The organism is Amycolatopsis sp. CA-128772, assembly GCF_002904295.1.
Lineage (GTDB): Bacteria > Actinomycetota > Actinomycetes > Mycobacteriales > Pseudonocardiaceae > Amycolatopsis.
The window spans coordinates 166,296-222,408 of the sequence record NZ_PPHG01000022.1 but is presented as its reverse complement, the minus strand read 5'-3'; the positions used below and the strand labels follow the sequence as shown (position 1 = coordinate 222,408).

Genomic DNA, 56,113 nt, shown 5'->3' with positions numbered 1-56,113 from the left:
GCAGGGCGCCCTGTTCTACGGCGCACCCGCAACGGAGCCGGCGTTCATCACGGCCGCCCGCCAGGCGGGCAAGCTGGTCCGCGGCTGGGACTTCGACGCGGCGAGCCAGGCGACGACGCCCCTGGCGAACTACCCGGCGACGAACCACCCGTACGAGGCTTGGTACCAGAACCTGGTCGTCCAGGCGGGCGCGGTGGAGTAGGCGGCGGGCCGGAACTGTCGGTGCCCTCCGGTAGCGTGGAAACCGGGGGGCGCCCCCGCGGCTGACGGCGGCTGACAACGGCCGTCAGCACTTCGCCAGGAGCCGGTAAGCGGCTCTGGCGAGGCTCGGCCGCATGAAGAACCACACCGTCCTCATCTCCGGCGCCGGCATCGCCGGCCCTGCCCTCGCCGGGCTGCTCACCCGCCATGGCTGCGCCGTCACCGTCGTCGAACGTGCTCCCGCGCTTCGGCCCGGTGGGCAGGCCGTCGACTTCAAGGGCGCCACCCACCGGAAAGTGCTCGGGCGCATGGGCGTACTCGACGACGTCCTGCGCCGGCAGACCGGGGGGCAGGACCAGACCATCGTCGACGCCGGCGGGCGGGCGCGGGCGGTGATCCCCGGCGAGTTCACCGGTGGCGACGTCGAAATCCGCCGCGGTGACCTGGCCGGAATCCTGTACGCGCACAGCGACTGCGAATACCTCTTCGGCGACACCATCACATCGCTCACCGAGACCGCGGACGGCGTCGACGTCACCTTCGCCCACGCGCAGCCGCGCCGCTTCGGCCTCGTCGTCGGGGCCGACGGCATCCACTCGAACGTCCGGCGGCTGGCGTTCGGCCCGGAACGCGAGCACGTCCGGTACCTCGGCTACCACTACGCCCTGGCCGAGCTCGGCGAAGGGCTCGGCGGCGGCGACGCGCAGATGTACAACGAGCCGGGGCGGATGGCCGCCGTCGGCGGGCCGAAGGCGTCGGCGTTCTTCGTCTTCGCCTCGCCCGATCTCGACTACGACCGCGCCGACACCGACGAGCAGCGGCAGCTGCTGATCGACGCCTACCAGGGCGCCGGCTGGCGGGTGCCGGAGCTGATGGCCCGGATCCCGCAGGCCCGCGAGTTCTCCCTGGACTCGCTCAGCCGGGTCACGATCGACCGCTACGCCCGCGGCCGCGTCGTGCTGCTCGGCGACGCGGCCTACGGCAACACCCTCGGCGGCTTCGGCACCGGCCTGGCCGTCGTGGGCGCGTACGTGCTCGCGGGGGAACTCCGCGCCGCGGACGGCGACCACCGGATCGCCTTCGCCCGCTACGAGGAGCTGATGCGGGACTACGCCAGGATCTCGCAGCGCGGCAGCGCGGGCCCGTTCCTCGCGCCGCCGTCACCGCTGCGGATCAAGCTGCGGGACTGGACGTTCAAGTCCCGCTTCCTGCTCGGCCTGATGCTCAAGGCGACCGACAGGTTCGCCACGGACATCGAGCTGCCGGACTACCCCTCGGGGTCGTAGGCCAGGTTCGGCCGCAGCCACTGCTCGACCTCGGCGACCTCGACGCCCTTGCGGCGCGCGTAGTCCTCGACCTGGTCGCGGCCGAGCCGGCCGACGGTGAAGTAGCGGGAGTCCGGGTGGGCGAAGATCAGCCCGGACACGCTCGCCGCCGGCGTCATCGCGAACGACTCGGTGAGGTCCATGCCCAGCTCGCCCGCCTCCAGCAGCTCGAACAGCTCGCGCTTCTGGCTGTGGTCGGGGCTGGCCGGGTAGCCCAGCGCCGGGCGGATGCCGCGGAACCGCTCCGCGTGCAGGTCCGCCAGCTCGGGCTCGGCGTCCGGCTCGAACCAGTCGCGGCGGGCCCGCAGGTGGATGTGCTCGGCGAACGCTTCGGCGAGCCGGTCGGCCAGCGCCTTGACCATGATCGCCCGGTAGTCGTCCTGCTCGGCCTCGTAGCGGGCAGCGAGGTCTTCGGCGCCGTGGATCGCCACCGCGAACCCGCCGAGGTGGTCGCCCTCGGGCGCGATGTAGTCGGCGAGGCAGCGGTTCGCGCGGTCCTCCGGCTTGGCGGTCTGCTGGCGCAGCATCGGGAACCGGACGTGCGCGAACTCGCCGTCGAGCAGGATGTCGTCGCCCTCGTTGTGCGCCGGCCAGAACGCGTACGCGCCCTTCGCGGTGAAGCTGCCCTCGGCGATGATCTGGTCGAGCAGGGTGTTGGCGTCGTCGAACAGCTCGCGGGCGACCGGCTGCTCGAGGATGGCCGGGTACTTGCCCTTGAGCTGCCAGGCGAGGAACAGGAACTGCCAGTCGATCATCTCGCGCAGTTCGGTGATGGCCGGTTCGACGACGCGGACGCCGGTGAACAGCGGCTCCGGGACGTCGGCGAACACCACGCGCTCGCGGTTGGCCCGGGCCTGCTCGAGGGTGAGCATCGGGCGGCGCTGCTTGCTCGCGTGCTGCTCGCGCAGCACCTCCTGGTCGGCCCGGTTCTTCTCGGCCAGCACGATCGAGCGGTCCGGGTCGAGCAGGTCGGACACGACGCCGACCACGCGGGACGCGTCGAGCACGTGCACGGTCGCGTTGTCGTAGGCCGGGGCGATCTTGACCGCGGTGTGCTGGCGGGACGTCGTCGCGCCGCCGATGAGCAGCGGCATCTTGAGCCCGCGCCGCTGCATTTCGGCGGCGACGGCCACCATCTCGTCCAGCGACGGCGTGATCAGCCCGGACAGCCCGACCGCGTCGGCGCCTTCGGTGACCGCGGTGTCGAGGATCTTGCCCGCCGGCACCATCACGCCGAGGTCGATGACCTCGTAGTTGTTGCAGCCGAGGACCACGCCGACGATGTTCTTGCCGATGTCGTGGACGTCGCCCTTGACGGTGGCGAGGACGATCTTGCCCTGGCCGCCGGCCGAGGCGAGCCGGCCCTCCTGGCGCGCCTTCTCCTTCTCCGCCTCCATGTACGGCTCGAGGTAGGCGACCGACCGCTTCATCACGCGGGCGCTCTTGACCACCTGCGGCAGGAACATCTTGCCCGAGCCGAACAGGTCGCCGACGACCTTCATGCCGTCCATCAGCGGGCCCTCGATGACATCGAGGGGCCGCGCCATCTGCTGCCGCGCTTCTTCGGTGTCGTCCTCGATGTAGTCGACGATGCCGTGCACGAGAGCGTGCGAGAGCCGCTCGCCGACCGTGCCTTCGCGCCACGAGAGGTCCACGACGCGCTTGGTGCCGCTGCCCTTGACGTTCTCGGCGAAGCTGACCAGCCGGTCGGTGGCGTCTTCGCGGCGGTCGAAGAGCACGTCCTCGACCAGTTCGAGGAGCTCCTCGGGGATGTCCTCGTAGACGGCGAGCTGGCCGGCGTTGACGATGCCCATGTCCAGCCCGGCCTTGACCGCGTGGAACAGGAACGCCGAGTGCATCGCCTCGCGCACCACGTCGTTGCCGCGGAAGGAGAACGACAGGTTCGAGATGCCGCCGCTGGTCCGGGCGCCGGGACAGCGCTCCTTGATCCGGGGCAGCGCCTCGATGAACGCCTTCGCGTAGCCGTTGTGCTCGGCGATGCCGGTGGCGACGGCGAGGACGTTCGGGTCGAAGATGATGTCCTCGCCCGCGAAACCGGCCTTCTGCGTGAGCAGGTCGTACGCGCGGCCGCAGATCTCCACCTTGCGGTCGGCGGTGTCGGCCTGGCCGCGCTCGTCGAAGGCCATCACGACGACGCCGGCGCCGTAGTTGCGGATGGTGCGGGCCTGGGCGAGGAACGGCTCCTCGCCCTCCTTGAGGCTGATCGAGTTGACCACGCCCTTGCCCTGCAGGCAGCGCAGGCCGGCTTCGAGCACGCTCCACTTGGAGCTGTCGACCATCACCGGGATCCGGGCCACCTCGGGCTCGGTGGCGATCAGGTTGAGGAACGTCGTCATCGCCTGCTCGGATTCGAGCAGGTCGGCGTCCATGTTGACGTCGAGCAGGTTGGCGCCGCCGCGGACCTGCTCCAGCGCCACGTCGACCGCGCCCTGGTGGTCGCCGGACTCGATGAGCCGCCGGAAGCGCTTGGACCCGGTGACGTTGGTGCGCTCGCCGATCATCACGAACCCGGTGTCGGCGCCGATGCCGAACGGCTCGAGCCCGCTGAAGCGCATGTGCGTGCGCGGCACGGGCACTTCGCGCGGCGTGACGCCCTTCGCGGCTTCGGCGATCTTCGCGATGTGCGCCGGGCTGGTGCCGCAGCAGCCGCCGACCAGGTTGACCAGGCCCTCCTGGGCGAACCCGCCGATCAGCCCGGCGGTCTGCTCGGGTGTCTCGTCGTAGCCGCCGAACGCGTTCGGCAGGCCGGCGTTGGGGTGGCAGGCGACGTAGGCGTCGGCGATCCGCGCGAGCTCCTCGACGTGCGGGCGCATCTCCTCGGCCCCCAGCGAGCAGTTCACGCCCACGACCAGCGGTTTCGCGTGCTCGATCGAGCTCCAGAACGCCTCGACGGTCTGCCCGGACAGCGTCCGGCCGCTCAGGTCGACGATCGTCACGGAGATCCACAGCGGCAGGTGCGGGGCGACCTCGCGGGCGGCGGCGATCGCGGCCTTGCAGTTCAGCGTGTCGAAGATCGTCTCGATCAGCAGCAGGTCGACGCCGCCTTCGGCGAGCCCGGCGATCTGTTCGGCGTACGCCGCCTTGACCTGCTCGAACGTGACGGCGCGGTACGCCGGGTCGTCGACCTTGGGCGACAGGCTGAGGGTGACGTTCAGCGGCCCGATCGACCCGGCGACGAACTTGCCCCCGGCCTCGTCGGCGGCCTGGCGGGCGATCTGCGCGCCGCGGACGTTCATCTCGTGGACGTGGTCCTGGAGGCCGTAGTCGGCCTGGCCGATGCTGGTGGCGGTGAAGGTGTTCGTCGTGGTGATGTCCGCGCCCGCGGCCAGGTACTGGCGGTGGACGTCGAGGATGACGTCCGGGCGGGTGAGGTTGAGCAGGTCGGGGTCGCCGGTGACGTCGTGGGTGTGCTCGCCGAAGCGGTCGCCGCGGTAGTCGGCCGGGGTCAGCCCGGCGCCCTGCAGCATGGTGCCCCAGGCACCGTCGAGCACGGCCACCCGCTTGGCGAGCAGCTCACGCAACCTTGCTTCGGACTGGTGCGGGGTGTTCACCGGCAGCCTCCCTCGGTCGGGAGGCGCCCTTGGTCGGTCAGTCCCGGCCGAGCGTGGCGGACCCGGTGGTCCGTCGCAGCGCCTCTCGGCCTGTGGTCCACGGTATCGGAACCGGGCCGGGGCACGCCATCCCGCCCCGCCGACGCGTCCACGGTATGGGACACCGTCCGTCCACAATGGATCACCCGAGCCACCCTGCCTCCGCGTAGCGATCGTTTCCGAATCCGTCCACCATGCCGCGGCACGCGGCGGCGCGCTGCTTCCAGCCTGCGCAGGTGCCACCACCCCCAGCATCGTTCGAGCGGCGCTCGACGTTACGCTCCGCGGTCGTCTCGAGCACCGATCGCCGCACCCGACCGGGTTGAAAACTGAAACACGTTCTAATAAGCTCCGCGGGTGGACTACGGAATCGTGCTGTTCACCAGCGACCGGGGCATCACCCCGGCTTCCGCGGCACGCGCCGCCGAAGCCGCGGGGTTCGCGACCTTCTACGTCCCCGAGCACACCCACATCCCGGTCAAGCGGGAGTCGCCGCACCCGCGGACCGGTGACGCGTCCCTGCCCGACGACCGCTACAGCCGGACGCTCGATCCGTGGGTCGCGCTGGCCACGGCGGCCGCGGTGACCTCGCGGATCCGGCTCTCGACCGCCGTGGCCCTGCCGGTCGAAAGCGATCCGATCACGCTCGCCAAGACGATCGCCAGCCTCGATCACCTCTCCGGCGGCCGCGTCACCCTCGGGACCGGGTTCGGCTGGAACGTCGACGAGCTGACCGACCACGGGGTGCCCGGGAACCGGCGCCGCACCGCGCTGCGCGAGTACCTCGAGGCGATGAATGCCCTGTGGACGGAGGAGGAAGCCTCCTACGCCGGGGAGTTCGTCTCCTTCGGGCCGAGCTGGGCGTGGCCGAAGCCGGTCCAGCCGCACATCCCGGTGCTGCTCGGCGCGGGTCCGACGGAAAAGACGTTCCGCTGGATCGCCCGGCACGCGGACGGCTGGATCACCACGCCCGCCGACACCGACCTGGACGGGCACGTGGCCCTGCTGGAGGAAATCTGGCGTGCCGAAGGCCGTGAAGGAGCTCCGCAAATCTGCGCCCTCGGCGAGCGGCCCGACCCGGAACGCCTGGCGCACCTGGATTCCCTCGGCGTGACCGAGACGATCTTCGGCCTCCCGGACCGTTCGCCGGCCGATGTCGAGGCGTGGATCGGGCGGCTGGCCGGGAAGCTGACCCTGGCCCCGGCGCACTGAAGAAGCCGGCGGGACACGGACGAACTCCGTGCCCCGCCGGCGATCGACCCCCCGGGGTCAGCTCTTGGCCGCGACGCCCTGGCGCTCGCGCAGGTCGAGCTCGATCTGCTCCAGGGAGCGGCCCTTCGTCTCCGGGACCAGCCACTTGGTGAGCACGAACAGGACCACGTTCACCCCGGCGAACAGGAACATCGAGCCGCCGACGCCGAGGGACTTCGGGTCGGAGATGATCGGGAACACCGCGCTCACGATGCCCGTCGCCGCCCAGAGGACCACGCTGCTGACGCCCATCCCGGTCGCCCGGTACTTCAGCGGGAACACCTCGGACATCATCACCCAGACCACCGCGCCCCAGCCGAGCTCGTAGCCCACCAGGTACAGCACCATCATGACCAGCATCAGGATGCCGCGCGTGCCGGTGTCGTGCACGTTCAGCACCACGAGCCCGGCCGCCACCAGCGTGAGCACCATGATGACGTTGCCGATGAGCAGCAGCGGCTTGCGGCCCCAGCGGTCCACCACGAACACGACCCACGCGGTGAACAGGAACTTCGTCACACCCAGCAGCACGCCCGACAGCAGCGCGGCCTGGGTGGCGAAGCCGAGGCCGATCAGCATCGTCGGGAAGTAGGCGTTGATCGCGTTGACCCCGCTGAACTGCTGGCCGATCGCGAGCAGCAGCGCCACGACGAGCATCGGCCGCACGAAGCCGGAGAACAGGTCGCGGATCCGCGGCTTCTCCTCGGTGTCGAGCCGGATGACCTCGTGGATGGTGGCGATCTCTTCGTCGAGGTTCACGGTGCTGCCGTGCGCGCTCGCCAGCACCCGCCGGGCCTCGGCCTCCTGGCCGTTCTTGACCAGCCACCGCGGCGTCTCCGGCAGGAACACCAGCCCGACGAGCAGGATCACCGCCGGCACGATCGCGCCGGCGAACATCCAGCGCCACGCCGAGATCGGCCCGAGCCAGTAGCTGACCAGGAACGCGATCAGGATGCCCAGCACGATGAAGATCTGGTTGAGCGCGCCCATCGCGCCGCGCCACTTCGCCGGCGCCAGTTCGGACAGGTAGGTGGGGACGGTCGAGGACGAAAGGCCGATCCCGAGCCCGATCACCAGGCGCGAAAGCACCAGCAGCACGAACGTCGGCGAGAAGCTGGCGGCGAGCGTGCCGACGATGACGATCACCGCGGCGACCATGATCGTGCGGCGGCGGCCGAGAGCTTCGTTGGTACGGCTGGAGAACAGCGCCCCGACGATCGCACCGACCGACAGGCTGGCGGTGATCACGCCCTTGTCCCAGCTCGTCAGCGCCCAGAGCTTCCCGATGAACGGGAGCACCCCGGAGATCACGCCGAGGTCGTAGCCGAAGAGGATGCCGCCGAGCGCGCCGAAGAAGTACAACGTGGTTCTGCCGATGTGCCGCGCCGGGGCTGCTTGCGTCATTGCCGGGTCGCCTCTTTCGTAGGTCCAGTCCAGCCAGCGGCCACCACATTCACACGCCGCAAAAACCCGGGCAAGACGGTCGTTGATAACGATTCAGAAAGCTGATCGCCGTTCATGTATGTGATTCCGGCAAAACCGGCACCGAGCTGCGGACCGGCCGACCTGAATTCCACTGTGGACAGTGCGGATCACCGAAATCGTCGAATGCTTTACAACGCTCGGAACGCTGGTTTACCTTCCCTCTGGAAGCGCTCCCAGAATGTGGAGGCAGAGGTGCACAACGTCGTGCCGAGAACTCATTCCCCGTCCAGGTCCCGATCAGCGAGACGGCTCTTCGTCTCCGCGCTCGCCGTGCTGCTGCCGGCCGCGCTCGCGGTCACCGTCGGTGCGCCGGCCTCCCCGGCCGCCCCGGCCGCGGCCGCCACGACGTGGCGCAACGCGGAGATCGCCGGCGGCGGCTTCGTCCCCGGGATCATCTTCAACCAGACCGAACCCGGGCTGGTCTACGCCCGCACCGACATCGGCGGCGCGTACCGGTGGAACACCGCCACCGGGCGCTGGCTGCCGCTGCTGGACTCGGTCGGCTGGACCGACTGGGGCCACAACGGCGTCGTCAGCCTGGCCACCGATCCGGTCGACCCGGACCGGGTCTACGTCGCGGCCGGGATGTACACCAACAGCTGGGACCCGAACAACGGCGCGATCCTGCGATCGGCCGACCGGGGCGCCACCTGGCAGGCGGCCGCGCTCCCGTTCAAGCTCGGCGGCAACATGCCCGGCCGGGGCATGGGCGAGCGGCTGGCGATCGACCCGAACCGCACCAGCGTCCTCTACCTCGGCGCCCCCAGCGGCAACGGGCTCTGGCGCAGCACGGATTCCGGCGTCACGTGGGCGAAGGTGACCGCCTTTCCCAACCCCGGCAACTACGTCGCCGACCCGAACGACACGACGGGCTACTCCAGCGACAACCAGGGCGTCACCTGGGTGACGTTCGACCCGTCGACCGGCACCCGTGGCACCACCACGCAGACGATCTACGCCGGGGTCGCGGACAAGCAGAACACCGTCTACCGCAGCACCGACGGCGGCACGACGTGGGCGCGGCTGGCCGGCCAGCCCACCGGGTTCCTGGCGCACAAGGGCGTCGTCGACAGCGCCGGCGGCTACCTCTACCTGGCGACCAGCGACACCGGCGGCCCATACGACGGCGCGAAGGGCGACGTCTGGAAGTACGCGATCAAGACCGGCACCTGGACCCGGATCAGCCCGATCCCCTCCGACAGCAGCGACGACTACTTCGGCTACAGCGGCCTGACGATCGACCGGCAGCACCCGAACACGCTGATGGTCGCCACGCAGGTGTCGTGGTGGCCGGACGTGATCTTCTTCCGCAGCACCGACGGCGGCGCCACCTGGACCCGCATCTGGGATTTCTCCGGCTACCCCGACCGGTCGCTGCGCTACACCCAGGACATCTCCTCGGTGCCGTGGCTGACCTTCGGCGTCCAGGCCGCTCCCCCGGTGCCCTCGCCGAAGCTGGGCTGGATGACCGAGTCGGTGGAGATCGACCCGTTCGACTCGAACCACCTGCTCTACGGCACGGGCGCGACCATCTACGGCACGTCCGACCTCACGAAGTGGGACAGCGGCGGGAAGATCACGATCAAACCGGTCGTCGGCGGCCTCGAGGAGACCTCGGTGCTCGACCTGATCAGCCCGCCCGCGGGCGCTCCCCTGCTGTCCGGCCTCGGCGACATCGGCGGGTTCCGGCACGACAGCCTCGACGCGGTCCCGGCCACCATGTACACGCAGCCGGTGTTCACCACGACCACCAGCCTCGACTACGCCGAGCTGAGCCCGGCGACGATCGTGCGCGTGGGCACGCTGGACCGGTCCGCGCGGCCGAACGACAACCGGATCGCCTTCTCCACCGACGGCGGGAAGAACTGGTTCCAGGGCGCGGAGCCGGGCGGCAACGCCAGCGGCGGCACGGTGGCCGCGGCCGCCGACGGCAGCCGGTTCGTCTGGAGCCCGGACGGCGCCAACGTCAGCTATTCGATCGGGTTCGGCTCGTCGTGGACGGCGTCCACCGGCATCCCGGCCGGCGCGGTGGTCGAGTCCGACCGCGTGGACCCCAAGCGGTTCTACGGGTTCGCGGCCGGCCGGTTCTACGTCAGCACCGACGGCGGCGCGACCTTCGCCGCGACCGCGGTCACCGGGCTGCCGTCTGGCTCCGCGCACTTCAAGGCGCTGCCGGGAACGGCCGGGGACATCTGGCTGGCCGGCGGTTCCGGCACGGCGTACGGCCTCTGGCACTCCACCGATTCCGGAGCCTCGTTCACGAAGCTGGCGAACGTCGCCGAGGCCGACAACGTCGGGTTCGGCAAGGCGGCCGCCGGCCGGACGTATCCGGCGTTATACACGATCGCCAAGATCGGCGGGGTGCGCGGGATCTTCCGGTCGGACGACGCCGGGAGCTCGTGGACGCGGATCAACGACGACCAGCACCAGTACGGGAACATCGGAGCGGCACTGACCGGCGACCCGCGGGTGTACGGCCGGGTCTACGTGGGCACGAACGGCCGGGGCGTGATCATCGGCGAGTCCGGCGGCAGCCAGCCGCCCCCGACGACGACCACACCGACCACCCCGACCACGCCCACGACACCCACCACGCCCACGACACCGACGACTCCCACGACGACGACCACCACGCCGGTGCCGTCGGGGTCCTGCACGGCGGCCTACACGGTCACCAACCAGTGGCAGGGCGGGTTCCAGGCGTCGGTGAAGGTGGGCAACACCGGCACCGCCGCGGTGACCGGGTGGACGGTGACGTGGACGTTCGCGAACGGCCAGCAGGTGACGCAGGCGTGGAACGCCCAGGTCAGCCAGAGCGGCGCGGCGGTGACGGCGCTGGACGCAGGCTGGAACCGGACCATTCCCGCCGGTGGGAGCGCCGAGTTCGGGTTCACCGGGAGTTCGGGGATGGTGAACTCCAAGCCGAACTCGATCTCGCTCGACGGGCGGGCCTGCACGACGTCGTGACCGGCCCGTCGCCGGCTCGCCGGGCGGGGTGAGGCGGGTCGGGACCCCGCCTCACCCCGCACGACCTGCGGTGGCACACACGCGGGGGGAGGGGGTTTCAACCCACCCCCAGGCGGTTGAAACCCCCTCCCCACGCCCCCAGTCCGGGTGCTCCGCCCGAGCAGCCGCAGCCTGCTCGGGCGATGTCCCGGTAACCACCACTCTCCCTGGTGACGCGGGTAGCCGCCATTCCTGCCCAAAGGGGACTTTTTTGGCGGACCACACCCCGCCTGAGCTGCGAAAACCCCATCCGGGGGTGCGGAAAATACCCAGCCGGGCGGGCAAAACTTACCCGGCGGACAGCGCGGACGGGCGCGGTCGCTCAGGCGCTCTCCAGCACGACCTTCCCGATGTGGGTCCCGGACTCCAGGTGCTTGACGGCGGCGTCGACCTCGTCGAAGCCGAACCGGCGGTCGACGACCGGCCGCAGGCCGGTCCGTTCGACGGCCCGGTTCATCGCCTGGAACGTCTCGCGGGAGGCGTTGGTGAGGCCGCGCAGCGTCAGCTGCTTGACCAGCACCAGGATCGGGTCGGCGCCGCCCTCGTGGGTCAGCACGCCGGCGACGCTGACGTGCCCGCCGTACCGGGCGGCGAGCATCGACTGGCCGATCGTGCCGCCGCCGCCCACGTCGACGACGTGGGCGACGCCGCCGCCGGTCAGCTCGGCCACGGCGGCGCCCCACTCCGGAGTGGTCCCGTGGTTGAGCGTCTCGGCGGCCCCGAGCTCGCGCAGCCGCGCCAGCTTCTCGTCCGAGCTCGACGTCGCGACGACGTGGGCGCCGCCGAGCGCGGCGAACTGCAGCGCGAACGTCGACAGGCCGCCGCTGCCCAGGGTGAGCACGGTCTGGCCGGGGGTCAGGCGGCCCTCCTCGACGACGGCCCGCCACGCCGTCACGCCGGCGCTGGGCAGCGTGGCGGCCTCGGCGTAGTCGAGGTGCGCGGGCACGGCGACCAGGGCGTCCTCGGCGAACACGGCGTACTCCGCGAGCACGCCGTCGAGCGTGCCGCCCAGGTCGTCCGCGGTCTTCTCCGGCGCGCCGGGACCGGACAGCCAGTCCGGGAAGTACGTCGCCGCGACCCGGTCGCCCGTGGCCCACGCCCGCACCCCGTCGCCGACCGCGACGACCTCGCCGGCGCCGTCGGACAGCGGGATCACGTCCGGCTTCACCGGCTTCGGGTAGAAGCCCTTGAGGATCATCAGGTCGCGGGCGTTGAGCGCCCACCCGCGCAACCGGACCAGGACCTGCCCCGGACCGGGTTCGGGCACGTCACGCTCGCCCAGGACGAGCCCGGCGCCGGGACGGGGCAGGGAAAAGTACTTCACAGCGGCTCCAAGGGGTGCGGGAACTCCTCAACGAGGCCAGTGTGTCGAAGTCGCGAGCTCCCCGTCGACGATCGCCAGGAGTTCCGGGGTCAGTTCGGCGAGCGACGCGGCGAAGTGCCGCACCCCGAGGCCGGCCATGAAGTCCCGTTGCCGCGCGTGGGCCGGGCTCGACGGGAAGCCCACGAACCCGGCGCCGTGCGCACGGGCGTCCTCGGCCACCCGGCTGACGTCGTCGACGAACACGATCTCGTCGAAGCCGACGCCGAACACGGTCCGGGCGATGTGGTCGACACCCGGCCGGTGCTCGTTGATGCTCACGTACGGCACCTCGGGGTCGAGCAGGTCCACGTAGTCGCCGAGGTGGTGGTCGAACGTGTGCTCGCGGGTCCGGCCGCCGTAGCAGACCAGGCGCACCGGGAGCTTCGCCAACGCCGCCAGGCAGTCCCGCGCGCCTTCGGCGACGCGGATGGGGTGCTCGGCCAGGTACTCCTGCCGCGCCGCCCACAGCTGCTTCAGCGTCTCCTCGGCCGGCTGGTCCAGGCCGCAGAGCTCGGTGACCTTCCCGGCGACGACGATGTCGCGCAGCCCGATCACGTCCCGCTCGGCCGCGGCGTCGTAGACCCCGCCGTGCCCGGTGACGAACCGCGCGATCATGGCCAGGTAGGTGTCGTCGATGAGCACGCCGTCGCAGTCGAGCGCGACCACGCGCAGCTTTTCGAACCGGGTCACCGCTGCGCGAACACTTCCCGTGCGGCCGCGATGGCGTTGAGCGCGGCCGGGAACCCGCAGTAGAACGCCAGGTGCAGCACGGTTTCCACGACCTCCTGCTCGGTGCCGCCGACGTTGAGCAGGCCGTGGATGTGCACCTTCAGCTGCGGCAGCGCGGTGCCCAGGGCGACGCACGCGGCGATCGTGACGATCTCGCGGTGGCGCAGGCTCAGGTGCGGCCGGGTGTAGACCTCGCCGAAGGTGAACTCGATGATGTACGTGGCCAGGTCCGGGGCGATGTCCGCCAGGGCCGCGGCGACCTTCTCCCCCGCTTCGCCGTCGACAGCCTTCATCGCGGCCAGGCCGCGCTGGTAGCGGTCTTCGATGCCGGCCCACGGCACGTCTTCCGGCGTCTCCGCCGGCTCGTCCTCCGGCAGGCCGTCGAACGCGGCCTTCAGCGCGGTGAGCGCGTTCAGGGTGGCCGGGAACCCGGCGAACGAGCTGACCTGGATGACCGCCTCGACCAGCTGGCGGCGGGTGCAGCCGACGTTGAGCGCGGCCTTGGCGTGGAACTGCAGCTGCGAGCCCGCGTAGCCGAGCGCGGTGAGCGCGGCGACCGTCGCCAGCTGCCGCTCCGGCAGCGGCAGCCCGGGCCGGTGGTAGACGTCGCCGTAGATGAACCCGACGCACTGCTCGCCGAACTCGGCCTCGCCGATGCTCGCGAACAGGTCCAGCACGGCGGGCCGTTCCACGCCGCCGAGCTGCTGGATGAGTTTGAGCCCCTGGGCGAAGGACGCGGAGCGGTCCTGCTCCTGAACGTCGGACATCGTGCGGTGGTTTCCCTTCCGTGTGGCGAGCCGGCTCAGCCGAGGTAGGCCCGGGTGGCCTGGTCGGACTTGCGCCGTTCGAGGGTGTCGATGCGTCCCTGCGCGATCATCGAATACTCGATGGCCGCGGTGGCCACGGTGCGCCCCTGCTGGCGCACCGCGGTGGTGGCGCGGAACTTCAGGTTGGTGTCCCGGCCGAGGTCGGACCCGACGATCAGCGACTCGACCGTGGCCGGCAGCGGGAACAGGAAGTCCTGGAAGGACAGGTCGATCCGCTGCCACACCCCGGCGTACGCGGCCGGGGCCAGGCCGGGGCGGACGGCGGTCTCGAACTGCGCGATGCAGATCTGCCGCATCGCCTCGATGATCACGATGCCCTGCACGTGCTCGCCGGTGTGGTGGTCGAGGACGAGTTCGTTGTCGCGGTGGATCCGCAGCTCGGCCCGGCAGCGCTCGGGCACCGGGCTGTGCACGCCGGCGAGCAGGACGTTCTCCGGCCGGTCCTTGTGGACGACCGCCGGCTGCTCGAGGGCCCGCCGGAACGCCTGCGGGTCGGCGAGGCACACGGTGCCCTCGGTCTTGTCGCAGGCGGCCTCGAGCAGGTCGCCGTCGGTGGCGTCGATGCCCTGGCCCAGGTGGACGACCCAGTGGCAGCCCGACACCTGTGGCACCCCGGAATCGAGCAGGCCGAGCAGGCTCGACAGGGTCAGCACGCGGTCCCCGCGGGCGAACCGCGCGAACCGGTCGGCGACCACCACCACGTCCCGCCGGGTGTGGCCGTCGAGCGCCGGGATCTCCCGGCGCGGGGTCTGCGGGCACGAGACATCGTCGGGTGCCACGTGGGCAGCCTCCGTCCGGGTCGGGTCAGGCAGGTCTTTGCGGGGCTTCCGGGTGGCTTCGCCGCTGGAGCCCCCGGCTCGGGGCGGGGCCCCGGATGTCACAGTCACGGGCGCGCCGAAGCGTGGGCGTCCAGGAGGGCCTCGGCGAGGGAGCGGGCGGTCGTGGCCGAGCGCCAGCGCGGGGCGGTCAGCTCGGTGGCCATGAGCTTCAGCATGGCGCGCACCATGTCCGGCTGTTTGCCCACCCCCGCGTCGAGCAGCGGTCCGACCTGCGCGGCGGCGGCGTCGAGATCGTCGAGCCGCAGGTGGGCGCGGCCGGTGTCGATCCGGATCATCGGGTCCATGGCTTCCCAGCGGTTCTCCATGGACAGCTTCTCGAAGGACTCGCGGGCGGTCGTGAACTCGCGCAGCGCGGCGGACGCCTGCCCGACCGCGAGCAGCGAGTTGCCGGCCATGTAGTGCCGCCGGTCCTTGGTGATGTTGAAGAACCGGTCGTCACCGCCGGCCGCGAGGTCCGGGTTCTCGATGGAGGTCCAGCGCGCGATCGCGTCCAGCACCTGCGGCTCGGCCTGCACCGACGACCAGCCGCGGGCCTCGGCGAGGATCAGCGGCGCGTCCGTGAGCCGGCCGCCGACCTGGTAGTTGAGCCCGTCGGCGGCGAGCTTCGCGGACTCGATGCCGTTGCCCGACCAGAACGCCACCCGCGCCTGGGACGTGCGCACCCAGCGCCGGGCGAGGAAGTCGTCGGCGTACTGGGTGTAGAGCCAGGCCGCGGAGTTGAGTTCGCGCGAAAGGCGGTACCGGCCGAGGTCGCCGGCGATCCACGCCATCATCGCGCTCGACTTCGCGCCGATGAGCAGGAGGTCCTGGGTCTGCTTCGGCCGCTGGCGGCCCTTCAGCAGGGCTGCGGTCCGCTCTTCGATGACGGCGAGCTGGCCGAGGATCGAGTCGGGCGCGGTCCGCGTGTAGGCGCCGCCGAGGAAGTCGAGGTCCGACCACAGGTCGTCGAGCTGGACGTCGTCGACGTTGGTCCGGGTGAGCAGGATCGCGTCATCGAGGGCACCTGCCCCGATCTCTTCGTCCGGCCGGGCGTCGTCCGGCCGGACCTCGGCGCGGGTGAGGGCGCGCACGGGCGGCGGCGCCTCGGGCCCGGGCGCCGCGACGGCCGCCGGCTCCTCCGCGGCGTGGTACTCGGCGAGGTCCTTGGCCGGCAGCTGCTCGAGGTCACGCAGCCCCAGCAGGCACTTCCAGCCGGTGCCGTAGACCTGCGCCAGCACGCGCAGCGCGGCGACGGTGGGCCGGACGCCGCGGTCGGGCCACTGCTCGTACTCCCAGATCCGCGTGCCGCGCATCCCCGCGCGGGGATCGCCGGTGACGGCGTTGTACTGGTGCGCGGCGACGTCGAGCGAGAGCTCGGACGCCAGCCGCCACGCGGTGCGCGGCGGGATCCGGCACTCGACGATCAGGTTGTGCGCCACCCGGGCCGGAATCGCCGCTTCGGGGAAGCCCAAGGCGGCCAGCCGCTCGCGCAGTTGTGCACGGTACGGCTTACTCCCTGGTTTGGCCTGTCGACTCATCGTTCATCCAACGATTTCCGGAGTACGGGTGCACCCGACGACAGTACCGCAGCGTGACGGCGGGAGCCCAGGACGTCACGGCGCCGGGACGGTGCAGTTCCCGAGAGGTTGAGTGCGCAACAAGAATGAACGCTGAGAGCGCTCCCAGCGCAGGGGGCCGCGAACCCTCCTCGGTGATCTTGGGCGGGATTCCCGGAAACCACCCCAACGGCGGTGTCGGCGATCGCCGGGCGGTGGCGCAGCGCAACCACGGACATGGCCTACGCCACAACGGATTCGGCCGTTCAGGAGTGTTCAGTGGACACTGCGCGCGGCGCGGCTGCGGAAAACGGACCACCGGATCGGGCCGCGTCCGGGTCGCGCTTTACAAGAGCGACACGTGGGGGTTACCTTTCCGGCGGCTGGAAGCGCTCCCATGCCAGGTCGCCTCGCCAGAACGCGGCCACCACCCAGGGGCGTCGTGGTGCAGGCCACGGCGCCCCTGTCCGCGTCCTGGGAGGACCCGATGAACAGGTTCGCCGGCGCCCTCGCCGCGCTCTGCCTCGCCGCGGCGGGCACCACCGCGGTCGTCGTGGCCGGGCCGGCCGCCGCCGCGCCCGCGTGCTCGGTCGCCTACCGCGTCAACCAGTGGCAGACCGGGTACACCGCCGACATCGCGGTGACCAACGGCGCCACCGCGCTCTCGTCGTGGACCCTCACCTGGCACTACGCCGGCAACCAGTCCGTGACGTCGGCGTGGAACGCCACCGTCCGCCAGTCCGGCACCGCGGTCACCGCCGAAAGCCTGCCGTACAACGGCTCGGTGCCCGCCGGCGGCTCGATCTCCTTCGGCCTCCAGGGCACCTACAGCGGGACGAACGCCACGCCCACGGACTTCGCGCTGAACGGCGTCCCGTGCGGCGACCCCGCTCCCCCGACGTCGACCACGCCGACGACGCCGACCACCGCCACCACCCCGACCAGCCCGACCACGACGACGTCCGGGCCGCCGCCCGCCGGCTGCGCGGGCGCGACGATCTGCGACGACTTCGAGCAGCAGACCGGCAGCACGCCGGGTGGCCGCTGGACCGTCGGCGCGGCCAACTGCACCGGCACCGGCACGGTCGCCGTCGACGGGACGGTCGCGCACTCGGGCAGCCGCTCGGTCAAGGTGACCGGCCAGGGCGGCTACTGCAACCACGCGTTCCTCGGCACCAGCCTGTCCGGGCTCGGCTCGGGCCCGCTCTTCGGCCGGTTCTGGGTGCGCCACACCACCGCGCTGCCCACCGGGCACGTGGCGTTCATGGCCCTGCGCGACACCGCCGACGGCGGCCGCGACCTGCGCGCCGGCGGCCAGAACCGCGCCCTGCAGTGGAACCGCGAATCCGACGACGCCACGCTGCCCGCGCAGAGCCCGGCCGGGGTCGCCCAGAGCGTCCCGCTGGCCACCGGCACCTGGTCCTGCTTCGAGTTCGAGGTCGACGGCGCCGCCGGCCAGCTGCGGACGTGGCTCAACTCGGCCGAGGTGCCCGGGCTGGTCGTCGACGGCGTCCCGACCCCGGACATCGACCAGCAGTGGCTCGCCCGGGCCTGGCACCCGGCGCTCACCGACCTGCGCCTCGGCTGGGAGAGCTACGCCGGCGACGCCGACACGCTGTGGTACGACGACGTCGCCGTCGGCTCGTCGCGGATCGGCTGCTGAGGGGCCGGGCTACCCGCGGGCGATCCGGTCGATCTCGGCCAGCTCCTCGTCGGTGAACTCCAGGTTCGCGGTGGCCGCGACGGTGTTCTCGAGCTGCGCGACACTGCTGGCCCCGATCAGCGCGGAGGTGACGCGGCCGCGGCGCAGGACCCAGGCGATGGCCAGCTGCGCCAGCGTCTGCCCGCGCCGCTTCGCCACGTCGTTCAGCGCGCGGATCGTGGCGAGGGTGTCCTCGGTGAGGCGGTCGCGGGTCAGGAACGGGCTGGCGCCGGCCGCCCGCGAGCCGGCCGGGACGCCGTCGAGGTAGCGGTCGGTCAGCAGGCCCTGGCTCAGCGGCGAGTACGCGATCGAGCCGACGCCGTGCTCGTCGAGGGTGTCGAGGAGGCCGTCCTCGACCCACCGGTTGAGGATCGAGTAGGACGGCTGGTGGATCAGCAGCGGCGTGCCGAGGTCCTTCAGGGCGGCGAGCGCCGTCGTCGTCTGCTCCGGCGAGTAGTTCGAGATGCCCGCGTACAGCGCCTTGCCCGAGCGGACGGCGGTGTCGAGCGCGCCCATCGTCTCTTCGATCGGCGTCCCGGGGTCCGGGCGGTGGGAGTAGAAGACGTCGAAGTGGTCCAGCCCGGTCCGGGCCAGGCTCTGGTCCAGGCTGGCCAGCAGGTTCTTGCGCGAACCCCACTCACCGTACGGGCCGTCCCACATCAGGTAGCCGGCCTTGGACGACACCAGGATCTCGTCGCGGTACGGGCGGAAGTCGGCGGCGTAGTGCCGCCCGAAGTTCGCCTCGGCCGCGCCGGGCGGCGGGCCGTAGTTGTTGGCCAGGTCGAAGTGCGTCACCCCGAGGTCGAACGCGCGGCGCAGCACCGCCCGCTGGACGTCGAGGGGCTTGTCGTCCCCGAAGTTGTGCCACAGGCCGAGCGACACGGCGGGCAGCTTCAGCCCGCTGCGCCCGGCCCGCCGGTACGGCATGCCCGCATACCGGTCTTCGGCCGCGACGAAAGGCGACATGGTTCTCCTTGTCGGAAGGGGACGGCTTCGGCAGCTTAACGGCGCGGGGCGAGCGCGCCGGCGAACGACGCGGCGGGCGCCAGCGCGGGCAGCAGCGTCGCCTGGTAGGCGTGGTAGACGTCCGGCTTGCCCGCCCACACCGTCGCGGCGGGCCGGTTCTCCGGGTCCAGTTCGTGGTGCCACGACCCGCGTTCGCCGTCGACGAAGCAGGTTTCCGCGTGCTCGCACCACTCCCGGAACCGGGCCAGGTACGCCGGGTCGCCGGTTTCCTGGTGCAGCGTCCACGCGGCGGCGATCGCCTCGGCCACCACCCAGTGCAGCCGGGTGCGCACCACCGGCGTCCCGGCGAAGTCCGTGGTGTAGACGAAGCCCGGCCGGCCGTCGGCGGCCCAGCCGTACCGGACGGCGGTTCCGAACAGGGCGGCGGCGTCGGGCACCAGCCACGCCGGGGCGTCGTCGCCGAGCGCGCGTCCGAGGTGGACGGCCAGCCGCGCCCATTCGAAGAGGTGCCCGATGGTGGCCCCGAACGGGCGGAACTTGTCGGCGGGTTCGGCGCGGTTGTACTCCGGGCGCCCGTGCCAGGCCGCGTCGTAGTGCTCCGGCAGCAGCCAGCCGTGCGCGCGGGCCTCGCCGTGCACCAGCTGCTCCACAATGGACAGTGCGCGGGTCCGCCACACCGCGTCGCCGGTGACGTCGGCCGCGGCCAGGAACGCCTCGACGGTGTGCATGTTGGCGTTCGCGCCGCGGTAGTCCTCCAGGCGCGTCCAGCCGCGGTCCCAGACGTCGGCCACCCGGCCGGGGCCGGGCTCCCAGAACCGGCGTTCGACGACTTCGAGGGCCTCGGCCAGCAGCGGTTCCCCGCCCGCGGCGCCGGCGGCGGCCGCGCTCGCGGCGGCCAGCACGACGAAGGCGTGCTCATAGGCCCGCTTCTCGGTCAGCTCGGTCGAGGCGTACCAGCCGCCGTGCCCGGGGTCGCGCAGCAGGCCGGTCAGCGCCGCGACGCCGTGCGCGACCAGCTCGCCGGTGTCCGCCCCCTGCAGCGAGGCGAGCGCGAAGACGTGCATCATCCGGCAGGTGATCCAGGTCTCGACGGGCCGGTCGAGCACCGGCCGCCCGGCGTCGTCGAGCCAGGCGAACCCGCCGCCGGGGTGCACCGCGGCGCGGGCGAACCCGAGCAGCCGGGCGGGTTCGGCGCGCACCCAGGCGGGAACCGATGACGGACTGTCCACTCGCTGCCTTTCGCCACGGCCGGCCCGGTGCGCCCGCCCTGCGCCAAGGTAGGCCAAGGCGGCCGCCAAGGTCACCGCGGGCTGTTCCGGAAGTGACCGCCGCCGCGTATCCTGACCTTGAGAGCGCTCCCAGTCTTCGACGCACGCAACCCAATGAAGGGACTGACGTGACCAGGAGACGAAGTACCATCCTCGCCGCCGTCACCGTGCTGCTGGCGAGCCTGACCGCCATCCTGCTGAACACCGGCACGGCCGAGGCGCACGGCGCCATGATGAAACCGGGCAGCCGGACCTTCCTGTGCTGGCAGGACGGGCTCAGTTCGACCGGCGAGATCAAGCCGGTCAACCCGGCCTGCGCGGCCGCGGTGGCCGTCAGCAGCGCCAACTCGCTGTACAACTGGTTCGGCGTGCTGCGGTCCGACGGCGCCGGGCGCACGCGCGGGTTCATCCCCGACGGGAAGCTGTGCTCGGGTGGGAACCCGAACTACGCGGGCTTCGACGGCGTCGGCGCGTGGCCGCTGACCCACCTCACCGCCGGCGCCCAGTTCGACTTCTCCTACAACGCGTGGGCTGCCCACCCGGGCTGGTTCTACACGTACGTGACCAAGGACGGCTGGAACCCGAACCAGCCGCTGACCTGGGACTCGCTGGAGGACCAGCCGTTCCTGACGATTGACCACCCGCCGGTGACCGGCCAGGTGGGCACGGTGGACGGCCAGTACAAGTGGAGCGGCGCCCTGCCGTCGAACAAGTCCGGCCGGCACATCGTCTACTCGGTGTGGAAGCGCTCGGACAGCGCCGAAACGTTCTACGGCTGCTCGGACGTCGTGTTCGACGGCGGGCACGGCGAGGTCACCGGCGTGAAGGACCAGGGCGGCGGCCCGAGCACCACCCCGACCACGCCGACCGGCCCGACCACCACCCCGACCACGCCCACGACGCCGACCACGCCCACCACACCGACCACTCCGACCACGCCGACGTCCCCGACGGGCTCGTGCATGGCGATGTACGAGATCACCAACACCTGGAGCGGCGGCTACCAGGCCACGGTGACGGTGATGAACCACGGCACGTCGGCGTACTCGCGCTGGCAGGTGGGCTGGACGCTGCCCTCGGGCCAGACGGTCAACTCGGTGTGGAACGGCACGCTGAACCAGTCCGGCTCGGCGGTGACGGTCCGCAACGCTGACTGGAACGGCGGGATCGCCGCCGACGGCCAGACCACCTTCGGGCTGGTGGTCACCACGACGGGCGGCAACGCCGCGCCGTCGCCGACCTGCCAAGGCAGCTGATCATCCGAAGCGGACACCCGGGAAGGCCGCCCTGCACCGCAGGGCGGCCTTCACGGGTTCGCGGGCCCGGTGCTGCCGCGGGTGATCAGCCGCGGCCGGGACGCGCACACGTCGCCGGCCCGTTCCCCGGCCAGCACGTCGTGCAGGACGGCGGCGGCGAGCGCGCCGAGTTCGGCGAGCGGGCGCCGGATCGCGGTCAGCGCGGGGCGGACCAGCCGGCAGAGCGGGGTGTCGTCCCACGAGACGACCGAAAGGTCGCGGGGCACCGCCAGGCCGAGTTCGCGCGCGGCGGCGAGCGCGGCGAGCGCGAGGTCGTCGGTGTCGCACAGCAGCGCGGTCGGGCGGGGACGCGCGGCGAGGACCCGGCGGATCGCGTCGGCCGAGGGTTCCGGGTGCACGGTGCCCGGGTACGGGAGGCCGGTCGCCGCCGTGGTGAAGGCGCGCTTGCGCGCCTCGGGGTCGGCGAAGGCCGCCGCGCCCGCGATGCGGACGACGCGCCGGTGCCCCAGCGCGGCCAGGTACTCCAGCGCCTCGAGCGCGCCGGCGACGTCGTCCACCAGCACCGACGGGACGCCCGGCACGCCGCCCGGGCCACCGAGCACCACGGCGGGCAGCCCGATCCGGACCAGCTCGGCCGCGCACCCCGGCTCGGTGAGCAGGACGCCGTCGACCTTCCGTTCGGCCCGCCAGCGGCGGTGGATCGCCAGCGCGGCGTCGCGGCCGGTGGCGACCTGCAGCAGCAGCTCGCCCTCGAACCCGTCGAGCAGGGCCGGCACGAACGCCTCCAGGGACCGGTCGAGCACCAGGCCGGTGGCCCCGGCGCGGCCGCCGGACAACGCCCGGGCGGTGCTGCTGGGCGCCCAGCCGAGCTCCCGGGCGATCTCGGTGATCCGCTGCCGGGTAGCCTCGGAGACGCCCGGGCGGCCGTTGAGGGCGTAGGAGACCGCGCCCTTGGAGACGCCGGCCTCCCGCGCGATGTCGGTGATCGTCGGACGCTTCATCGCACCCCTTCGTTGCACCACGAGAGCCGCGGCCCGCGGTCCGTGTCCGCCCGGACACCCGCCGTCGCGAACCTTGACACCCGCCACCTCGGGAAACAAGACTCCCTCCGGGAGCGCTCCCAACCAACGAGGGCCGGGAGCGGGTCGCGAACGGGGAGTACGCGCGCATGAGGCAGATCCGAAGACAGCTGGCCGTCGCCACCGCCGCCGTCCTGCTCGTCCTGACCGGCGGGTGCGGGCCCGGCACGCCGGAGCGCATCACGCTCACCATCGCGACGTTCGGGGAGTTCGGCTACGACGACCTCATCCCCGGCTACGAGTTCACCCACCCCGGGCTCACCATCCGCCGGGTCCGCACCGAGCAGGGCGGGCCGTACCACCAGGACCTGCTGGACAAGCTGCAGAAGGGCGGGGAGCTCGCCGACGTCCAGGCCGTCGAGGAGGGCCACCTTTCCGACGTGCTCGCGCAGTCGGCGAAATTCGCCGACCTGGCCAAGGTCGGACCGCCCGACGTCAAACCCGGCCGGTGGCTGGAGTGGAAGTACGAGGCGGGCCGCAGCAAGGACGGCAAGCTCGTCGGCTACGGCACGGACATCGGCCCGCTGGCCATGTGCTACCGCAAGGACCTGCTGGAGGCGGCCGGGCTGCCGACCGACCCGGGTTCGGTGAAGACGATGTTCGCGACCTGGGACAGCTTCTTCAAAGCCGGCGAGAAGTACGTCAAGCGTTCGCACGGCAAGGCCTGGTTCGACTCCGCGGCGCAGGTCTTCAACGCCAAGGTCAACCAGCTCCCGGTCGGCTACCTCGACCGCGAGGACCGGTCGACGCTGGAGACGAACACCGCGCTGCGGGACGCCTGGAACCAGGTCACCGCCGCGGTGCAGCAGGGGCAGTCGGCCGGCCTCACCGCCTTCGCCGACGACGGCAACAACGGCCTGCGGACCGGTGCCTTCGCGACGAAGGTCTGCCCGTCGTGGATGCTCGGCGTCATCGAGCAGCAGGCCGGCATCGGCAACGCGGGCAAGTGGGCGCTCACCGACGCCTTCCCGGACGGCGGCGGCAACTGGGGCGGGTCCTTCCTCACCGTGCCGGCCTCGAGCCCGCACCAGAAGGAGGCCGCCACGCTCGCCGCCTGGCTGACCGCGCCGGAGCAGCAGCTGCACGCGTTCCGGGTGAGCGGCAACTTCCCCAGCCAGGTCGACGCCTTCACCTCCCCGGACCTGCTCAGCGAAATGAACGGCTACTTCGGCGGGACGCTGAGCGGCCAGGTCTTCGTCGCGCAGGCCCGCAAGGTCGGGAAGCCGCAGTACAAGGGGCCGGGCGACGGAAAGATCCAGGAGACGGTGATCGCGCCGGCGCTCAAGTCGGTCGAGCAGGGCGCCGATCCGGCCGCGGTCTGGCAGCAGGTGCTGATCGGGGTGCACCGGCTCGTACCCTGACCGGCGGAAATCCGCTGGCCGGTGCGGGCCGGAACCGGCAGGGTGGCCACCATGACCACTCCCCTGCCCGCGCCGTGGCAAGCCTTCGGGGTGCGCCGGCCCACGCCCGGCGACCACCTGCCCGTCCTCGCGGTCCTGGACGGCTGGTGGGGCGGTCTCGGCGGGGAGGAGGGCTCCCGCCAGCGGGCCCTGCTGCTGCCCAAGCTGATGTTCCAGCACTTCGGCGACAGCAGCCTCCTGGTGACCTCCGGCGACCGGATCGTCGCCTTCCTGATCGGGTTCCTCTCGCCGTCGCGTCCGGCGGAGAGCTACATCCACTTCGTCGGGGTCGATCCCGCCGAGCGCGGGCGCGGCCTGGGCGCTGCGCTGTACGAGCGCTTCTTCGCCTACAGCCGCGCGCACGGGCGCTCGGTCGTACGGGCCATCACGTCGCCGGTCAACAAGGGTTCGCACGCGTTCCACACCCGGATGGGGTTCGTCACCGAACCAGGGCCGAAGGAGTTCGAGGGGGTGCCGGTCCAGCCCGACTACGACGGGCCGGGGCTGGACCGGCTCAGCTTCCGCAAGGACCTCAGCCGGACACGCTGAAGGAGCGCACGCCCAGGCCGGTCTGGCCCTCCCACGGCTCGAAGCCGAACTGCACGCTCGTCAGGTACCACGCGTCGCTGATCTTGCCGCGGTTCACCGCGTCGCGGGTGAACTCGGCGAGGTTGACGTCGAGGCTGTTCGTCCCCGCGTTGCGGACGTAGGAGATGACGTTCCAGCCGATGTTGCCCGACCAGACCGTCCAGGTCGCGCCCGCGAGCTGGACCGTGCCGACGACGCTGCCGACCGGTTGCGGGGCACCGCGGTGGTTGCCCCAGATCATCACCTCGGCGCCGGTGTTCTGGCCCGCGGGGTTCGGCTGCGGGTCGTACCAGACGTCGTAGGCGGCGTCCCACTGTCCCGACTGGACGGTCGTGTAGTCCACGTGGGACGTCAGCGACCCCAGCGAGCGCACCTGGCGGGGCAGGCCGCTGCCGGAGCTGCAGTTGCCGTAGTGGCAGCCGGCGTAGATCGACGGGTAGCTGCCCGGCGCGCCGTTCGTCGGCCGGTTGTGCGACGCCGTCGTGATGGTGAACCCGGTCGACGACACCGAAAGGCACTGCCGCGTGTCGTCGCCCCAGTTGTTGTTCTGCACGATGTAGCGGCCGCCCTGGATGCGCAGTGAGCCGTACTTGTCGCACAGCTGCGTGTCCGCGGCCGCCGCCGGGGCGGTCAGCGCGGCACCGCCGGAGAGCAGCACGGTCGCGGCTCCGAACGACGCCAGTGTGGCCCGTAGCCGGTTCCTCATGGGAAGTCCTTTCCTGCGTGGGAGGAGGTGGAGACCGGGCCGGACGGCGGCTGCGCGGCACCGCCCGGCCCGGAGCTGTTACTGCTACTGCACCGGCGGGTACGCGTTCTGGACCAGTTCCTCGAACTGGGCCTCGAACCACTTGCCGGACAGCGGGGCGTTCGGCAGCGCGCCGGTCAGGTTGCCGCCGTTGGCCTGCTGCGTGCCGTGGAAGGTCGGGTCGCACATCGGGTCCGCGCCCTTGCCTTCGTCGTTCGGGATCTGCGAGCTCGCACCGTCGGACTCACCCGGCGGCTTGACCCAGACGTAGGCGTCGAAGTGCGCCGCCGGGGCCGCCGTCGGCCGGATGCCGAGACCCGCACCGCTCTGGTTGCACCAGTTGCCGCGGTGCAGCCGCCGGTCGATCCGGCCCGAGTTCACGTAGGCGTCCACAGTGGACCCCGACGCGCCGCTGGGCCGGGCCGAGCCGCCCCAGCCGTTGCGCGAGGTGTCGACCAGCATGCCGATGCCGCTGGGCAGGCCCGCCGCCACGAAGGCGTTGTACATCGCGGTGGCGAAGGGGACTTCCGCGAAGTACGGGTTCCACTGGTAGAACGTCGCCGACTTCAGCTGCTGGCCGCCGACCGTCAGGTTCGGGTCGGGCAGGTTCGGCTCGGTCAGCGGGGTGTAGTTGGCCGTGGAGCTGATGAACCCGTCGATGCTGTTCACGCCGGCCGTGGTGCCCTGCAGCGTCTGCTTGACCAGGTTCACGAAGGGCTGGAAGTTGCTGTCCCAGCCCAGCCACGCCGAGTGCGCGATGTCCAGGTAGTTGTAGACGTTGGAGATCGCGTGCAGCTTGTTCAGCGCGTACTGGATGCCCTGCGTGTACACCCCGGTGGACTGCGCTTCCGCACAGGTCGCCATCGAAGTGTTCGTGATCAGGTTCGGCAGCGAGTCCGGTTCGACGATCGTCACGATCCGCAGCGGCGCGTACTTCGCCTCGGACATGATCGACGCGATCGGGTCGATGTACTCGCTCTTGTAGCGGGCCAGGCCGTTCTGGGCGGCCTTCAGCTCACCGTTGGACGCCAGCGCCGCGCAGTCGCGGTTGGGCAGGTCGTAGACGACGATCTGGATCGTCACCGGTGTCCCGCCGCTCGCCTGGGCCAGCGCCGCGTCGAGGTGCCCGCGCAGGCCGCGCGAGTCCGCCGTGCCGGCGATCGCGGCGATCCGGTCCAGCCAGACCGCGGTCGAGGTGTTGGCCACCTTGGCCATCTGGGCACCGAGGGTGCCGCCCTTGGCCGCGGCCGCCGCGGACACCTCGCCCGACCAGTCCGGGTTCACGTACCCCTTCGACCCCACGTACGGGTTGTCCACGTGGGTCCCCGGCTGCGGCGTCGTGGTGACCGTAGTCGGGGTCGTGGGCGTGGTCGGTGTGGTGGGCGTGGTGGGCGTGGTCGGCGTGGTCGGCGTCGTGGGTGTGGTCGGCGTGGTCGTCGGGGACGTGCCGTCGCAGTGGGCGCCGTTGAGCGAGAACGACGTCGGGATGTCGTTCGTGCCCGAGTACGAGCCGTTGAAGCCGAAGCTGGCCGTGGCGTTCGCGCCCAGGTTCCCGCCCCACGACGGGTTCTTCGCGCTCACGTGCTTGCCGCTCTGGCTGAACGTGGCGCTCCAGCCCTGCTGCACCTGCTGGTTGCCGCCGAAGTCCCATTCGACGTTCCAGGACGAGACGGCGTCACCCAGGTTGGTCACGGCGACGTTGGCGGTGAAGCCGGTGTCCCACTGGTTGACCGTGTAGGTGACCTTGCAGCCGGTGGCGGCACCCGCCGGGCTGCCCCCGGCCACCAGCAGCCCCGCGGTGACCGCTGCCGCTGTCACCGAGGACGCCACGGCGAACCGTGACTTCCTCTTCGCGGACCAGAATTCACTCCTCATCGAGTGTGCTCCTTATCGATCGGTGGGTGGGTCGGGTGGGTCGGTGGGTCAGGTGGTGCAGGCGGTCGCGCCGACGGCGAACCCGCTTGGCGTGCCCGTCGAGGGGCCGGTCGACTGGACGCCGATCGACACCGACGCGCCGCCGGCCAGGTCAGGCGCCCAGGTGGGTGCCTTCGCGCTCGCCTGCTGCCCGCTCTGCGAGACCGTCGCGTTCCAGCCGCCGGTGATCTGCGTGCCGGCCGGCACGGTCCAGCCGAGCGCCCAGTTCTTCAGCGCGGACGACCCGGTGTTCTTCAGCGTCACGGTGGCGATGAACCCGCCCTGCCACGTGTTGTCGACGTGGTAGGTGACCGCGCAGCTCGCCGCGGGCGGCGGGTCGCCCGGGCCGCCGCCGGAGCCGACGGGCGGGATCAGGTACGGCTGCAGGATCGCCTGCTTGGTCTGGTTGACCGTGGTCCAGTCGTCATTGAGGATGCCGCCGGTGTCCCCGGAGTTCGGGTTCCACGACCAGTACGTGAAGCTCATCCCGGACGGGCCGGTGCCCGCGTACTTCATCAGCTCCTGCAGCCAGACCTTGTCGCGCGGGTCGGCGAGCGTGGAGCCGAACTCGCCGAGCAGCACCGGCGCGATGTTCTGCTTCTTCAGGTACCCGAAGAAGTGGTCCCACAGCGCGGGCAGGTTCGCCGGGAAGGCCGGGTCGGAGAACCACGTCTGGGCGAACACGGAGGTCGCGTACTCGTGTGCAGAGTAGACGAGCTTGTCCGGTTTGGACAGCCGCACCGGGAACTGCTGCGCGCCGGAGAGGTTGCCGCCCCACCAGCCGCACTGCGGGTCGCCGGTGCCGCTGACGCAGTCGACGCCTTCGACCACGATCAGCCAGTCCGGGTTCGCCGCGAGCACGGCGTTGCCGGCCCGTTCGGCGGCGAGCCGCCAGTCGGTCGCGGTGTCGCCGCAGCCCCAGCAGGCGCCGCCGCCACCCTGGATCGAGTGCGGTTCGTTGTGCAGGTCCGCGCCGATCACCGTCGGGTTGCCCTTGTAGTGCTGGGCGAGCATCGTCCAGTCGGAGATCCAGCGGCTTTCCGGGTACGCGCCGGTGTACCAGAGCGGGGACTGCGCGCCGGAGTCCGGCCGGTGCCGGTCCAGCAGCACGCGCATGCCCTTGACCCCGGCGTACGCGACGATCTTGTCCATCACCTGCAGCCCGGACAGGCCCTGCAGGTCCGGGTTCTGCACCTGGTCGATGCTGACCGGCTTGGACCCGGCGTCGAACAGCTGGTTCGAGTACGGCAGCCGCAGCGTGTTGTACCCGAGCCCGGCCATCTGGTCGAGCATGTCCTGGTAGTTGCGGCTCCACAGGCCGTGCGGCGAGTAGTTGGCCGTCTCGGCGCCGAACCAGTTGATCCCGGTCATCCGGACCGGCGCGCCGGTCGAGTCGACCAGCTGGGAACCGGAGGCGTGCCAGAACCCGGTGCCGGTGCCGGCCGCCGCGGTGGTCTGAGGGGCCGCGGCGGCCGGGGACGCCGTGAGAACGGCGCCCCCGACCAGTGCGGCGACCACCAGAGAGAGCAGTCGCTTCATCGAGTGCCTTTCAGCCGAACAGGGCGACGTGCGCGGCGAACGCCGTGGCGATCTCCGACTGGGCCCAGAACCGGTGGTAGGTGAACGTCGGCGCGGCGCCGCCGTCCAGGTAGGCCTGAACCTTCGGCCACTGCGGGTCGCTCTTGTAGAACGACCGGATCGACAGGAACGTGGAGTTCGCGTTGATCGGGTCGCCGTTCGGCATCGTGCCGCTCCAGCCCGAGGGCACGTACAGCCCCTGGTCCGTGGTGGCGTTGTAGGTGTCGTCGAACCGGTTGTAGTCCGTCCGGGTCTCCGGCACCGCGATGCCCTTGCTGTCGGCGTTCGCCGTCAGCGCGTTCAGCAGCTGCTCCCCGACCGTCTTGGCCTGGGCGTTGCTCGACCCCGACGCGTAGTACAGCAGCGTCTTGGCGAGCGAGGCCGCGACCCCGACGTCCTGGCTGTAGTTCTTCACCGCGACGTGCAGACCGGTGTTCGCGCCCGGGCTGGTGGCGTTCCAGGTGTCCGGCGCGCCGCTCCAGGTCAGGTCGGACGGGATCTGGAAGCTCCCGCCGGCACCGACCGTGGTGTTCGCGATCGCCCAGGGCACCCACTTGTCGAGGATCTTCTTGGCGCGGGGGTCGTTCGTCGCCTGGTAGTACTCGGCGATCCGCTCCATGCCCCAGGTCTGGAAGCCGAACCACTGGTTGCTCGGCGGGTCGTGCCAGACCGGCTGGTAGTCGTAGAACATCCCGTAGAACGTCGGCGTGCCCGCGGGCGGGGTCCCGTACTGGCCCTCCCAGCTGTTGGTCGCGCCGCCGGCGAGACCGCCTTCGGAGGACTGCAGCCACTGCAGGAACTCCATCTGCCGGCCCAGGCTGGTCGCCCAGTCCTGCGCGCCGGTCGCCGAGGTGACCTTCAGGCCGGGGTCGGCCGAAAGCGCGTACGCCGCGAGCGGGTTCTGGTAACCCTGGTGCGCCGCACCGTCCCCGATCCGCCACGCCCAGGCGCTGGACGAATCCATCGAGCCGCCCCAGGCGTAGTACCACGAGATCAGGTAGTGCTCGCTGTCCTTGCCGGTGCCGGCCGCACAGCTCGACGCTCCGACGCAGTTGCCGATCTTCTTGAAGTACTTGTCGAACAGCGAGTACCGGAGGTAGTCGCCCATCTTCGACGCCTTCTTCACGACCGCCGCGACGTCGGCGCTCTTGCCCTGCGCCTTCGCCCAGCCCTCGGCCTGGAAGGCCACCTGCACGGCGCGGGCGTCCGCGTCGGGCGCGTCGGTGTACTTCCACTGCTTGGCGTAGGACGAGTCGCCGGTGAACAGGTCGAGGTACCCGTTCTTGCCGCCGAACTTCAGCAGGTCGCAGCTGGGCTGGGTGACCGTCTCCCAGACCGATTCCTGCGAGCCGCGCTGGAAGGTGTTGATGAACGCCGGCGCGGTGTTGGTGCCGTCCTCGCAGTGCCCGAACTTGTAGATGTTGTCCACGTCGAGCAGCCAGTGCATGCCGTAGACGTCCGGGGAGCCGTAGGCCGCCTTCAGCTCGGCCGCGATCGGGTCGGACCCGACCGAAACGTTGCTCTGCAGCGGTGACGGGTAGGACTTCGGGGTCGGGTACTCGGCCGCGTAGGTGGCGGGCTTGCTCGCGTTGTAGCCGGAGTTGCCCGGCTGGTCAGCCGCCGACGGGATCGCGTACGTCTCGATCGAGGTCCACGCCTGGTTGAACGGCGCCCAGTCACCGGTCACCCGGCCGTAAGCCGCTTCGAGCCAGAGGTAGTAGCTGAACGCCTCCGACGTCGTTTCGTGGCCGTGGTCCGGTGCCTCGACGATCAGCGTTTCGATCGAGTGGTAGGGCACCAGGATGTTCCCGAACTTGCGGAAGTAGCCGTTGTTCGGGTCCTTGATCTTGTTGTACTGGGTCAGGAACGCGAGCTGGTAGTCCGAAGTGGACGACGAGATCTCGTTGACCGTCACCGTCGCGGCGGTGTAGCCGCTGCTGCTCGCGGTGAAGGTCGCGCTGCCCAGCTCTCCCCCGTTGTCGGCGCTGGCGACCGTCACGTTCTGCGGCACGTTCCAGTTCGCCGCGGTGAAGGTGAGGCTCGCCGGGCTGGCCGTGAGGTCGGTGCTGCCGCCCGTCCGCGCGACGGCGACGGTGACCGAGGCGCTCGGCGCGCCGGCGAGGCTGACCGCGAACGTCGTCGTGGCGCCCTGCTTGACCTGCGCGGTCGCCGGGGAGGCGACGATCGTCGGCCCGGAGAGGACCTTCACGCTGACCGGGCTGGACGTCGTGCTCGCGTTCTTGTTGTCGTACGCCTTCGCCGTGATCGAGTACGTCCCGGCCGGGACGTTGCCCCAGCTGCCCTCGAACGGCGCCGCCGTGTCGGTGGCCAGGAGCGTGTCGCCGGCGTAGAACTCGACCTTGCTCACGGTGCCGTCGCTGTCGGCGGCGGTCGCGGCCAGCGGGATGGTCGCCGGGGCGTAGAAGGTCCCGGTCGACGACGGTGCGGTGAGCGTGACCGTGGGCGCCTTGTTGGCGCCGGTGCACGAGCTGCCGTTGACGGAGAAGTCCGTCGGCGGCCGGTTGGCCGAGCCCTTCGAGCCGTTGAACCCGAACGACGTGCTGGCCCCGGTGTCGAGGTGGCCGTTGTAGGACATGTTCGTGGCGGTGACCGCGGCGCCCGTCTGCGCGAACGTGGCGCTCCAGCCCTGCTGGACCTTCTGGCCGTCGAGGAACGTCCAGCCGACCTTCCAGCTGTCGAGCGGGGCGCCGTCGTTGCGCAGCGAGACGTTGGCGGTGAACCCGCTGTCCCAGTCGTTGGTGGTGTAGGTGACCGAACAGGCGATGTCGGCGCCGAGCGCCGGTGGTGGGGCGACCACCGCACCCGTGACCGCCAGCACGGCCGAGGCCAGTACCAGCGCACGGGCGCGCTTTCGAGGAGAGGAACGCATGGCTGCGGAACTCCTTTGTCCGTAGGGAGCCAGCGATCTGGGAGCGCTTCCAGGCGCAGACGGTAGCCAGCCGGAAACCTGGATGTAAAGAATCGAGTCAGAAGGACACCGCGGACCCCGATGTCACACCTACGCGCCGGGCGAACACCGGCCCGCTGAACGCTCCTGAACAGCCCCCACCGATCGTCGCACCACCACTCGTTCGGCCTAGCGAAGCGGTGACGTTCCGTTTCGTGAAACGTTATTTAGCGCCAAACGTGTACACCTGGGCACGAAGGCTCCCCACGACCGGGCAACGTCGGCTCACCGAGCACACGGGGAGTTGAGCGCGGCCGGACAAGCCGGGGCGCACCCAGGTGGCCGACCCGCGTATCCGGATGGACGACACACGTGTTCGGCCGGACACGGCGGGTCAGCTCGAAGCGCGGACCGCCAGGGAAACCGGAAGGACGTGCTGGCGCGGCTTGAGGTCCTGGTCGTCGAGCAGCTGCAGGAGGATCTCCACCATCGAGTGAACCTGCTCGCGCGGGTCCTGGTGGACCGACGTCAGGGGCGGGTCCATGGCCGGGGCCAGCGTCGCGTTGTCGTCGAAGCTGACCACCGCGACGTCGTCCGGAATCCGGCGCCCGGCGCCGTCGAGGGTGCGCAGGGCGCCCACCGCCATCATGTCGCTGGCGACGAACACCGCGTCCACGTCGGGGTGCCTGGCCAGCAGCGCGGACATCGCGTTCGCCCCGCCGGCCAGCGTGAAGTCGGCCTCTTCGGCCAGGTCGGCGGGGTCGAGCCCGGCGTCGAGCAGGGTCTTGCGCCAGCCGGCGAGCCGGTCGATCGGGGCGCTCTGGTCCTGCGGGCCGGCGATCGTGGCGATCCGCCGCCGGCCGGCCGCGACCAGGTGCTGGACCGCCAGCCGGGCGCCGCCCTCGTTGTCGAAGTCGACGACGTGCACGCCCCGGCGGATGCCGGCCGCCTGCCCGCCGAACACGATCGGGATGCGCAGCAGCCGCAGGGCCTTGGGCAGCGGGTCGGCGCGGTGCGGCGCGAAGACGAGCGCACCGTCGACGTGCCCGCCCTCGAGGAACCGCACGGTCTTGCTCAGGTCCTCGCGCGTGTCGCTGAAGATGAGCACCATCTGGCGGCCGACGTCGGCGAGCTCGCGGTAGCCGGCGCGCATGACGGCGGTCCGGTAGGGGTCGTCGAGCAGCCGGGCCTCCGGCTCGGACAGCACCACGGCGATCGCGCCGGTGCGGCGCGTGACCAGCGACCGCGCCGCCTGGTTCGGGGAATAGCCCAGGTCACGGGCTGCGGCGAGCACCTTCTCGCGCGCCGCCGCACTGACGTACGCGTCGTCGTTCAACGCCCGCGACGCCGTCGACCGCGACACGCCGGCGAACGCCGCGACGTCCTCCAGTGTCGGCCGTTCTTCATCGCCTGCTCGAGGCCCCACGGCACCGCCCTCGCTCACCCTCTGCAACTCTGACGGACCCAGCTTAACGTTCACCCTCCTCCGCGTCCGGGAGCGCTCCTCGCAGGAAACACTCCGGTTACGACCCCTTGACACCGGTGAACGCCCCCAGCAGACTCTCCACACCTGGGAGCGCTCCCAGATTGGCTCCCAGCAGTGAGAGCGCTCATTCCCGTCAACAAGGTGGTTGGACACGTGAGAACGATCCGGAATGGCCTGGTCCTGGCACTGGGCATCACGATGACGGCGCTCGGCGCCACGGCCTGCAACGGAGGAGGTGGCGACCAGCAGACCCCGGCCGCGGCGGCTCCGAACGAGCACGTCGACCTGACGCTGGCGACCTTCACCGAGTTCGGCTACGAGGCCCTCATCCCGGAGTACGAGCGGCTGCACCCCAACATCAAGATCACCCACCGCAAGACCGGTCAGGGCGGCCCCTACCACCAGGAGCTGACCACCAAGCTGGCCGCCGGTTCGGGCCTCGCCGACGTCACCGCGCTGGAAGAGGGGCACCTGTCCGACTTCCTCGACAAGGGCTCGAAGTTCAACGACCTGAGCAAGATCGGCCCGGCCGACGCCTCCCCCGACCGCTGGCTGAGCTGGAAGTACGACGCCGCCAAGACCAAGGACGGCAAGGTCATCGGCTACGGCACCGACATCGGCCCGCTCGCGATGTGCTACCGCAAGGACCTGTTCCAGGCCGCGGGCCTGCCCACCGACCCCGAGGCCGTCAAGCCGCTGTTCGCCACCTGGGACAGCTACTTCCAGGCCGGTGCCGACTACTCCGCCAAGACGCACAAGGCCTGGTTCGACTCGGCCGCGCAGAACTTCAACGCCATGGTCAACCAGCTCCCCGAGGGCTACATCAACACCGACGACAAGCTGGCCGTCGAGAACAACCAGGGCATCAAGGACGCCTGGACCAAGGTCACCGACGCGGTCGCCAAGGGCGAGTCCGCCAAGCTCACCGCGTTCAGCCCCGAGTGGAACACCGGCTTCAAGCAGGGCGCGTTCGCCACGAAGGTGTGCCCGTCGTGGATGCTCGGCGTGATCAAGGAGCAGGCGGGCCCGGAGAACGCCGACAAGTGGGCCGTCACCGCGGCCTTCCCCGGCGGCGGCGGCAACTGGGGCGGCTCGTACCTGACCGTGCCGACGCAGTCCAAGCACCCGAAGGAAGCCGCCGAGCTGGCCGCGTGGCTGACCGCGCCGGAGCAGCAGGTCAAGGCGTTCCAGGCCAAGGGCAACTTCCCCAGCCAGGTGAAGGCGCTGTCCGACCCGGCCCTGCTGAGCCAGACCGACGCCTACTTCGGCAACGCCAAGACCGGCGAGCTGTTCGCCGAGCAGGCCAAGAAGGTGCAGAAGCCGCAGTACAAGGGCCCCGGTGACGGCCAGATCCAGGAGAACGCGTCGAGCCCGGCCCTCCAGGCGGTCGAGCAGGGCAAGTCGGCCGCGGACGGCTGGAACCAGATGGTCGAAGCCGCGAAGAAGATCACGCGCTGAACCGATGACCGTCCTCGACAAGGTCGCGCCAGAAGGGAGTAAGGCCGGGGAGCGCACGTCTCCCCGGCCCACCTTCCGTCACCGGTTGAGCCGGTGGGACGTCAAGGTGTCGCCTTACTTGTACGTCGCGCCGTTCTTCATCGTCTTCGGGATCGTCGGCCTGTTCCCGCTGCTCTACACCGCCTACGTTTCGCTGTTCAAGTGGAAGGCCGGGGGCGACGACCCGGACTTCATCGGCCTCGACAACTACAAGGACCTGTTCGCCGACAGCCAGTTCTGGAACGCGCTGGTCAACACGATCAGCATCTTCCTGCTCTCCAGCATTCCGCAGCTGATCATCGCGGTGCTGCTGGCCGCCCTGCTCGGCGCCCGCCTGCGCGGGGCGACCGGCTGGCGCGTCGGCATCCTGCTCCCGTACGCGGCCAGCCTGGTCTCGATCGGGATCATCTTCGCCAACCTGTTCGGCTCCAAGTACGGGCTGATCAACGGCGTGCTGCAGACACTCGGGCTGGACCCGATCGACTGGCAGGCCAACCGGTTCGCCAGCCACGTCGCGATCGCGATCATGGTGAACTGGCGCTGGACCGGCTACAACGCCCTGATCGTGCTGGCGGCCATGCAGGCCATCCCCAGGGAGCTGCACGAGGCGGCGCTGATCGACGGCGCGGGCCTGTGGCGCCGGTTCTTCAACGTCACGCTGCCCCTGCTGAAGCCGACGCTGGTCTTCGTCACCATCACTTCGACGATCGGCGGCCTGCAGATCTTCACCGAGCCCAAGCTGTTCGACGCCATGCCCGGGTCGAACAACGGCGGCTCGACCAACCAGTTCCAGACCGTGACGCTGTACCTCTACCAGATGGCGTTCGAGAACTCGAGCCTCGGCTACGCCTCGGCGATCGCCTGGGTGCTGTTCCTGGTCATCGTGCTCATCGCGCTGGTGAACTTCTTCCTCACCGGCCGGCTCGCCCGTACTCCGGCGGTGAAGAAGAAATGACAACAGTCCAGACCGGGCTGCGCAAGAGCGTCGCCACCCTCGGCAGGCCGCGCAAGGCGACCTACGTCGTGCTGGCGATTTTCGTGCTGGGCTCGCTGTTCCCGTTCTACTGGTCGTTCCTGGTGGCCAGCCGCGACAACGGGATGCTCACCGAGCGCGTCCCGCCGTTCCTGCCCGGCGGGAACTTCTTCGCGAACGCCTCCCGGGTGTTCGACAGCGTGCCGTTCTGGAAGGCGCTCGCCAACAGCGTGATCGTGTCCGGGACGGTCACGCTGACGACGGTGCTCTTCTCGTCGCTGGCCGGGTTCGCCTTCGCCAAGCTGCGGTTCCGCGGGAAGAACGGGATGTTCGTGTTCATCGTCGTCACGCTCGCCGTGCCGACCCAGCTCGGCATCATCCCGCTGTTCATCGCGATGTCGGAACTGGGCTGGGCGGGTCACCTCGAGTCGGTGATCGTGCCCAACCTGGTCACCGCGTTCGGGGTGTTCTGGATGCGGCAGTACACGCTCGACGCGCTGCCGTACGAGCTCATCGAGGCCGCGCGCGTCGACGGCTGCAGCATGATCCGGATCTTCTGGAACGTCTGCATGCCCGCGGTGCGCCCGGCCGCGGCGATCCTCGCGATGTTCACGTTCATGATGTCGTGGAACGACTTCCTGTGGCCGCTCGTCGTGCTGGACGCCGGCAACCCCACCGTCCAGGTGGCCCTGGAGAAGCTGCAGAGCGGCTACTACGTCGACTATTCGCTCGTCCTGGCCGGCACGACCCTGGCCACCATTCCCATCCTCATCGTCTTCGTCCTCCTCGGCCGCCAGATCGTGGCCGGGATCATGCAAGGTGCCGTGAAAGGGTGAACATGTCCGTAGAACCCGACAGCGTTCGGGCGACCGAGGTCCGGGAAAACGCCGCGTTGATGTTCCCGCCCGGCTTCGTCTGGGGTGCCGCGACCGCGGCGTTCCAGGTCGAAGGGGCCACGACGGCCGACGGGCGCACCGACTCGGTCTGGGACGTCTTCGCCCGCCGTCCCGGCGCGGTCCGGGGCGGCGACAACGGCGAACCGGCGGCCGACCACTACCGGCGGTACTCCGAAGACGTCGGCCTGATGCGCCGGCTCAACCTCGGTGCCTACCGCTTCTCGCTGGCGTGGCCGCGGGTGCGCCCGGACGGCGGCGCGGTCAACACCGCCGGGCTCGCCTTCTACGACCGGCTGGTCGACTGCCTGCTCGAGTCCGGGGTCCAGCCGTGGGCGACGCTCTACCACTGGGACCTGCCGCAGGCGCTGGAGGAGAAGGGCGGCTGGGCGAACCGGGACACCGCGTACCGGTTCGCCGAGTACGCCGAGACCGTGCTGGAGCGGCTGGGTGACCGGGTCGCCAGCTGGTCCACGCTCAACGAGCCGTGGTGCGCGGCGATGCTCGGTTACGCGGGCGGCATCCACGCCCCCGGCCGCACCGACCACCCCGCCGCCGTCGCCGCGACCCACCACCTGCTGCTGGGCCACGGGCTGGCGATGGACGCCATCCGGCGGCACGCCAAGGACACCCCGGCCGGGATCACGCTGAACCTGTACCCGGTCGTCCCGCACGACCCGGCCAACGTCGCCGACGTCGCCGCGGCCCGGCGGATCGACGGCCTGCAGAACCGGCTGTTCCTCGACCCGGTGCTGCGCGGCGGCTACCCGGACGACCTGGTCGCCGACCTCGAGCCGTTCGGGCTCGGCTCGGTCGTGCGCGACGAAGACGCCGCCGTCATCGCCGCGCACGTCGACTGGCTCGGCGTGAACTACTACCGCGACTACCGCGTCGCGGGGCGGCCGGTGCCGGGCAGCGAGCCGGCGGGCCCGGAGTGGCCCGGCGCCGCCGACGTGCACTTCGTCCCGGACCCGGCCGCGCCCCGCACCGACTCCGGCTGGGAGGTCCAGCCGGCGGGGCTGACCGAGTCGCTGCTGCAGGTGCACCGCGGCTACCGGCCGGTGGCGCTGTACATCACCGAGAACGGCGCGGCCTACCCCGACGTCGTCTCCGACGGCGGTGACATCGTCGACACCGACCGCGTCGCGTTCCTGGACTCCCACCTGCGGGCGGCGCACGACGCCATCCAGGCCGGCGTCGACCTGCGCGGCTACTTCTACTGGTCGCTGCTGGACAACTTCGAGTGGGCCGAGGGCTACGCGAAGCGGTTCGGCCTGGTCCACGTCGACTACGCGACCCAGCAGCGGACCCCGAAGCGCAGCGCGCACTGGTACGCCCGGGTGATCGGGCTGAACGGGCTCGGCTGAACCCGTCCGTGAAGGCCACCGGCGCGGGTGGCCTTCACGGACCCCCGGGGGCGTGCATTCCGCGCCCCCCGTTGCCAGACTGGCCGGTATGGGACTGCGCAGCGAAGCTTGGTTCGACAACCCCGCCGACCCCGGAATGACCGCCCTCTACCTCGAGCGGTACATGAACTGGGGCATCACCCGCGAAGAGCTGCAGTCCGGCAAGCCGATCATCGGCATTGCGCAGACCGGCTCCGACCTCACCCCGTGCAACCGGCACCACCTGCAGCTGGCCGACCGGACGCGCGAAGGCATCCGCGAGGCCGGCGGGATCGCCATCGAGTTCCCGGTGCACCCGATCCAGGAGACGGGCAAGCGCCCCACCGCGGCCCTGGACCGCAACCTCGCCTACCTCGGCCTGGTCGAGACGCTCTACGGCTACCCGATCGACGGCGTCGTGCTCACCACCGGCTGCGACAAGACCACCCCGGCGTGCCTGATGGCCGCGGCGACCGTCGACCTCCCCGCGATCGTGCTCTCCGGCGGCCCGATGCTCAACGGCTGGTTCAACGGCGAGCGCACCGGGTCCGGCACGATCATCTGGAAGGCGCGGGAACTGCTCGCCGCCGGCGAGATCGACGACGCCGGGTTCATGGAGCTCGTCGCGTCGTCCGCGCCGTCGCCGGGGCACTGCAACACGATGGGCACGGCGTCCACGATGAACGCGCTCGCCGAGGCGCTCGGGATGAGCCTGCCCGGCTGCGCGGCCATCCCGGCCCCGCACCGCGACCGGGCGCGGATGGCCTACCGGACCGGGCTGCGGATCGTCGAGATGGTCCGCGAGGACCTCAAGCCGTCGGACATCCTCACGCGTGCCGCGTTCGAGAACGCCATCGTGGTGAGCTCCGCGATCGGCGGCTCGACCAACGCGCCCATCCACATCGGCGCGATCGCCCGGCACATCGGCGTCGACCTGCCCCTGGCGGACTGGCAGCGGCTCGGCCACGCCGTCCCGCTGCTGGTCGACCTGCAGCCGGCGGGCAAGTACCTCGGCGAGGAGTTCCACCGGGCGGGCGGCGTCCCGGCCGTCGTGCACGAGCTGATGGAGCACGGGCTGATCCACGAGGACGCCCCCACCGTCAACGGCCGCACGCTCGGCGACAACTGCCGCGACGCCGAGGCCGGCGACCGGGACGTCATCCGGACCTTCGGCACCGCGCTCACCCCCGACGCCGGCTTCCTGGTGCTGACCGGCAACCTCTTCGACGCGGCGATCATGAAGGCCAGTGTCATCTCGCCGGAGTTCCGGCGGCGGTACCTGGCCGGCGGCGTCTACGAAGGCACCGCGGTCGTGTTCGACGGCCCCGAGGACTACCACGCCCGCATCGACGACCCCGGCCTCGGCGTCGACGAGCACTCGCTGCTGGTGATGCGGGGCACCGGCCCGCTCGGCTACCCGGGTTCGGCGGAGGTGGTCAACATGCGGCCGCCGGCGGAGCTGATCAAGCGCGGCGTGCACGAGCTGCCCTGCCTCGGCGACGGCCGCCAGTCGGGCACCTCCGGCTCGCCGTCGATCCTCAACGCCTCCCCCGAAGCGGCGGCGGGCGGCGGGCTCGCGGTGTTGCGCACCGGCGACCGGGTCCGGATCGACCTGGGGGCGGGCACGGCCGACGTCCTCGTCACCGACGAGGAGCTGGCGCGGCGGCACAAGGAGCTGGCCGAGGCCGGCGGCTACCCGGTGCCGGAGTCCCAGACGCCGTGGCAGGAGATCCAGCGGTCGATGGTCGACCAGCTGTGCGACGGCATGGTGCTGCGCCCGGCCGTGGCGTACCAGCGGATCGCGGCGACCAAGGGGATTCCGCGCGACAACCACTGAGTTTCGGCGCTTCGGAAGCGGGGAAAACGGGTATCCAGCCCGGTAGCCGAGGCGAGGAGGCCCCCCATGCTCCCGGATCGTGAACGCCACGCCCTGCGCGAAATCGAGGCGGAGCTGCAAGCGAGCGATCCCGCGTTCGCCGCCGCCTTCAGCGGCCGGAAGCTGCGCGCGCCCAGGCGCTGGAACCTGCTGCTGGTGCTCTGCGACGTCACGGCGGTGGTGATGCTCGTGGTCGGGCTCTTCGCCCGGGACGCCGCGCTCGTGCTCTGGGGCACGGTGAGCGCGGGTGCGCTGGTGGCCTGGCACATCGCCCGCGCCGAAGCGGTCCGCGAGTCCACTGAGGACGGTGCGGCGACGACCGGCTCGGCCTGATCCCGCCACGAACGACGGCCGCCCACGTCTGACGTGGGCGGCCGCACTGCGTTGCGGGGTGACGCACTCAGTCGTAGGACAGCGCCTCGACGAGCTCACCGGCGGTCGGGTTCGACAGCGCCCGGGCCACATCGGCCTGGGCGACGATGCCGACCAGGTCGTGCCCGTCGATCACGGGCAGCCGGCGGACGCGGTGCTCCGACATCGTCCGCAGGATCTCCTGGGCGTCGTCGTCCGCGCCGATCGTCACGACCTCGCCCTGGGCCAGCTCGCCGACGTGGACGGCCCGCGGGTCCTTCCCCTCGGCCAGCACCTTCACCACGATGTCGCGGTCGGTGACCATGCCCTTCAGGCGGTTGTCCTCACCACAGATCGGCAGGGCACCGACGCCCTTTTGCGCCATGGTGACCGCGGCGTCGTGCACGGTGTCCGACTCGCGGGCGCAGGTCGCGTCCGACGTCATGATGTCGCGTGCGGTGGTCATCGTGAACTCCCTTCTGTGAGCCGTTCTCCCTCCGGCTACCCGGGTGCGGCGGGTTTACCCGCGGCCCGCCCGGGGAATTTCCCGGCACATGCCGGATTCCCGCGGCGCCGAGCCGCCGGACACCACCGACCTGGACCGCCTGCGGTCGGCGGCGTCCGGCTGCCACGGGTGCCCCCTGTACCAGGACGCCACGCAGACCGTCTTCGGCGAAGGGACGGCCGGGGCGCGGGTCCTCGTCGTCGGCGAGCAGCCGGGCGACAAGGAGGACCTCGCGGGCGAGCCGTTCGTCGGGCCCGCCGGGAAGCTCCTGGACCGCGCCTTCGAGGAAGCCGGGTTCGACCGGCGGTCGCTGTACGTCACGAACGCGGTCAAGCACTTCAAGTTCAAGCGCGACGAGCGCGGCAAGCGCCGGATCCACCAGAAGCCGGGCCGCACTGAGGTGGTCGCCTGCCGCCCGTGGCTGCTGGCCGAGCTGCGCGCGGTGCGCCCGGACCTGGTGCTGCTGCTGGGCGCTACGGCCGCGCAGTCGTTGCTGGGCCCGAAGTTCCGGCTCACCGCCCACCGCGGCGAGGCGGTGGAAGCGCCGGCGGACGTGGCCGAGCTGGTGCCCTCGGCGGTGGCGACGGTCCACCCGTCGGCCGTGCTGCGGGCGCCGGACCGCGACGACGCCTACGCGGCCTTCGTCGCCGACCTGAAGGCCGCAGGCAAGCTGCTCAAGTGAGCTGCTTCAGCGCCGCCTCCGCCGAGGCGGCGTGCTGGTTCAGGTTCCGCCAGGGGTCTTCCTTGCGCGCCAGCCGGCGCTTCTCCTTCGTCGGGGCCCAGCCGGCCGGGTCGGCGCCGCCCAGCTCCCGCCAGTCCAGCGGGGTCACGGCCGCCGCGCCCGGGCGGGCCCGCAGGGAGTAGGGGGCGACGAACGTCTGCGCGTACCCGTTGCGGTTGGCGTCCAGGAAGATCCGGTCGCCGCGCTTGTCCTTGCGCTGGGCCGTGGTCAGCCGGCCGGGGTCGGCGTCCGCAACCCGGTCGGCGAGGGCGCGGGACAGCTCGAGCACGGTTTCGGTGTCCGACTTCGCGTCCAGCGGTGCCAGCACGTGGAAGCCGCGCCCGCCGGTCGCCTGCACGAACGCCGTCAGGCCCACCCGCTCGTACTGGTCACGGATGCACCGGGCGACCGCGCGCAGCTCGGCGACCGGGGTGCCCTCCGGCGGGTCGAGGTCGAGCACCAGCCGGTCGGGCCGCTCGGGGGCGTCCACCGTGGACAGCCAGACGTGGAACTCCAGCGTCCCCTGGTTCGCCAGGTAGGCCAGCGTTTCCGCGTCCTCGCAGACGACGTAATCGTCCGTGCCACCGCCGCGGCGCGGGACGCGCTCGGTCCGGATCGAGTCCGGGAAGTGCTCCCCCGGGTGCTTCTGGAACCAGCCCGGTCTCCCGATGCCATCGGGGAACCGCCGCAGGGTCAGCGGGCGGCCGCGCAGGTGCGGCAGCATGACGTCGGCGACCGTGCGGTAGTACCGACGACGTCGCCCTTGGTCAGGCCGTCTTCGGGGTAGTACACCTTGTCCGGGTGGGAAGTCTTCACGCGTACTCCCGTACGACGTCGGCCGCCTTCTTGTCCTCGCGCAGCCCGGCGAAACGGCGACCGCGCGGTCTCCCGCTCCTGCAGCCGCGCGTGCAGCGACGTCAGCAGTTTCCCGTCGAAGCCGGTGCCGACCTTGCCGGCGTACTTCAGGCCGCCGTCCTCGTGGTAGCCGAGCAGGAGGGCACCGAAGCCGTGGCGGGCGCCCTGCCGGGTCGGTGAAGCCGCCGATGACCAGTGCCTGCCCCTGGGCGCACTTGAACTTCAGCCAGTCGGGTGAGCGCCCGTGGTGGTACGGCGCGTCCGCCAGCTTGGCGATGACGCCCTCCCAGCCGCGCCGGCACGCTTCCGCGTAGAACCGCTCGCCTTCGGTGTTGCCGTGCGCTGACAGCCGCAGGGGGTCTGCGAAGCCGAACGCGTCCCACAGCAACGCCTTGCGCTGCCGCAGCGGCAGCCCGGTCGAGTCGTGGTCGTCGAAGTACAGCAGGTCGAACAGGTAGTGGACCCGCACGCCGGTCGCGCGGGCGCGGTCGGGGTCGCTGACGTGGATCCGCGGCTGCAGCGCGGCGAAGCTCGTGTCCCCGCGGGCGAACGCCACGATCTCGCCGTCCGCGACGAACCGCGGGCCGCCCTGGTCCGCCGGCGCTTCGACGAGCTCCGCAGCCGGGCCCGCTCACGATGCCTTCAGCGCCTTTTCCAGCTGGGCCCGCGACATCTTCGAGCGCCCCTTCACGCCCTGCTCGCGGGCCAGCTTGTCGAGATCCGCCTTGGACAGTTCGGAGAGCTCGGGCTTCTCCGGCCCGGCCGCCTTCTTCTTCGGTGCCTTGCCGCCGCTCTTGCGGTTCTTGACGCTGCGCGACAGCGCCTCGAACAGGTCCACGACGTCGGCCGAGGGCTCCGGCTCCTCCTCGTGGGCGATCTCCTTGCCCGCTTCCTTCGCCTTGATCAGGTCTTCGACGCGCTTGGAGTACTCGTCGCGGTAGTCCTCGGGCTTCCAGGGCGCGGTCATCTCGTCGACCAGGGCGAGCGCCATGTCGAGTTCCTTGGGCCGCGGCTTCGGCAGCTGCGGCAGCTTGCCCATGACGTCCTTCGGCTTGCGCAGGTCGGCGACGAAGTGCAGCGTGTTGAGCACCATGACGTCTTCGCCGGCGCGGATCGCGGCGAGGTACTCCTTGCCGCGCAGCACGAACTTCGCCACGCCGGCCTTCTCGCTGCGGTCCATCGCCTGCAGCAGCAGGCCGTAGGCCTTGGCGAAGTCCTCCTTCGCCGGCTTGAGCCAGTACGTCTTGTCGAAGAACCACGGGTCGATCTCGTCGAGCTCGACGAACTGCTCGATGTCGATCCGGCGGGACCGCTCGGGCGCGATCTCGTCCAGCTCGTCCGGTTCGACGAGCACGTGGTCCCCGCCGCCGAGGTCGTAGCCCTTGACGATCTCGTCCTGGGTGACCTCGTCGCCGGTCCGCTCGTTGACCCGGCGGTTGCGGATCCGGTCCGACGTCCCGCGTTCGAACTGGTGGAAGTGGATCGTGTGGTCCGCCACCGCCGGGTACAGCTCCACCGGCACGGTGACCAGTCCCAGGCTCAGCGCGCCGCTCCACACCGGTCGGGCCATGTCGTCCTCCCCGTCCGCGTCAGGCGACGTCGCTGGCGCGGCGGCCGCTCCGGTGCAGCCCGAGCATCTCCAGCAGCCGTGCGCAGTCTTCGGGGTCCTTGGCGCGCGCCGCGACGGTCCGGGCCGCCTTGCGCCGCAGCCGCTCCTGGTCCGGCGAGTCCCCGCCGTCGATCAGCAGGTCCGCCACCGGCCGCAGGTCGTTGCGCTTGTCTCGCATGTTCGCTCCCCTCGGGTGATCCCCGGTGAACCGTTCGCGGGCGGGTTACCCCGGATCACCGCAGGCGACACAGGAGTCACCGAACAGGCGACCGGATCCGGCGCCGGCTAGGCCGAACGAGTGAATTCACCGGGGTCTCCGCCCGGACGCGGGCAAGGTGGTGAGACCCACGTCACACAGGAGGCCGGATGGGCACCCAGCTCCGCATCAGCCGCGAAGACGGGTCCCTGCCCTGCGAGGTGTGCGGCTTCCCGACGATGCACGTGGCCAAGGTCGTCGCCGACGACGGGTCCGTGCTCGGCCGCACCCTGGTCTGCACGACGTGCCAGCGCGGCAAGCACCGCACGGAACCGCCCGCCGTCGGGTCGGAGGCCCCTCCGGACGAGGTGCCCGCCGGCTAGGTCAGGACGTGGTCGTCGCCACCGCCGTCACGAACTCCGCCGCCACCTCGTGCAGCTTTCGGTTGCCGTCCTGGGAGCGCTTCACCAGCCGCTGGAACGCTTCCTCCGCCGTGATCCGGTGCGCGGCCATCAGGATGCCCTTGGCCTGGTCGATCACCGCCCGCGTCTCCAGCGCCCGGTTGAGCTGGTCGACCAGCTCGCGGGCCGCGAAGTAGCGGCGGGCGCTGCGCAGGCCGATCACCACGGTCGCCGTGTAGAGCTCCAGGATCTTGGTGCCCAGCTCGCTGAACCCGTGCTCGCCGAAGCCGAACAGGTTCACCGCGCCCGACATGTCCTCGTCCACCGTCAGCGGCGCGGCGAGGAAGCTGGCCACGCCGAGCTCTTCGGCCGAAGAGACGAACTGCGGCCACAGGTCCCCCGCCGCGCCGACGCCGACCCGGACCGGCTGCCCGGTCTCGGCCGCGCGCAGGCACGGCCCGTCACCGATGCGGTACTGCTCGCGGTCGAAGTTGACCGCCCGCTGGTCGGTGCTGGCCACCGTCTCCGGCACGCCGTCACGCACCAGAGTGATGCTCGCCATGTCGGCCCCCGGCACCACCTGCACGGCGTGGTCGCAGACCGCCTGCAGCATCTGGCCGAGATCGAGTTCGCTGTCCAGCATCGCGGTCAGCGACTCCATCGCGAGCGTGACTTCGTCCAGCCGTGCGGAGAGCCGCTCATCGCCGCCCGTCATCCTGGTGACGCCCCTTCTTTCCTCAGGGCGCTCTGGACCAGGGAGGACCCGGGCGCGCGCCACTAGTGGGCCGCTAGCGCTTTAACGGGTCCAGCGCGAGATTACTGCATCCCGGTGGCGTCGGGCACGAGCGGTCACCGCCGCCGCGCGCCACGCGCCCGTTCGGAGCAACGACGGTTGCGGGCCGTACACCCGCAGCTAGGCTCGGTGGACCGGTTCAACCAGCAGCCGCCCGATCTCCCCGAGCGCGGCGCCGCGGGCCCGCGCCGCACCAGGACGGTGGCGAACCGCCATGAACCTGCCCCAAGCCCGGCACCCGGGCCTCCGGCTGCGCACGACGTGGCCGGCCCCGCACGCGGTACTGGTGACCGCGCGCGGTGACCTCGACAGCGTCACGGCGGCCGATCTGGCCACGCTGCTGTCCGACCGCCTGTGGGCGACGCCGGCCCGGCTGGCCGTCGATCTGTCCGAAGTGGACTTCCTGGGCGTGGCGGGCGTCCGGGCCCTGCTGCACGCCGCGCTGCAGGCCGAGCAGGGCGGGACCGAGCTGCTCGTCGTCACCGGGCCGAACGCGGTCGTCCGGCGGGCGCTGCGGGTGACCGGGGCGGACCGGCGGCTCGCGGTGGCCGAACGCCGGCCCGCCCCCGCGCCGGCTTGACCGCCGGCGCCGCGGGCCTACCCGCGCAGGGCCGGGAGCAGTTCCTTTTCGGCGAAGTCGAGGAAGCCCTCCTGCTGGTCGCCGCCGATCTGGACCAGCGCGACGTCGGTGAAGCCGGCCTCGGCGAACTCCCGCACCGCCTCGGCGATCGGTTCGACGTCCGGGCCGCACGGGATGGAGCCGGCGACGTCCTCTTCGCGGACGAACTGCGTCGCCCCGGCGAACCCGGCCGGTCCCGGCAGCTCGGCGTTGACCTTCCAGCCGCCGGCGAACCACCGGAACTGCTCGTGCGCGCGCCGGACCGCGGCGCCGGAGTCGGTGCCCCACGACACCGGCAGCTGCCCGACCTTGCGGGTCGGCGGGCCGAGCCGGGTGGCGTCCCACTCCTGCGACAGTTCCTTCTTCGGCTCGACGGCGATCATCAGGTCGGCGACCGGCGCGAACCGCCGGATCGACTGCGAACCGGACACCGCGACCCCGATCGGCACCCGCGTCTCCGGCAGGTCCCACAGCTTCGCGGAGTCGACGCGGAAGTGCTTGCCGTCGTAGTCGAAGTAGCCGCCGTCGAACAGGCCGCCGATGATCTGGACGGCCTCGGCGAGCATCTCGTGCCGGACGTTCGCCCCGGGCCAGCCGCGGCCGACCACGTGCTCGTTGAGGTTCTCCCCCGCACCGAGCCCCAGGGTGAACCGGCCGCCCGAGAGGGCCTGGACGGTCGCCGCCTTCTGCGCCACCACCGCCGGGTGGTAGCGCATGGTCGGGCACGTCACGTAGGTCATCAGCTCGGCGCGCTCGGTCACCTGGGTGACCGCGCCGAGAACACTCCAGGCGTAGGGCGCGTGCCCCTGCTCGGCCAGCCAGGGCGAGTAGTGGTCGCTCATCACCTCGAAGTCGAAGCCGGCCTGCTCCGCCCCGGCGGCGTACCGGACCAGGTCGTTCGGGCCGGCCTGCTCGGTCATCAGGGTGTAGCCGATCCGCATCGGCGTCTCCTCTCCGTCAGCCCCTCGCGTACCCCTGTGCTGCGGTGGGTAACCGCGCGAGCGCGACGTTTGCCGGGTGATCAGGCGGGTACTCACCCCGCGAGACGAAGGGAGCGGCATGCCTCAGTCGTGGAGCGGCAAGCGCGAACGCCAGTACGAGCACATCAAGGACTCGGCCGAGGACCGCGGGGCGAGCACGAAACGGGCCAAGGAGATCGCGGCCCGGACCGTCAACAAGAACCGCGCGCAGTCGGGTGAGTCCCGGCAGGCCAGCAAGACCTCGCTCAAGGACAAGTCGCCGCAGCAGCGCGGCGGCGAACGGTCCGGCAACCGCAAGGGTCCGGGCGGGCCGACGAAGGCCCAGCTGTACAACGAAGCCAAGAAACGCAACATCAACGGCCGCTCGACGATGACCAAGAAGGAACTCGAACGGGCGCTGGGCCGGTGACCAAACCCGAAACCCCTGATCACGACGTGTCCGCTTTCCCCCAGATGGGTAGTACCTCCCGCATGGAAGAAATTCGAAGCGACAGCTCGTTCGGCGGCAAGCCGACCGTCGAGGAGCTGCTCGACGAACTCGTCGAGCTGCGGCTCCCCGCGATGGCGGAGCAGATTCCCCTGGTCCGGATGCTCACGCACGGCGTGGTGTCACGCGCGGACTTCGGGCTGGACGCCATCGCCGACGCCAAGATGGCGGTCGACGAAGCGTGCGCGCAGCTCGTCCAGCTGGCCGAACTCGGGTCCCAGCTGCAGTGCCGCTTCCGGCTCGCGCCGGACGGCCTGCACGTCATCGTCTCCACCCGCTCCAGCGACCCGCGGCCGCCGAGCGACCGCACGTTCGGCTGGCACGTGCTGACCACCCTGAGCCGGTCGGTGACCGCGCACTGCGATGCGCTTCCCGGTGGGGGTGCGGGCATCGTCACGATCGAGCTGGTGCTCAACCCGGGAACGAGCGCGTGAGCAGCGAGCGGAAAACCCTCCTCCACCGCCCGGACGAATACGCCCACTGCGAACCGCTGTTCGCCGAGCTGGGCGAGCTCGACACCGACGACCCGCGACGGGAGGTCGTGCGGAGCAAGCTCGTGACGGAGCTGCTGCCGCTGGCCGAGCACATCGCGACCCGGTTCTCCGGCCGCGGTGAGCCCCGGGAGGACCTGGTTCAGGTGGCGCGGATCGGCCTGATCAACGCCGTCGACCGGTTCGACCCCACCCGGGGCCACGACTTCCTGTCCTTCGCCGTCCCGACGATCATGGGCGAGGTCCGGCGGCACTTCCGGGACACCGGCTGGTCCGTCCGCGTCCCGCGGCGGCTCAAGGAGCTGCACCTGTCGCTGAGCCAGGGCTCGGCGGTGCTCTCGCAGCGCCTCGGCCGCGCCCCGACGCCGACCGAGCTGGCCGAGCACCTGAGCCTGGACGTCGACGAAGTCCGCGAAGGGCTCCTCGCCGGCAACGCCTACCAGGCGCTGTCGGTCGACAAGCCGGTGCACGACGACGCCGAGGCGCTGTCGCTGGCGGACACCATGGGGGAACCGGACCACGAGATGGCCATGGTCGAGAACCACGAGGCCCTCCAGCCCCTGCTGCAGGAACTGCCGAAGCGCGAGCGCGCGATCCTGGTGATGCGGTTCTTCGGCGGGCTGACCCAGACCCAGATCGCCGACCGGGTCGGCATTTCCCAGATGCACGTCTCCCGGCTGCTCTCGCAGACCCTGGAGCAGCTGCGCGGGAAGCTCACCGGCGAAGGCTAGGAGGCGGCCCGGCGGGCCGCCTCCTATCCCGCCGCTCTCAGCCGAGCCAGCCGGGACGGCCGCCCTTGCGCAGCCGCCGCCACTGCCGTGCGAACGTCCCGCGCAGGTCCGCCGCCCGGCCGGCGGCCTGGGCGTACAGCATCCCGAACGTGAACGTGTTCTGTCCTTCGCCGTGGCCGGCGATGGTGAGGTGGTGCAGCACGTCCCGGCCGACCACGGTGTCCTGGTGCGAGCCCAGGGTCTCCTGGACGGCCTTGACGTTCTTGCGCCACTCCCGCAGCTTCTTCCCGTACACCGGCTTCACGGTGTCGGCCGCGTAGCGGGCCTGCTTGGCCTTCTTGCGGACAGCGTGCAGGGCCGTTCCGAGCTCGTCGCCGGTCAGGCCGTGCGCCGCCGCCTCGGCCTGGCTCAGCTTCCTGGCGATCTTCCGCAGCGGCTTGCGCAGGCCGGCCTTCGCGGGCTTACCCGCCTTCGCGGTCAGCGGCGGCTCCTCCAGCACGGCGTCCAGCGCACGCAAGAGTTCGAGGTAGCGCTTGCCGGTCAACGCCGCCATCGCGCGGGTCCGGCCCTCCTCCGCTTCGCGGGCGAAATACCGCGTCAGGAACTGGCGGACCGGCCCGAACACCAGCTCCGACGGCACGTCGCCGAGCTGCGCGCGCAGCCGCTCCTCGGTGACCTCGGTGTCCCGCGCCGGCGCCAGCTGCCCGCCGAGCCACTTGAGCTCGGCCACGAGTGACGCCGTCGCCTTCTTGTCGACGACGGACCCGAAAATGCGAAGGGTGCTCCGCAGCTTCCGGGTCGCGACGCGCATCTGGTGGATCGAGTCCTCGACGTCCAGCCGCACGCCGACGTCCGCCCGGCGCAACCGGCCGCGGTGCTCGCGCAGCGACGCCAGCACGACGTCGCCCGCCGACGGCTTCCTGCCGGCCCGGGGCGGCGCCGGCAGCCGGTCGCCGAGCAGCCGGCGCAGCTTCGACGGCCACGGCGCCGCCGTCACCCCGGCCTTCTTCAGCGCGCGGTCGAACTCGCGCAGCCGTGCGGGGTCGGTTCCCGGGTCGAGCTCCAGTTCCAGCTCACGCCACTCGTCGAGCCGCGCGGTCGCGCCGCCGGCCTCGCCGGTGACGTGGTCGTCGGTGAGGGTGGCGATCGTGGTCCCGTCGGCGCCGGCGAGCCGGTGGGAGAACCGGTCGGTGCGCAGGTGCGCGACCGGCACCAGCTTCTCCCCCAGCGTGTACGCCCGCACCAGGCGGCGGAGCCGGCCGGGCACCTTGTGCGGGTCGCCGCCCAGCGGGACCTGCACCTCCTGCCGTTCGTCGGCCGAGACCGGCAGTTTGAGGTGCCAGCCGGCGTCGGGCCCGCCGACGCGCCGCCGCAGGGTGATGCCGCCGCGGGCCAGCCGGTAGCTCGCGGTGTCGTAGTAGGACGCGTCGAGCACGTGCTCCACCGGGTCCTCCTGGGTGGCGACGCCACCGACGCCGACCAGGTGCGGGATGCCGCTGCCCGCCACGATCTCGTACTTGCGTTCGCGTTCGGGCACCGGTGCCGGCGCTGCCATGGTCGTCCTCCTCGGGAGCCGGGGTTCGCCTGGGAAGTACCCGTCCGGGCCGCGGCCGACACGGGATTCGGCCGCGGAGCAGCGGGTATTCCTTCGAAAACCCACGTCCGGACCAGGAGAGTGCATGAACGGCAGCCCGCCCGCAACCGACCTGACGACCGTCCTCGCCGGTGACCACCGCGAGCTCGACCGGCTCTGCACCGAGCTCGAGCTCGGCCAGGGCAGCCCGGAGAACCGCAAGGACCTCGCCGACCACCTGATCGCGGAGGTCATCCGGCACACCGTCGCCGAAGAGCCGTTCCTCGACGGTGGCGGCGACCTGGCCGAGGCGGACCGCCTGATGCGGCAGCTGGAGGGCGCCGGGCCGCAGGAGACCCGGTTCGAACGCCTGCTGGGCGGCCTGATCCGGGCCGTCCGCCGGCACGTCCGCGACGAAGGGCCCGCGGTGGTGGCCGAAATCGGGCGCACCTGCTCCCCCGGCCGCCAGGCCGAACTGGGCCGGGAGGTGCTCGAAGCCCGGGAGGCCGCGGCGACCCTCCCGCACCCGGACCTGGCCGACCGGGTGCCGCAGGCCGACCAGCTCTGGCCGGGGCCGGGATTCGTCGACCGGGCCCGGGCCGCCCTGAACCCGCCGGCATCGGGTTGAATGGGGGGTCCGCCACCCCGACGGAAGGCAGCGAGAACCGATGAGCGTCGGCGAAGAAGAGTGGGCCCGGGAACGGACCTGGTTCGGCCGGGACGGCGACCTGGCGCCGGGTCTGCTGGCGCGGCAGTTCGCCGACCTGACGCGGACCCTGCTCGACGCGACGCCGACCGTCGCCGGGGTGCTCAAGCTGGTCGTCGGGGCCGCGGCCGCGCTCGTCCCGGACGCCGACCTGGTCAGCGTCACCCTGCGTGACGCGAACGGCACGTTCCACACGCCGGTCGGGACCGATCCGGTCGCCGAACAGCTCGACCAGGTGCAGTACGACCACCGCGAAGGCCCGTGCGTCGAATCGGCCCGGCCGGACGGCCCGGCGTTCGGCTGGTCGCAGGACCTCGGCCGCGATCCGCGCTGGCCGGCGTTCGGCCCGGCCGCCGCCCGGCACGGCTACCACTCGGTGCTGGCCACGGCCCTGCTGCCGGACGCCCGGCCGCCGCGCCTGTCCGGCGCGCTCAACATCTACTCGCGCACGCCCGGGGCGTTCGGCGGGCCGGCGATCGACATCGCGCTGCTGCTGGCGACGCACGCCTCGCTCGCGCTCGCCCACACCGAAGCCGTGGCTTCGGCCGAGCTGGAGTCGGCGCACCTGCGCCGGGCGGTCGACAGCCGCGACGTCATCGGCCAGGCCAAGGGCATCCTGATGCAGCGCCGCGGCATCACCGCCGACGAGGCCTTCGACGTGCTGCGCCGCGCGTCCCAGGACCTCAACGTCAAGCTGGCCGACCTGGCGAAGACGCTCGCCACGCGGCACACCGAGGTCGACCTGCCCGCCGCCCGGCCCGGCACCGCCTGACCGCACGCACGCCGAGGGCGGTGCTTCCCCGGGGAAGCACCGCCCTTCGGCCGCTGTGCGGCGTTACTGCGCCGTGTACGGGGACCGGTTCTCCAGCGACGGGCCGGCGGCCGGGTAGCGGCCGTCCTGACCCGGCACCGGGGTGACCGGAGCCACCGTCGTGCCCTGCTCCGGCTCCAGGCGCTGGCGGGGGCCGCGCTGGACGACCGCCTCCACCTCCTGCTCACCGCGGATGCGGGCCAGCACACCGAGGGTGATCGCGTGGGCCACGGCAAGGATCAGCAGCAGCACGCCGATCCGCCCGACCACGCCGGGCAGGTCGCTGCCGCCCATGTCGATGGTCGAGATCAGCGCCAGCACCCCCAGCGTCGCGAGGTGGAACAGCACGGTGACCAGGCGCGTCATCGACGCGCCCGCCGCCGGGTCACCGTAGGAGTTTTCCAGGTACCGGCGGCCGCTGCGGTAGATGACTTGCCCGTCGACGAGGACCAGCGCGATACCGATCGCGAGGAACGACAGATACGCGTTCGTGGTCATGCGGACGCTCCTTCCTGGGGGACCTTGCCGGAGGAATACCCGGCAGGTCGCACAGGGAAACGCCGTCGTCACGCGGTGAAGGTGTCCGGGTCCGGTCCGGTGCGGCGGCCGGCGTCGAGCCGGCCGATCGCCGCCATGTCCCCCTCGTCCAGCTCGAAGCCGAACACGTCGAGGTTCTCCCGCATCCGCCGGGGTGAGACCGACTTCGGGAACACGATGTTCCCGAGCTGGACGTGCCAGCGCAGCACCACCTGCGCGGCCGTCCGCCCGTGTTTCTCCGCCAGGCCGGCGAGCACGCTGTCGCCGAGGACTTCGGCGCGGGCGAGCGGGCTCCACGCCTCGGTGGCGATGCCGTGCGCCCGGTGGTACTCGCGCAGCGGGGCCTGCTGCAGCGCCGGGTGCAGTTCGATCTGGTTCACCGACGGCACGGCGGGAGTCTCCGCGGCCAGCCGGTCGAGGTGCGCGGGCTGGAAGTTCGCAACGCCGATGGCGCGGGTCTTGCCCGCCCGCAGCAGGTCGTCGAAGCCCAGCCAGGTCCGGACGTAGTTGTCCCGGGCCGGCAGCGGCCAGTGGATCAGGTAGAGGTCGACGTGGTCGAAGCCGAAACGGCGCAGGCTGCCTTCCAGCGCGGTGATCGCGTTGTCGTGGCCGTGCGCGTCGTTCGCCAGTTTCGTGGTGACGAACACGTCTTCGCGGGCCAGCCCGGACTCGGCGATCGCCGCACCCACCGCCGCCTCGTTGCGGTACAGCTGCGCGGTGTCGATGTGGCGGTACCCCAGTCCCAGCGCGGTCCGCACGGCCCGGGTGGTCTCCTCGGGCGGGATGCCGGCCACGCCGAACCCGAACTGCGGGATGCGCACGCCGTTGTTCAGCTCCAGTGCGGGAACGCCGGCCGTGGTGGTCGTCATGCCGGGGGCGTACCCGAGGGTTCCCGGACGCGAAACGCGGCGGGGCGGGATCCACCCGCCCCGCCGCCGGATCTCACCCGGAACGGGTTACTGCCCCGGGCGGTCCACATCGCCGCGCCAGGCGCCGGTCTCGCGGCCGCCGCGCTGTTCGATGAACTCCTTGAACCGCTTGAGATCGCCCTTCACCCGGCGGTCGAGCACGCCGAGCTTGTCGGCGACGTTCTCGGCGAAGCCCTCGGGATCGATGTCCATCTGGGCGGTCACCCGGGTGTGCGAGTCGTCGAGCCGGTGGAAGGTGATGACGCCGGCGTGGTCCGGGCCGGAGTCGGACGTCCAGGCGACCCGCTCGTCGGGGTGCTGTTCGGTGATCGTCGCGTCGAATTCGCGCGTCACGCCACCGAACCGCGTCACCCAGTGGGTATGGGTGGCGTCGATCTGGCGGATCTCCTCGACGCCTTCCATGAACTGCGGGAATTCCTCGAACTGCGTCCACTGGTTGTAGGCGGTCGAAACGGGGACTTCCACGTCCACGACTTCGGTGATCGTGCCCATGCACTCCTCCTGCTCGGTGGTCGGGCTTTCCGGTTGCGTTTCGGCTACCCGGCGCCGCCGGGGTCAAACCCGCCGTGATTGACCCGCGCCGGGCGCGGGTATCCGCCGGCCAGGTGAAGGAGGTGTTCCGTGATCGAAGAGGTCAACAAGAAACCGGCGGCCGACCGCTCGGTCGGCGAGCTGGTGACGGACCTGACCGCTGAAGTGAAGCGGCTGGTCCGGGACGAAATGCGGCTCGCGGTGTTCGAACTGCAGCGCAAGGGCAAGAAAATGGGCCTCGGCGCCGGGTTGTTCGGCGCGGCGGGCCTGTTCGCGTTCCTCGGGGCCGGCACGCTGGTCGCGGCCGCCGTGCTCGCGCTCGCGCTGGCCGTGCCCGGCTGGCTGGCGGCGGTGATCGTCGCGGTCGCGCTGTTCGTGGTCGCCGGGATCGCGGCCCTGGTCGGCAAGAAGGAAGTGACGCAGGGGGTGCCGCCGGTGCCGGAGGAAGCGATCACCGGGGTCCGCGAAGACGTGGACACGGTGAAGCAGGGAGTGCGGTCATGAGCGGGGAGTTCCCCAAGAACGCCGAAGAGGCGCGGCTCGACCGGGACGCCACCCGGGAAGAGCTGACCGAGACCCTGGAGGCGCTCGGGCACAAGCTCGACGTCAAGGCCCGGGTCAAGGAGAACGTCGACGAGAAGCTCGACCAGGCGACCGCGAAGGTAGCCGGGGTGACGAACGAGCCCACCGCGGTCAAGTTCCGCCAGGGCGCCGACGCCGTGCGCGCCAACCCGGTGCCGGTCTTCGCCGGTGTGCTGGGCCTGCTGATCCTGATCCGCCTGATCCTGCGCCGGAGGCAGTCGTGAACAAAGCGCTCTACAAGCCGCTCAGCTGGGTGGTGGGTGCCCTGGGCGGCATCCTCGCCGGCCAGGTGTTCAAGCAGGTGTGGAAGCGGGTGGCCGGCGAAGAAGACGCCCCCGACGCCACCGACCGCGACTACACCTGGCGTCAGGTGATCCTCGCGGCGGCGGTGCAGGGGGCGATCTTCGGGGCGGTCAAGGCCGCCACCGAACGGGCCGGTGCGGAGGGTTACCGCAAGGCCACCGGCGACTGGCCGGGCGACGACGACTGACCACCGGGTTGGTGAGCACAGTGGACGGTGGGGAGGCGTGCCCGGCGGGCGGTCACGCCTCCCGGCCGAGTTCCGGGCCCATCCCGACGAGGGCGGCACCGACGGCGGGGTGGATCGTCAGCAGCAGGTCGGCCCCGGTGGCCTCGAGCGACCGGGCGACGGCGTGGCCGCCGATCACGACGGTGAGTTCGGCGCGGGCGTGCGCCGCCAGCAGCGACCGGACGCCGGCGCAGCTGAGGAAGGCCACCCGGGTCAGGTCGGCGACCAGCCGGTCCCCCGTGGCGAGGGCTTCTTCGAGCGTGCCGACGGTGGCGGCGTCGATGTCGCCCACCAGGGTCAACACCCGGATTCCGTTGGGGCGCTCGGTGGTGGTGACGGTCAGGCCGGAAGGCTCGTAGAGCGTGCGAAAACAGTCGTACATGGCGCTCCCTATGTTCAGCGGTGCAGGGGCGCTGACCGGAGCACGTGTCTGAACAACAGCCAACACCCCTGACCGTACGCCCCTGTGGGGTGAGGTCAACCCCGCGGGTTTCCCGGCTCCGACCTCGGGTAATCCGTTCGGGACGGCAATCCGGCCCGGAGGGAGATCCATGCGTGTCGTGATCGTGGGCGGCGGTTTCGCCGGTTTCCACGCCGCGAAAAGCCTGCGGAAAGAGGCCGCGGAAGACGTCGAAGTCGTCGTGCTGAACCCGACGGATTACTTCCTCTACCTGCCGTTGCTGCCCGAAGTGGCGGCCGGCATCCTCGACCCGCGACGCGTCACGGTTTCCCTCCCCGAAACGATGCCCGGCGTCCGCTTGGTGCTCGGCTCGGCGACCGGTGTGGACTTCGACACCCGGAACGTCACCTACACCGATCCCGAAGACCGAGAACACCGGATCGGGTACGACCGGCTGGTGCTCGCCGCGGGCAGCGTCAACAAGCTGTTGCCGATTCCGGGCGTGCCGGAGCACGCGCACGGGTTCCGCGGCGTGCCGGAGGCGCTGTACCTGCGCGACCACATCACGCGGCAGATCGAACTGGCCGCCGCGGCCGACGACCCGGCCGAACGCGCCGCCCGCTGCACGTTCGTGGTGGTCGGCGCCGGCTACACCGGCACCGAGGTGGCCGCGCAGGGCCCGGCGTTCACCGCGGCACTCGCCAAGCGCCACCCCGAGCTGGCCGGGCAGCAGATCCGCTGGCTCCTGCTCGACCTCGCCGAGCGGGTGCTGCCCGAGCTCGACAAGCGGCTCGCCCGCACCGCCGACGAGGTGCTGCGGTCCCGCGGGGTCGAAGTGCTGATGAAGACTTCGGTGGACCACGCCGACGCCAAGGGCGTCACGCTGACCAACGGCGACGCCGTGCCGTCCCGGACCCTCGTGTGGTGCGTGGGCGTGCGGCCGGACCCGCTGGTGGCCGACCTCGGGCTCGAAACCGCGAAGGGCCGGCTGGTGGTCACCGAGCAGCTGAACGTGCCGGGCCGCGACGACGTGTTCGCCTGTGGCGACGCGGCCGCGGTGCCCGACTCCACCCGCCCCGGCCAGTACACC

52 protein-coding genes, 2 pseudogenes and 1 riboswitch (2 of these 55 only partly in view) are annotated in these 56,113 nt (G+C 71.4%); of the genes and pseudogenes, 26 read left to right on the top strand and 28 right to left on the bottom strand.

Annotated elements, in window-relative coordinates:
• Positions 1-202, top strand: partial view of a hypothetical protein gene (locus C2L59_RS09635; RefSeq protein WP_103349157.1) — the 3' portion only. 1,229 nt of this gene lie to the left of the window's left edge; 202 of the gene's 1,431 nt are visible here — the last part of the coding sequence; its start codon lies off the left edge, out of view; the stop codon is at positions 200-202.
• 133 nt (positions 203-335) lie between these two features.
• Complete coding sequence (locus C2L59_RS09630) at positions 336-1,487, top strand: FAD-dependent monooxygenase (RefSeq protein ID WP_103349156.1); 1,152 nt, start codon at positions 336-338, stop codon at positions 1,485-1,487.
• Here the strand turns inward: C2L59_RS09630 and metH are convergent.
• A complete protein-coding gene (metH, locus tag C2L59_RS09625) occupies positions 1,469-5,098 on the bottom strand; it encodes a methionine synthase (protein ID WP_103349155.1) in 3,630 nt (1,209 codons plus the stop codon). The two genes, C2L59_RS09630 and metH, sit on opposite strands and share 19 nt — an antisense overlap.
• A gap of 14 nt (positions 5,099-5,112) precedes the next feature.
• Positions 5,113-5,191: riboswitch (S-adenosyl-L-homocysteine riboswitch) on the bottom strand.
• A 303-nt stretch (positions 5,192-5,494) separates the two neighbouring features.
• Between metH and C2L59_RS09620 the strand changes: the two genes are divergently transcribed.
• Positions 5,495-6,349, top strand: coding sequence for a TIGR03619 family F420-dependent LLM class oxidoreductase (locus C2L59_RS09620; protein WP_103349154.1), 855 nt, complete (start codon positions 5,495-5,497; stop codon positions 6,347-6,349).
• Positions 6,350-6,406: 57 nt separating this feature from the next.
• Here the strand turns inward: C2L59_RS09620 and C2L59_RS09615 are convergent, their stop codons facing one another.
• On the bottom strand, positions 6,407-7,792 hold the full coding sequence (locus C2L59_RS09615) for a sugar porter family MFS transporter (RefSeq protein ID WP_199198986.1): 1,386 nt from the start codon (positions 7,790-7,792) through the stop codon (positions 6,407-6,409).
• A gap of 273 nt (positions 7,793-8,065) precedes the next feature.
• On the opposite strand from C2L59_RS09615, the gene C2L59_RS09610 reads away from it, so the two are divergent.
• The gene (locus tag C2L59_RS09610) at positions 8,066-10,840 is read left to right on the top strand and encodes a cellulose binding domain-containing protein (RefSeq protein ID WP_103349153.1); all 2,775 of its coding nucleotides are present in this window, start codon (positions 8,066-8,068) and stop codon (positions 10,838-10,840) included.
• A 361-nt stretch (positions 10,841-11,201) separates the two neighbouring features.
• Here C2L59_RS09610 and C2L59_RS09605 read toward each other — a convergent pair whose 3' ends face one another.
• The 5 genes from C2L59_RS09605 to C2L59_RS09585 all read right to left on the bottom strand — a co-directional run bounded on the left by C2L59_RS09605 (position 11,202) and on the right by C2L59_RS09585 (position 16,154).
• Complete coding sequence (locus C2L59_RS09605) at positions 11,202-12,203, bottom strand: NAD(P)-dependent alcohol dehydrogenase (protein WP_103349152.1); 1,002 nt, start codon at positions 12,201-12,203, stop codon at positions 11,202-11,204.
• Positions 12,204-12,230: 27 nt separating this feature from the next.
• Positions 12,231-12,932 carry an HAD family hydrolase gene (locus C2L59_RS09600; protein WP_103349151.1) on the bottom strand — a complete coding sequence of 234 codons (702 nt, stop codon included), beginning with the start codon at positions 12,930-12,932 and terminating at the stop codon, positions 12,231-12,233.
• Positions 12,929-13,738, bottom strand: coding sequence for a carboxymuconolactone decarboxylase family protein (locus tag C2L59_RS09595; RefSeq protein WP_103349150.1), 810 nt, complete (start codon positions 13,736-13,738; stop codon positions 12,929-12,931). The genes C2L59_RS09600 and C2L59_RS09595 overlap by 4 nt, the downstream gene beginning before the upstream one ends.
• Positions 13,739-13,773: 35 nt before the next feature.
• A complete protein-coding gene (locus C2L59_RS09590; protein WP_103349149.1) occupies positions 13,774-14,577 on the bottom strand; it encodes an AfsA-related hotdog domain-containing protein in 804 nt (267 codons plus the stop codon).
• 104 nt (positions 14,578-14,681) lie between these two features.
• Positions 14,682-16,154 (bottom strand): hypothetical protein, encoded by a 1,473-nt coding sequence (locus C2L59_RS09585; RefSeq protein WP_233223364.1) that lies wholly within the window; start codon positions 16,152-16,154, stop codon positions 14,682-14,684.
• Between the two features lie 505 nt (positions 16,155-16,659).
• Here C2L59_RS09585 and C2L59_RS09580 point away from each other — a divergent pair.
• Positions 16,660-17,835 carry a cellulose-binding domain-containing protein gene (locus tag C2L59_RS09580; protein ID WP_103349147.1) on the top strand — a complete coding sequence of 392 codons (1,176 nt, stop codon included), beginning with the start codon at positions 16,660-16,662 and terminating at the stop codon, positions 17,833-17,835.
• A 9-nt stretch (positions 17,836-17,844) separates the two neighbouring features.
• Here the strand turns inward: C2L59_RS09580 and mgrA are convergent, their stop codons facing one another.
• Both mgrA and C2L59_RS09570 read right to left on the bottom strand, forming a co-directional pair.
• On the bottom strand, positions 17,845-18,840 hold the full coding sequence (mgrA, locus tag C2L59_RS09575; RefSeq protein ID WP_103349146.1) for an L-glyceraldehyde 3-phosphate reductase: 996 nt from the start codon (positions 18,838-18,840) through the stop codon (positions 17,845-17,847).
• 35 nt (positions 18,841-18,875) lie between these two features.
• Positions 18,876-20,069 (bottom strand): AGE family epimerase/isomerase, encoded by a 1,194-nt coding sequence (locus C2L59_RS09570; protein WP_103349145.1) that lies wholly within the window; start codon positions 20,067-20,069, stop codon positions 18,876-18,878.
• A gap of 167 nt (positions 20,070-20,236) precedes the next feature.
• On the opposite strand from C2L59_RS09570, the gene C2L59_RS09565 reads away from it, so the two are divergent.
• A complete protein-coding gene (locus tag C2L59_RS09565; RefSeq protein ID WP_103349144.1) occupies positions 20,237-21,364 on the top strand; it encodes a lytic polysaccharide monooxygenase in 1,128 nt (375 codons plus the stop codon).
• Positions 21,365-21,414: 50 nt separating this feature from the next.
• On the opposite strand, the gene C2L59_RS09560 is transcribed toward C2L59_RS09565, so the two are convergent.
• Complete coding sequence (locus C2L59_RS09560; protein WP_103349143.1) at positions 21,415-22,365, bottom strand: LacI family DNA-binding transcriptional regulator; 951 nt, start codon at positions 22,363-22,365, stop codon at positions 21,415-21,417.
• A gap of 167 nt (positions 22,366-22,532) precedes the next feature.
• On the opposite strand from C2L59_RS09560, the gene C2L59_RS09555 reads away from it, so the two are divergent.
• Positions 22,533-23,804: an ABC transporter substrate-binding protein gene (locus C2L59_RS09555; RefSeq protein ID WP_103349142.1), complete on the top strand. Its 1,272-nt coding sequence runs from the start codon at positions 22,533-22,535 to the stop codon at positions 23,802-23,804.
• Between the two features lie 51 nt (positions 23,805-23,855).
• Positions 23,856-24,392: a GNAT family N-acetyltransferase gene (locus tag C2L59_RS09550; protein WP_103349197.1), complete on the top strand. Its 537-nt coding sequence runs from the start codon at positions 23,856-23,858 to the stop codon at positions 24,390-24,392.
• Here C2L59_RS09550 and C2L59_RS09545 read toward each other — a convergent pair.
• The 5 genes from C2L59_RS09545 to C2L59_RS09525 all read right to left on the bottom strand — a co-directional run bounded on the left by C2L59_RS09545 (position 24,376) and on the right by C2L59_RS09525 (position 32,966).
• Complete coding sequence (locus tag C2L59_RS09545) at positions 24,376-25,137, bottom strand: hypothetical protein (protein WP_103349141.1); 762 nt, start codon at positions 25,135-25,137, stop codon at positions 24,376-24,378. The two genes, C2L59_RS09550 and C2L59_RS09545, sit on opposite strands and share 17 nt — an antisense overlap.
• 84 nt (positions 25,138-25,221) lie before the next feature.
• Positions 25,222-27,051: a glycoside hydrolase family 6 protein gene (locus C2L59_RS09540; RefSeq protein WP_199198985.1), complete on the bottom strand. Its 1,830-nt coding sequence runs from the start codon at positions 27,049-27,051 to the stop codon at positions 25,222-25,224.
• A gap of 48 nt (positions 27,052-27,099) precedes the next feature.
• Entirely contained in the window at positions 27,100-28,629 is a 1,530-nt protein-coding gene (locus C2L59_RS09535; RefSeq protein WP_103349139.1) for a cellulase family glycosylhydrolase, read from the bottom strand.
• Positions 28,630-28,639: 10 nt separating this feature from the next.
• Entirely contained in the window at positions 28,640-31,558 is a 2,919-nt protein-coding gene (locus tag C2L59_RS09530; protein WP_103349138.1) for a glycoside hydrolase family 48 protein, read from the bottom strand.
• Positions 31,559-31,970: 412 nt separating this feature from the next.
• Positions 31,971-32,966, bottom strand: coding sequence for a LacI family DNA-binding transcriptional regulator (locus C2L59_RS09525; RefSeq protein WP_103349196.1), 996 nt, complete (start codon positions 32,964-32,966; stop codon positions 31,971-31,973).
• 249 nt (positions 32,967-33,215) lie between these two features.
• Here C2L59_RS09525 and C2L59_RS09520 point away from each other — a divergent pair, with 249 nt between their 5' ends.
• From C2L59_RS09520 to C2L59_RS09495, 6 genes are all read left to right on the top strand, one after another.
• Positions 33,216-34,520 carry an extracellular solute-binding protein gene (locus C2L59_RS09520; protein WP_103349137.1) on the top strand — a complete coding sequence of 435 codons (1,305 nt, stop codon included), beginning with the start codon at positions 33,216-33,218 and terminating at the stop codon, positions 34,518-34,520.
• A gap of 4 nt (positions 34,521-34,524) precedes the next feature.
• Positions 34,525-35,514 carry a carbohydrate ABC transporter permease gene (locus C2L59_RS09515; protein WP_103349136.1) on the top strand — a complete coding sequence of 330 codons (990 nt, stop codon included), beginning with the start codon at positions 34,525-34,527 and terminating at the stop codon, positions 35,512-35,514.
• The gene (locus C2L59_RS09510; protein ID WP_103349135.1) at positions 35,511-36,368 is read left to right on the top strand and encodes a carbohydrate ABC transporter permease; all 858 of its coding nucleotides are present in this window, start codon (positions 35,511-35,513) and stop codon (positions 36,366-36,368) included. The genes C2L59_RS09515 and C2L59_RS09510 overlap by 4 nt, the downstream gene beginning before the upstream one ends.
• Before the next feature lie 2 nt (positions 36,369-36,370).
• Complete coding sequence (locus C2L59_RS09505; protein ID WP_199198984.1) at positions 36,371-37,792, top strand: GH1 family beta-glucosidase; 1,422 nt, start codon at positions 36,371-36,373, stop codon at positions 37,790-37,792.
• A gap of 88 nt (positions 37,793-37,880) precedes the next feature.
• A complete protein-coding gene (locus tag C2L59_RS09500) occupies positions 37,881-39,647 on the top strand; it encodes an IlvD/Edd family dehydratase (protein WP_103349134.1) in 1,767 nt (588 codons plus the stop codon).
• Between the two features lie 66 nt (positions 39,648-39,713).
• A complete protein-coding gene (locus C2L59_RS09495; protein ID WP_103349133.1) occupies positions 39,714-40,019 on the top strand; it encodes a DUF3040 domain-containing protein in 306 nt (101 codons plus the stop codon).
• 67 nt (positions 40,020-40,086) lie between these two features.
• Here the strand turns inward: C2L59_RS09495 and C2L59_RS09490 are convergent, their stop codons facing one another.
• Positions 40,087-40,503, bottom strand: coding sequence for a CBS domain-containing protein (locus C2L59_RS09490; RefSeq protein ID WP_103349132.1), 417 nt, complete (start codon positions 40,501-40,503; stop codon positions 40,087-40,089).
• A gap of 88 nt (positions 40,504-40,591) precedes the next feature.
• Between C2L59_RS09490 and C2L59_RS09485 the strand changes: the two genes are divergently transcribed.
• Complete coding sequence (locus C2L59_RS09485) at positions 40,592-41,224, top strand: UdgX family uracil-DNA binding protein (RefSeq protein ID WP_103349131.1); 633 nt, start codon at positions 40,592-40,594, stop codon at positions 41,222-41,224.
• On the opposite strand, the pseudogene C2L59_RS09480 reads toward C2L59_RS09485, so the two are convergent.
• The 5 genes and pseudogenes from C2L59_RS09480 to C2L59_RS09465 all read right to left on the bottom strand — a co-directional run.
• Positions 41,217-41,954, bottom strand: a pseudogene (locus C2L59_RS09480) (DNA polymerase domain-containing protein); the annotation flags it as partial. The gene C2L59_RS09485 and the pseudogene C2L59_RS09480 sit on opposite strands and share 8 nt — an antisense overlap.
• Before the next feature lie 2 nt (positions 41,955-41,956).
• Positions 41,957-42,229 (bottom strand): hypothetical protein, encoded by a 273-nt coding sequence (locus C2L59_RS48715; RefSeq protein WP_233223374.1) that lies wholly within the window; start codon positions 42,227-42,229, stop codon positions 41,957-41,959.
• 163 nt (positions 42,230-42,392) lie between these two features.
• Positions 42,393-42,674: pseudogene (locus C2L59_RS48710) on the bottom strand (ATP-dependent DNA ligase); the annotation flags it as partial.
• Positions 42,675-42,749: 75 nt separating this feature from the next.
• Positions 42,750-43,688: a Ku protein gene (locus C2L59_RS09470; protein ID WP_103349130.1), complete on the bottom strand. Its 939-nt coding sequence runs from the start codon at positions 43,686-43,688 to the stop codon at positions 42,750-42,752.
• A gap of 19 nt (positions 43,689-43,707) precedes the next feature.
• A complete protein-coding gene (locus C2L59_RS09465; RefSeq protein ID WP_103349129.1) occupies positions 43,708-43,905 on the bottom strand; it encodes a hypothetical protein in 198 nt (65 codons plus the stop codon).
• 188 nt (positions 43,906-44,093) lie between these two features.
• Between C2L59_RS09465 and C2L59_RS09460 the strand changes: the two genes are divergently transcribed.
• On the top strand, positions 44,094-44,306 hold the full coding sequence (locus C2L59_RS09460; RefSeq protein WP_103349128.1) for a hypothetical protein: 213 nt from the start codon (positions 44,094-44,096) through the stop codon (positions 44,304-44,306).
• Position 44,307: 1 nt separating this feature from the next.
• On the opposite strand, the gene C2L59_RS09455 is transcribed toward C2L59_RS09460, so the two are convergent.
• Entirely contained in the window at positions 44,308-45,039 is a 732-nt protein-coding gene (locus C2L59_RS09455) for a GAF and ANTAR domain-containing protein (protein ID WP_103349127.1), read from the bottom strand.
• 292 nt (positions 45,040-45,331) lie between these two features.
• Here C2L59_RS09455 and C2L59_RS09450 point away from each other — a divergent pair, with 292 nt between their 5' ends.
• Positions 45,332-45,697: an STAS domain-containing protein gene (locus C2L59_RS09450; protein ID WP_103349126.1), complete on the top strand. Its 366-nt coding sequence runs from the start codon at positions 45,332-45,334 to the stop codon at positions 45,695-45,697.
• 17 nt (positions 45,698-45,714) lie between these two features.
• On the opposite strand, the gene C2L59_RS09445 is transcribed toward C2L59_RS09450, so the two are convergent.
• Positions 45,715-46,677: a TIGR03557 family F420-dependent LLM class oxidoreductase gene (locus C2L59_RS09445; RefSeq protein WP_103349125.1), complete on the bottom strand. Its 963-nt coding sequence runs from the start codon at positions 46,675-46,677 to the stop codon at positions 45,715-45,717.
• A 118-nt stretch (positions 46,678-46,795) separates the two neighbouring features.
• On the opposite strand from C2L59_RS09445, the gene C2L59_RS09440 reads away from it, so the two are divergent.
• The 3 genes from C2L59_RS09440 (at position 46,796) to C2L59_RS09430 (ending at position 48,425) form a co-directional block, all read left to right on the top strand.
• On the top strand, positions 46,796-47,125 hold the full coding sequence (locus tag C2L59_RS09440) for a plasmid stabilization protein (protein WP_103349124.1): 330 nt from the start codon (positions 46,796-46,798) through the stop codon (positions 47,123-47,125).
• A gap of 62 nt (positions 47,126-47,187) precedes the next feature.
• Positions 47,188-47,637, top strand: coding sequence for an ATP-binding protein (locus C2L59_RS09435; RefSeq protein ID WP_103349123.1), 450 nt, complete (start codon positions 47,188-47,190; stop codon positions 47,635-47,637).
• Positions 47,634-48,425: a SigB/SigF/SigG family RNA polymerase sigma factor gene (locus C2L59_RS09430; protein WP_103349122.1), complete on the top strand. Its 792-nt coding sequence runs from the start codon at positions 47,634-47,636 to the stop codon at positions 48,423-48,425. Before C2L59_RS09435 ends, C2L59_RS09430 begins: the two co-directional genes overlap by 4 nt.
• 37 nt (positions 48,426-48,462) lie before the next feature.
• On the opposite strand, the gene C2L59_RS09425 is transcribed toward C2L59_RS09430, so the two are convergent.
• A complete protein-coding gene (locus tag C2L59_RS09425; RefSeq protein WP_103349121.1) occupies positions 48,463-49,980 on the bottom strand; it encodes a CYTH and CHAD domain-containing protein in 1,518 nt (505 codons plus the stop codon).
• 124 nt (positions 49,981-50,104) lie between these two features.
• On the opposite strand from C2L59_RS09425, the gene C2L59_RS09420 reads away from it, so the two are divergent.
• Together C2L59_RS09420 and C2L59_RS09415 are read left to right on the top strand one after the other, a co-directional pair.
• Positions 50,105-50,626 carry a hemerythrin domain-containing protein gene (locus C2L59_RS09420; protein WP_103349120.1) on the top strand — a complete coding sequence of 174 codons (522 nt, stop codon included), beginning with the start codon at positions 50,105-50,107 and terminating at the stop codon, positions 50,624-50,626.
• Between the two features lie 40 nt (positions 50,627-50,666).
• Positions 50,667-51,476 (top strand): GAF and ANTAR domain-containing protein, encoded by an 810-nt coding sequence (locus C2L59_RS09415; RefSeq protein ID WP_103349119.1) that lies wholly within the window; start codon positions 50,667-50,669, stop codon positions 51,474-51,476.
• 63 nt (positions 51,477-51,539) lie between these two features.
• Here C2L59_RS09415 and C2L59_RS09410 read toward each other — a convergent pair whose 3' ends face one another.
• From C2L59_RS09410 to C2L59_RS09400, 3 genes are all read right to left on the bottom strand, one after another.
• Complete coding sequence (locus tag C2L59_RS09410) at positions 51,540-52,013, bottom strand: hypothetical protein (RefSeq protein WP_103349118.1); 474 nt, start codon at positions 52,011-52,013, stop codon at positions 51,540-51,542.
• A gap of 68 nt (positions 52,014-52,081) precedes the next feature.
• Positions 52,082-52,921, bottom strand: coding sequence for an aldo/keto reductase (locus C2L59_RS09405; RefSeq protein ID WP_103349117.1), 840 nt, complete (start codon positions 52,919-52,921; stop codon positions 52,082-52,084).
• 87 nt (positions 52,922-53,008) lie between these two features.
• Positions 53,009-53,473 carry an SRPBCC family protein gene (locus tag C2L59_RS09400; RefSeq protein ID WP_103349116.1) on the bottom strand — a complete coding sequence of 155 codons (465 nt, stop codon included), beginning with the start codon at positions 53,471-53,473 and terminating at the stop codon, positions 53,009-53,011.
• A 129-nt stretch (positions 53,474-53,602) separates the two neighbouring features.
• Between C2L59_RS09400 and C2L59_RS09395 the strand changes: the two genes are divergently transcribed.
• The 3 genes from C2L59_RS09395 to C2L59_RS09385 are packed head-to-tail and all read left to right on the top strand — an operon-like array spanning position 53,603 to position 54,584.
• Complete coding sequence (locus C2L59_RS09395) at positions 53,603-54,016, top strand: phage holin family protein (RefSeq protein WP_103349115.1); 414 nt, start codon at positions 53,603-53,605, stop codon at positions 54,014-54,016.
• Complete coding sequence (locus C2L59_RS09390) at positions 54,013-54,318, top strand: DUF3618 domain-containing protein (RefSeq protein WP_103349114.1); 306 nt, start codon at positions 54,013-54,015, stop codon at positions 54,316-54,318. Before C2L59_RS09395 ends, C2L59_RS09390 begins: the two co-directional genes overlap by 4 nt.
• Entirely contained in the window at positions 54,315-54,584 is a 270-nt protein-coding gene (locus C2L59_RS09385) for a DUF4235 domain-containing protein (RefSeq protein ID WP_103349113.1), read from the top strand. Before C2L59_RS09390 ends, C2L59_RS09385 begins: the two co-directional genes overlap by 4 nt.
• Positions 54,585-54,636: 52 nt before the next feature.
• Here C2L59_RS09385 and C2L59_RS09380 read toward each other — a convergent pair whose 3' ends face one another.
• Complete coding sequence (locus tag C2L59_RS09380; RefSeq protein WP_103349112.1) at positions 54,637-55,005, bottom strand: STAS domain-containing protein; 369 nt, start codon at positions 55,003-55,005, stop codon at positions 54,637-54,639.
• Between the two features lie 169 nt (positions 55,006-55,174).
• Between C2L59_RS09380 and C2L59_RS09375 the strand changes: the two genes are divergently transcribed.
• Positions 55,175-56,113, top strand: the 5' portion of a protein-coding gene (locus C2L59_RS09375; RefSeq protein ID WP_103349111.1) for an NAD(P)/FAD-dependent oxidoreductase. It continues 351 nt past the right edge of the window; the window shows 939 of its 1,290 coding nt (coding positions 1-939); its start codon is at positions 55,175-55,177; its stop codon lies off the right edge, out of view.

Coding starts and splice junctions, on each gene's coding strand:
- C2L59_RS09490 (WP_103349132.1), bottom strand. CDS start 40,503: ATGACCACCGCACGCGACATCATGACGTCGGACGCGACCTGCGCCCGC.
- C2L59_RS09445 (WP_103349125.1), bottom strand. CDS start 46,677: ATGCGGATCGGCTACACCCTGATGACCGAGCAGGCCGGCCCGAACGAC.
- C2L59_RS09450 (WP_103349126.1), top strand. CDS start 45,332: ATGAACCTGCCCCAAGCCCGGCACCCGGGCCTCCGGCTGCGCACGACG.
- C2L59_RS09580 (WP_103349147.1), top strand. CDS start 16,660: ATGAACAGGTTCGCCGGCGCCCTCGCCGCGCTCTGCCTCGCCGCGGCG.
- C2L59_RS09425 (WP_103349121.1), bottom strand. CDS start 49,980: ATGGCAGCGCCGGCACCGGTGCCCGAACGCGAACGCAAGTACGAGATC.
- C2L59_RS09390 (WP_103349114.1), top strand. CDS start 54,013: ATGAGCGGGGAGTTCCCCAAGAACGCCGAAGAGGCGCGGCTCGACCGG.
- C2L59_RS09630 (WP_103349156.1), top strand. CDS start 336: ATGAAGAACCACACCGTCCTCATCTCCGGCGCCGGCATCGCCGGCCCT.
- C2L59_RS09530 (WP_103349138.1), bottom strand. CDS start 31,558: ATGCGTTCCTCTCCTCGAAAGCGCGCCCGTGCGCTGGTACTGGCCTCG.
- C2L59_RS09555 (WP_103349142.1), top strand. CDS start 22,533: ATGAGGCAGATCCGAAGACAGCTGGCCGTCGCCACCGCCGCCGTCCTG.
- C2L59_RS09465 (WP_103349129.1), bottom strand. CDS start 43,905: ATGCGAGACAAGCGCAACGACCTGCGGCCGGTGGCGGACCTGCTGATC.
- C2L59_RS09405 (WP_103349117.1), bottom strand. CDS start 52,921: ATGACGACCACCACGGCCGGCGTTCCCGCACTGGAGCTGAACAACGGC.
- C2L59_RS09485 (WP_103349131.1), top strand. CDS start 40,592: ATGCCGGATTCCCGCGGCGCCGAGCCGCCGGACACCACCGACCTGGAC.
- C2L59_RS09535 (WP_103349139.1), bottom strand. CDS start 28,629: ATGAAGCGACTGCTCTCTCTGGTGGTCGCCGCACTGGTCGGGGGCGCC.
- C2L59_RS09380 (WP_103349112.1), bottom strand. CDS start 55,005: ATGTACGACTGTTTTCGCACGCTCTACGAGCCTTCCGGCCTGACCGTC.
- C2L59_RS09470 (WP_103349130.1), bottom strand. CDS start 43,688: ATGGCCCGACCGGTGTGGAGCGGCGCGCTGAGCCTGGGACTGGTCACC.
- C2L59_RS09505 (WP_199198984.1), top strand. CDS start 36,371: ATGTCCGTAGAACCCGACAGCGTTCGGGCGACCGAGGTCCGGGAAAAC.
- C2L59_RS09585 (WP_233223364.1), bottom strand. CDS start 16,154: ATGAGTCGACAGGCCAAACCAGGGAGTAAGCCGTACCGTGCACAACTG.
- C2L59_RS09550 (WP_103349197.1), top strand. CDS start 23,856: ATGACCACTCCCCTGCCCGCGCCGTGGCAAGCCTTCGGGGTGCGCCGG.
- C2L59_RS09515 (WP_103349136.1), top strand. CDS start 34,525: ATGACCGTCCTCGACAAGGTCGCGCCAGAAGGGAGTAAGGCCGGGGAG.
- C2L59_RS09615 (WP_199198986.1), bottom strand. CDS start 7,792: ATGACGCAAGCAGCCCCGGCGCGGCACATCGGCAGAACCACGTTGTAC.
- C2L59_RS09560 (WP_103349143.1), bottom strand. CDS start 22,365: ATGAAGCGTCCGACGATCACCGACATCGCGCGGGAGGCCGGCGTCTCC.
- C2L59_RS09420 (WP_103349120.1), top strand. CDS start 50,105: ATGAACGGCAGCCCGCCCGCAACCGACCTGACGACCGTCCTCGCCGGT.
- C2L59_RS09410 (WP_103349118.1), bottom strand. CDS start 52,013: ATGACCACGAACGCGTATCTGTCGTTCCTCGCGATCGGTATCGCGCTG.
- C2L59_RS09435 (WP_103349123.1), top strand. CDS start 47,188: ATGGAAGAAATTCGAAGCGACAGCTCGTTCGGCGGCAAGCCGACCGTC.
- C2L59_RS09595 (WP_103349150.1), bottom strand. CDS start 13,738: ATGTCCGACGTTCAGGAGCAGGACCGCTCCGCGTCCTTCGCCCAGGGG.
- C2L59_RS09510 (WP_103349135.1), top strand. CDS start 35,511: ATGACAACAGTCCAGACCGGGCTGCGCAAGAGCGTCGCCACCCTCGGC.
- mgrA (WP_103349146.1), bottom strand. CDS start 18,840: ATGTCGCCTTTCGTCGCGGCCGAAGACCGGTATGCGGGCATGCCGTAC.
- C2L59_RS09455 (WP_103349127.1), bottom strand. CDS start 45,039: ATGACGGGCGGCGATGAGCGGCTCTCCGCACGGCTGGACGAAGTCACG.
- C2L59_RS09495 (WP_103349133.1), top strand. CDS start 39,714: ATGCTCCCGGATCGTGAACGCCACGCCCTGCGCGAAATCGAGGCGGAG.
- C2L59_RS09460 (WP_103349128.1), top strand. CDS start 44,094: ATGGGCACCCAGCTCCGCATCAGCCGCGAAGACGGGTCCCTGCCCTGC.
- C2L59_RS09440 (WP_103349124.1), top strand. CDS start 46,796: ATGCCTCAGTCGTGGAGCGGCAAGCGCGAACGCCAGTACGAGCACATC.
- C2L59_RS09545 (WP_103349141.1), bottom strand. CDS start 25,137: ATGAGGAACCGGCTACGGGCCACACTGGCGTCGTTCGGAGCCGCGACC.
- C2L59_RS09400 (WP_103349116.1), bottom strand. CDS start 53,473: ATGGGCACGATCACCGAAGTCGTGGACGTGGAAGTCCCCGTTTCGACC.
- C2L59_RS09500 (WP_103349134.1), top strand. CDS start 37,881: ATGGGACTGCGCAGCGAAGCTTGGTTCGACAACCCCGCCGACCCCGGA.
- C2L59_RS09415 (WP_103349119.1), top strand. CDS start 50,667: ATGAGCGTCGGCGAAGAAGAGTGGGCCCGGGAACGGACCTGGTTCGGC.
- C2L59_RS09540 (WP_199198985.1), bottom strand. CDS start 27,051: ATGAGGAGTGAATTCTGGTCCGCGAAGAGGAAGTCACGGTTCGCCGTG.